We start from the raw sequence: 57,671 nt of genomic DNA, 5'->3' as shown, positions 1-57,671 counted from the left end.
GGTGGATGTATCCAATTTTTCACAATTATCTCAATTTCTTCAAACTGTTAAAAAGCGGTTTGGAAGAGTGGGTTATTTAATCAACAATGCAGGTGTGGCATCGGAAGGTTTATTGACGATGATGAAAAAAAGTAATGTTACAAAGGTAATGCAAGTAAATCTTGAAGGAACTATCCTTTTAACTCAAATGTGTGCAAAGCAAATGATGGTTGCTGGTTTTGGAGTCATCATTAATATATCTTCAGTGGTGGGAATTCGTGGCTATAAAGGTGTTACTGTGTATGGTGCAACAAAGGCTGCGTTAGACGGGCTTACAAGAGGTTTATCCAAAGAATTAGGATCTATGGGTATTCGAGTAAATTCTTTAGCACCCGGCTTTATGGAAACTGATATGACCACAGTCTTAACGGACAAACAAAAATCGCGAATTAAAAAAAATACACCATTAGGAAGAATGGGTACAGTTGAAGATGTATCTTCTGCGGTGAAGTTTTTATTTTCTGATGAAGCAAGTTTTATTACAGGCCATACACTTGTTGTGGATGGAGGAATAACAGTTTAACAATATAATACGAAAACAAAAATGACTAATAGTAATGTAAAAAATAGCATTGAGCAGGTAATAAAAGAAATAGCTATGCAAAATAACGTTAACCTACCTGTTTTAGAAGACCACTTGGCAATAGTTGATGATTTAGGATTTACTTCCTTAAGAGTAGCTGAATTAATAGCCAATTTGGAAGATGTATTTGGTATCGATCCTTTCCAAGATGAAAATGTTTCGATTACTAATATTAGAACTCTAAAAGATCTTTGTGAGATTTATACAACCTATCTGGAGAAAACAACTGCTAAATAACTCAAAGAAACTTTTAGCAGTATAATGATCTAGCATGCTTTCCGCTTTATACGAAACTTCAGTTTTTGAATAGAATTAAGATATATTATTTTAAAGAAATTCATAGGAAACGGTTGTTTATTGAGGGTTTTCAATTGTGTAATGACAAGCAATTTGATATTAAATAATGTGAATTCGATATAGGTATCGTATATTGATTTTAGTGTAATTTAAATTATTGTTTTGTCATGCTAACGAAAGGAAGTGTTTGCTTTTTAGATAATTAACTTTGGTTCGATTTAGCAAACAATGTATTAACATATGTGTCATATTTTATTTGAAACAATAGAAAACTTGAATAATGGAAAACTGGAAAGTATAAATCTAACCTCTTGTTGTCCAATATTCCATTTTCCACCATTCCACCCATAAATATTGTATTTGTAAACAATTGTTTATTATATTGTTAATGTGACTTCTTATATAGAACTCACGTTGGTCAAATTTTTTGTTTTGCTCAAGATAATACCTTACATCAAATTCACTTTAGATAGGAGTGATTAGGGATTGTCATATGAGATAATCTAAGTTTTAGGTGTAACCTTATGATGAATGATCTTTTGATCCAGGGCTGAAGTCATATCTTATTCTTGTTTAAAAGAGGATATTTTAATAATTAATGCTTTCGCTCTCAACCTTAATAAATTTCCTTTGTGTTTTGTAGATGCCTTTTCATGTGCATATTTCAAATCTTCACCGTGTAGTTAGAAAAAATATATGAATACAAAATATAGTGATATCGCCGTTATTGGGATGTCGGGTAAATTTCCGGGTGCTAATAATATTCTTAAGTTTTGGGATAATATTTGTCAGGGGAAGGAAAGTATCTGTCAACTTTCAGATGACGAATTAAGAAGTGTTGGAGTTCCTGAATCAGATATAAATAACAGCACATATGTGAAATCCGCTGCGATATTAGAAGATATTGATAAGTTTGATCCAGCGTTTTTTAAAATAGCACCGGTGGAAGCTGAGTTGATGGATCCTCAGATGAGGTTATTGCTTCAATGTGCTTGGGATACATTAGAAGATTCTGGTTATGCAACTAAAGATCCCCAAAATATCGGAGTTTTTGCTGGTTCAGGAGGAATTGTAAATAGTTATTACTCAAATTTCGTCAATAAAAATAATCAATTTGAAAAACTTGCTGCCAGCCCAACACATTTGGGAAACGACAAGGATTATTTATCTACCTATATATCTTATAAATTGAATCTCACTGGACCAAGCATGACAATTCAAACTGCTTGTTCTACTTCATTGGTAGCAGTTCACCAAGCTTGTTTAAGTCTGTTTAATGATGAATGTGATATGGCATTAGCAGGCGGGGTTACTGTTCGTATTCCACATGTGCAAGGATACGAATATAAAATAGGTCACATATTTTCTAAGTCAGGACATGTGAGACCTTTTGATGAAAATGCTGATGGAGTCGTTTTTGGAAGTGGTTTAGGTCTTATTTTAATTAAGAAGTTGGAGAATGCGATTAAAGATAGAGATCATATCTATGCTATTATCAAAGGTTCTGCAGTTACAAATGATGGAAAGGAAAAACTAAGTTATGCAGCCAGTAGCGCAAAAGGGCAAATTAGATGTGTTCATAATGCATTAAAAAAGGCTCAAGTTGATGCAAGTACGATTGGATTTATAGAATCTCATGGAACAGGTACTTTCGTTGGAGATCCGGAAGAAGTAAAGGCTTTATCTGCAGTTTTTAAAAATCAAACTGATAAGAAAAACTATTGTGCTTTGGGTTCAGTTAAATCTAACGTTGGACATTTAGAAGCGGCATCAGGGATTACAAGTTTGATTAAGGCGATACTTGCACTTCACTATGGATTAATCCCTCCAACATTGCATTATAATAAGCCAAACCCTAGAATTAAATTCGAAAAGACACCATTTTTTGTTAATAACGCATTAATAAAGTGGGATGATAATGAAAAGCCACGAAGAGCAGGTGTTAACAGTTTGGGAGTAGGTGGTACTAATGCATTTGTTGTTTTAGAGGAATACGTTACTGAAAAAAAATCATTGACAAAACTCGCTGCTCATCCTGTTATTGCTATCTTTTCTGCTAAAACCCAATCAGGTTTACGGCGGCTTATCGAAAAATTTTCGGATTTTATTGCGACATCTATAACGCTTAGAGAAGATATAAACATTTCAGATTTATCTTATACCTTACAAGTGGGTCGTGAAGCCATGAAATATCGAGTGGCTTTCATTGTCTCATCGGTTGCAGAATTAAAAAATAGTTTAATCTTATTTCTAGAAAATAAAGTAGATGTATCTTACAATATAATACAACCGCATAAACAGAATAAGAACGAAAGCATAGACCTAATTAATACCAATGAACATCCAGATGAAGTAATCCAAAATTTGATTGACTCACAAAAATGGGAAAAATTAGCTGAATTATGGATCAATGGACTAGATGTGGATTGGAGCAGACTTTACAATGAAGTTAAACCCCAACGCATTAGTTTACCCACTTATTCTTTTGAAAAAGGGCGTTATTGGCCTGAAATAGGGCAATTAGAAACGGCAAATTTTACAACGCCAGTACTTCATCCTTTACTACATAACAATACTTCAGATTTAAACCAACAGAGTTATACCACTACTTTTAGTGGTAAGGAATTTTTCTTAAGTGATCATCAAATACAAGGGAAAAAAGTTCTACCAGAAGTTGCTTATTTAGAAATGGTAAGGGTTGCGATAGAGAAAGCGATACCTCTTCAACAAGAATCGACTAGTTTAGAGTTACGTAATATAGTATGGGGGCAACCCATAGTTGTGACAGAAAGTAAACAAGTCACTATAGCTTTATTTACAAATTATTCTGAAGGTTATAGTGATCAAATAGGCTATGAAGTTTATAGTAAAGAGAATGGACAGGAAGAAGTTCATTGTCAAGGTCAAGCCGTTTTTACTCGTAAGACAGTATTCAATAAACTTAATATAGATCAACTTAAAGGAAAAATGCAACGGGGTAAACTAGACCCAAGCATTGCATATGCAACCTTTACCAAGATGGGATTTAATTATGGTTTAGCTCATCAAGGAATAACAGCGATTTATCAAGGAGAAGAACAATTACTTGTACAACTATGTTTACCAACGGTTGTTGAGGCGAGCCTTAATGATTATCTGTTGCATCCCAGTTTGATGGACAGTGCTTTGCAAGCCTCTTTTTGTTTAATTGGAGATTTGACCGAAATTTTCAATCCGTTGTTCTTGCCTTGTGCCTTAGAATCTATATGTATATTATCGAGATGCACGAAAAACATGTTTGCCTTGGTGTGTTACTCACAAGGGAGTAAGCCAGAAAATAACCTCATTAAGTTAGATATTGTTTTCTGTGATCAGGACGGGAATGTTTGTGTTCAAATGCAGGGATTTTCTTTTAGGGAATTCAGGATGAATCAAGGCAAGAAAATTGATACGCTACTTTCTGCTCCAGTTTGGGAATCCAGTGCAATAAAAGCATCAACTAAAGATGAACATTTAGAATATGTGCAATATCACATTATTCTATGTGATCTACCAAATGTTAATGCAAAGCAGATTGAGAAAAAGGTTGCTCATAGCCGTTGCTTATCTTTGCAAGTAGCACGTCAGAAAAGCATTGCAGAACGCTATAGCGAAGTTGCTCTGTCTTGCTTTGAGCAAATACAAATAATACTTAGAGACAAGCATCAGGGTAAAAAATTTGTTCAAATAGTCATTGCCAACAAACAAGAAGAAAAACTTTTTGCCGGGTTGTCGGGATTACTAAAAACGGCTACTTTAGAAAATCCTCAATTGACAGGTCAAATTATTCTCATAGATACATGTGTAACCATTGATGAATTGGTGAAGCAATTGTGCGATAACCAAAACAAACCGAAGGATACGGTAATAAAATATGAACAAGGCATACGAAGTGTTTTACGTTGGAGAGAGGTTGAAGCAAGCCAAGATAAACATGGGATTATTTTTAAGGATCAAGGTATCTACCTGATTACAGGTGGACTTGGTGGGTTAGGCATTTTATTTTGTAAAGAAATTATTCAGCAAACCAGTAAGGCAAAAATTATCTTAACCGGACGATCAAAATTAACAGATGGTAAGAAAGCGATTTTAAAGGGATTATCTGCTCATAGAGACTCTGTTGAGTATCGACAACTGAATATAGAAGATCTAGATCAAGTCAAAAAATTTGTTGCTGCGATAATCTCTGAACATAAACATCTGGATGGCATTATCCATTGTGCTGGTATGATTTCAGATAGTTTTATTCTGAAAAAAACGGCTGAGGAGTTTAATCAGGTACTTACACCCAAAGTTGTTGGTACCTTCAATTTGGATCAGGCTACCAAAAATGTTGAACTTGACTTTTTAGTCCTATTTTCTTCTATAGTCAGTGCGATGGGTAATCTTGGGCAATCTGACTATGCAACTGCAAATGGCTTTATGGATCAGTTTGCTCACTACCGCAATCAATTGGTAGTTGCTGGAGAGCGACAAGGTCAAACCCTTTCGATAAACTGGCCTTTATGGAAAGAGGGAGGAATGAGCGTAGATAAAGCAACTCAAGAGATGTTACAACAAACTATAGGTATACATAGTTTGGATACTGCAACGGGTATACGGGCATTTTATCGTAGTTTAGAGTTGCGATGTAGCCAAAGTTTAATTATTGAAGGTATACCTCAAAAAATTATGGCTCATCTAGACGGTGGATGGTTAACAGACTCTTCAACTAATACAGATGTAAAAGAAACCTATAAATATATTAATAAAGCAGAGGATCTTTCTCAAGAGAAATTACAGCAACATCTAAAAATGATGCTATCCGAAGTGTTACATATAAAAACTTCTGATTTTGCAATAGATCAGGCATATGTCGATTTGGGTTTGAATTCAATTCTCGGCGTTGAGTTGGTCGTTGCAATTAATAAAAAATATGGCACATCAATATCTAATGTGATAGTTTATGATTATCCGAATGTTAAAGAATTGGCTTTATTTTTAGAAACAGAAATTAAAAAATTACATACTTCTTCTGAAAAAATTAAATACTCTGAATCAATACCTTTTGCTTCATCTAATGAGTCTTTCTTGTCGGGGTATTCTTGCCCAAAACTTCCAAGAATGAATGGTGGTGGTCGTTCGATACAGCATGGGTATTCGCCTTTAAACGGTAAACAGATAAACGATAATGAAAAAATCGCCATTATCGGGATGTCTGGGAAATATGCAGGTGCTGATAATTTACAGCAGTATTGGGACAACTTGGTTCAAGGTAAAAATTCAATTGTTGAATTCCCGCCATCCCGTTGGGATATTAACCAATATTATGATCCAGACCCTAACAAAGAAGGTAAAACTTATTGTAAATGGTTTGGAATGTTGAACGATGTTGAGCATTTTGATCCGTTATTTTTTAGAATTTCTCCTCAAGAAGCCATATATATGGAGCCAGAGCAACGATTGTTTTTACAAGAAAGTTATAAGGCATTTGAAGATGCGGGTTATTCCAATAAAGCTTTAAATAATATTAAGTGTGGTGTTTATCTTGGAATGGAAAGCAGTGAATATTCTTGGCATTTCTTCCAAAATAACGCTGTATCTACAAACATTACTGGTAATCATTCAGCTATAGCAGCAGCTAGGATATCTTATTTCCTAAATTTGAAAGGTCCAGCACTTTCCATCAATACGGCATGTTCTTCTTCGTTAGTAGCTATTCATTTGGCATGTAGGGCTTTAGTAAATAATGAAGTTAATATGGCGCTAGCAGGTGGAGTTCGTTTATGGCTAAGTCCTGAAACTCATATTGGAATGTGTCAAGCAAGAATGCTTTCTCAAAAAGGGCAGTGTAAAACATTTGATGATTCTGCTGATGGTATTGTTATGGGAGAAGGAGTAGGGGCAATAGTTTTAAAGCGTTTATGCGATGCACAAGCAGATAACGATAAAATTTATGGGGTTATTTTAGGATCAGGCATAAACCAAGATGGTAAAACGAATGGTATCACCGCACCAAGTGTTAAAAGCCAAATCGAATTAGAACGAGAAATTTATTCAAAATATGATATTCACCCGGAGACCATTAGTTATATAGAAACTCATGGTACTGGAACGAAATTAGGTGATCCCATTGAACTAGAGGCACTTTCCACTGTATTTGCAGAAAAAACAGATAAAAAAAATTATTGTGCCATTGCATCTGTTAAAACTAACATTGGGCACACTGCCGCAGCATCAGGCATTGCTAGTGTACAAAAAGTTTTATTATCTATTCAACATCGTACTTTGGTGCCTTCTCTAAATGTGACAAAAGAGAACTCAAATTTTAATTTTAAGAATTCTCCTTTCTATATTAATAAAGAAAAGAAAGCATGGGACGCTAGCCCAAACTCATTGCGGCGCGCAAGTGTTAGTTCTTTTGGTTTTAGCGGCACGAATGCTCATTTAGTCATTGAAGAATATCAGCCAACTATAGAAACTAAAAAAAATACTGCTGTTATTGAGCAAAAGACAAATGTTATTATCCCGCTATCAGCAAGAACCCCAGAACAACTACGACAAATAGTTCGTGATTTACTGGATTTTATTCACACAGCAAGGCGAAATAATCAGTCAATAGGACAATCTCAGAAAGATATCGATATGATTGCTATGGCCTATACGCTACAAGTTGGTAGAGAAGCGATGGAAGAACGTTTAGGCTTTATTGTTAGTTCCATAGATCAATTGGTAGAAAAGTTACAGGCTTTTATTGATGGTAATTCTTATATTGAAAACACTTATCAGGGACACATAGATGTTAAAGATGATACCCTTTCACTATTTAGTGCAGATGCCGATTTGCAGGAAACGATTGATAAATGGATGGCTGGCAAAAAACTCCCCAACTTACTGAATTTTTGGGTTAAAGGTTTAGATTTGGATTGGAGCAAACTTTATGATGGTAGTAAATCCCAACGTATAAGTTTGCCAACATATCCTTTTGCTAAAGAAAGGTACTGGATTGATTCAACAAATACAGAGGGCGAGCATACCCCTGTAAATAAGAAAGCAACTACAACTTTTGCGATGCTTCATCCTTTATTACACAGTAACACTTCGGATCTAAGTAGGCAGAGTTATAGTTCCATTTTCAATGGTGATGAATTTTTCTTAAAAGATCACCAGGTACAGGGAAAGAAGGTTTTACCAGGTGTTGCTTATTTAGAGATGATTCGGGCTGCCGTAGAAAAAGCATCTCCTACCAAGCAGGAATCATCCATCCTTGAGTTACACAATGTAGTTTGGATGCAACCGATTGTGGTTGCAAAAGACAAAGAAGTCACTATTACTTTGTTTGCAACTGAAACAATAAATCATAATGAACAGATAGACTGTGAGATTTATAGTATAGAGACCGATTCTGAGGGTCATTTTCAAGAAAGAATTCATTGTCAAGGTCAGGCTGTATTTATTGGAACACCAGCACCTGCAAAACTTGATATAGAACAACTCAGAAAAAAAATGGGACAGAGTAGGTACGAATCATCGTATTTATATTCTTGTTTTGCCAAGATTGGTCTTCAGTATGGTTCAGCCCATCAGGGAATAAAATATGTTTACCAAGGAAAGAATGAGTTATTGGCCGAATTGGTTTTACCAAATTCAGTTGAAAGTACTCATCGTAATTTCGTTGTACATCCTAGCTTGATGGACAGTGCTTTACAATCTTCAATTTGTTTAATCGAAGATTTAAACAACCTTTCTAGTAAACCGTCAATGCCTTTTGCTTTAGATTCCATGCGGATCATATCAGCCTGTACAAAAGAGATGTTTGCCTGGGTACGTTACACATCAGGTAGTAAACCAGGTGATAATATTATTAAATTGGATATTGATCTCTCTGATAAAAATGGAGTTATATGTGTGCAGATTCGTGGATTTTCTTCAAGAATTTTGGATGGACAACTTGGAGCTTCTCACAGAAATATACCACTTCAGACTAATAACTTAGAACTTAAGGCCGGTTTTCAATCTCTTGTTCCTGTCTGGAATCCGCTGGAACTTGAAATGCATGAAAAGATAACTCTTTCTGGGTCTACCAAAATTTTATTGGTGGGTGGAAATCAAACTCAATTGAGTTGGGTTCAAAAATCGTATCCAAATACGGTACTTTTGCAACTACCTTCTAACCCAACTATCGAGGACATTCAATCTAAACTAAAAAACTTCTCTTTTGATCAATTGCTCTGGATGGCTCCCGATGTTACTAAGTCGGATGATGACAATGCGGATGATCTTGATCAGATTATTGAGAAACAAGAACAAGGTATACTGATTGTTTTTCGTCTTTTCAAGGCTTTATTGAATTTAGAATATGCAGATAAAGAATTACAATGGACATTCATTACCTGCAAAACACAAAAGGTGAAGAAGTTTGATCATATTAAATCTACACATGCCGGATTATTTGGATTATTTGGCAGTATGGCAAAAGAGTATCCTCAATGGAATTTACGATTACTGGATGTGGATTCATTGTCTTCAGTCGCAATTCATGAATGTTTATCTATGCCATGTGATAAAGATGGAAATGGCATTGCTTACCGTCAAGGAGAATGGTTCTGTCAGGAATTGGCTTGCATTACAACGTTACCTCAGACAAATACAGCTTACAAACAAAATGGCGTTTATGTAGTTATTGGCGGTGCTGGTGGTCTTGGTGAGGTCTGGAGTCGGTTTATGATTGAACAGTATCAGGCTAAAATTGTCTGGATTGACAAACGGGAATCTAATGCTACTATTGAAGATAAAATCAAAGCCCTTAGTCAACTTGGAGATCCTCCTTTATTTATTACTGCAGACGCAACAAAATGGGATTCGTTGGAGCAGGCATTAGGGAAAATTCTAAAAACTTATCCAACTATTAATGGTGTTTTGCATTCAGCAATAATACTTCAAGATCAAAGCCTTAGGAACATGGAAGAATCCAGATTCAGGGTTAGTTTATCTGCCAAAGTTGATATAAGTGTAAATATGAATAGGGTCTTTGGCAAACTAGGTTTGGATTTTATGCTCTTCTTCTCTTCATTATCGTCCTTTCACAAAGGAGCTGGTCAGGCTAATTATAATGCAGGTTGTACTTTCAAAGACAGCTTTGCATACAGTCTACAACAGAATCATTCTTATCCTATAAAAATTGTCAATTGGGGATATTGGGGTAGTGTAGGTGTTGTGGCCGACGACTTTTATATTAAGCGTATGGTACAAATGGGTTTTGGCTCAATTGAACCACAAGAAGGCTTGGCTGCTTTGCAATCATTTATAGGTACAGATATTAATCAAATGGTTATACTCAAGACCATTAATACTCAGGCCCTTGAAGATCTCAAGGTTACAGAAGCAATTACTTATTATCCTAATGTACAGAAGGCATCACGATGACTAATATTAAGGCAATAACTATGCTATCGAAAGTACAAAAGAAACTTAGCAACCAAAGTTCCGACAAACAAATCGCTATTCTGGAAACAGTTCAACCTCCTGCAGAAATGGATGCTTTAGCGGCGCAAATTCTTGCATCTACTTTAAGATCTTTAGGTCTTTTTAGTAATGGAGTTTCTAAATTCACCCAATTGTTATTGGACAAACAACCTGCGTCTTTTTTTGAACGATGGCTTAATAGCAGTATACAATATTTACAAGACCAAAAGTTGCTTAGTCATGAATTGACTTTAAAGCCCGATCTTCGCACACTTGATGATTTGTGGTCTGAGTGGAAAAATAAAAAATCAGAATGGGCAACAAACTCCAATTTAATTGCACAAATTAATTTATTGGATGTATGTTTAAAATCACTACCCACAATTTTAAGCGGTAAACAACCCGCAACTGATTTCATGTTCCCTAATTCTTCAATGGAATTGGTAGAAGGCATTTACAAAGGAAATGTACAAGCTGATTACCTCAATGGAGTACTGGGCGAAACATTAAAAGCTTGCATTGAAGAACGTTTGCAGGCAGATAACGGTTGCAAAATCCGTCTTTTAGAAATTGGTGCAGGAACAGGTGGTACTACTGCAAAAATATTACCAATGTTAAAAGGATTTGGCGATACCATTGCTGAATATTGCTACACTGATTTATCCAAAGCATTTTTAATGCACGCGGAAGAACATTATCAACCAGAATTCCCTGCCTTGACCACGGCAATTTTTGATGTATCAAAACCTTTAGTGTCACAATCGATAGTAGCTGATAAATACGACTTTATTATAGCTACCAATGTATTACATGCTACACCTAACATTAGAGAAACTTTACGCAATTCCAAAGCGGTGCTAAAAAACCAAGGTGTTTTATTGATAAATGAAATGAGCACTTGGACATTGTTTACCCATTTGACCTTTGGTTTACTGGAGGGATGGTGGTTGTATGAGGATACAGCATTGCGGTTGCCTGGAAGTCCTGGGTTGACTCCCCAGAAATGGAAAGAAGTCATGGAAGAAGTAGGATTTGAATCGGTCTTTTTTCCTGCAGAAAAAGTTCATCGACTTGGACATCAGGTTGTTGCTGCAAGTAGTGATGGATTAATTAGACAAAGATATTCTAAACAATCGAAAATAATTTCAGATAAAAAAGTTGCTATTCCTGAAGTGGTGAAACCAGTAAAGACCATAAAAAGTTCTGTCGATACGGGAGAATCACTGCGCGATAAGAGCATCTCCTTTTTTCAGGAATTAGTTGCGAAAACTCTAAAGATGAACCCTCAGCAGATTGAACCAAATCAACCATTTGAAAAATATGGTTTGGATTCCATCTTAGTTGTTCAACTCACTAATCAGTTTCGTAAGGTATTTCCTGATATTACAAGTACATTATTTTTTGAAGAGCGAACTATTGAAGGGCTAGTAAAGTATTTTATAGAAAACAAAAAAGAGGCTTTAATGGCTTTACTGTCAAGCACAACAACGACTGATGAGTCAAAACAAATATCGCCAGTTGTTAATAATAATATTGTTTTAAAAGAGCAAGAGGTTTCGCAAGATAAAAGATTTTCCCGAGTTTCAAGAAAAAGTAATCAGGCATCTTTCCAAGTGATGTCTGTTACCAATACTGTTGCCAATCCACATGTCATTGATGTTGCAATTATTGGTTTAAGCGGAAGATACCCACAATCAAATAACTTAAGCGAGTTTTGGATAAATTTATCGAAAGGGACTAATTGTATTACAGAAATTCCAAAAAATCGTTGGAATTGGGAAGAATATTTTGATGAGGAGAAGGGGAAGTTGGGGAAAATGTATACTAAGTGGGGAGGCTTTTTAAAAGATATTGATAAATTCGATCCATTGTTTTTTAAAATTGCTCCTAAAGAGGCTGAGCGTATGGATCCTCAAGAACGATTGTTTTTGGAGTCTTGTTACCATGCGATAGAGGATGCTGGATATACACCAGCGACGTTGGGCAGTATTGAAAAGATTGGTGTATTTGCTGGTGTGATGAATGCCAGATATACTTCACAACCACTTCATTATTCAGTTGCCAATAGAGTTTCATATCTTTTTAATTTTCAAGGTCCTTCAATGGCAGTAGACACTGCCTGTTCTTCATCATTAACGGCAATACACTTAGCATTAGATAGCATCTATAGCGGATTGAGTGAATGTGCTATTGCAGGTGGAGTCAATTTAATCATTGACCCAGTTCATTATTTAGAGTTGACAGCAATGACTATGCTGTCTCCAGGCAATCAGTGTAAAGCCTTTGGAAATGCGGCTGATGGTTTTATTGATGCAGAAGGTGTTGGTGCTGTTGTTTTGAAACCTTTGAAGCAAGCAGAACAAGACGGTGATCATATTTATGGCATCATTAAAGGGAGTGCTGTTAATGCAGGCGGGAAAACGAATGGCTATACTGTTCCTAATCCTAAAGCTCAATCTGCCGTAATTGCCAAAGCTTTAAAACGAGCTAATCTTGTGGCTGAACAAATAAGTTATGTTGAGGCTCACGGGACAGGCACTGCATTGGGAGATCCAATTGAAGTTGCTGCTTTAGCTCGTGCTTTTAAGGAGACAAGCGATAAAAAGCAATTTTGTTCTATAGGATCGTTAAAATCAAATATAGGGCATTGTGAATCGGCATCCGGTATTGCTGGATTAACTAAAGTATTGTTACAATTAAAACATGAACAACTCGTTCCTTCTATTCATGCTGATGTAGAGAATCCTGAAATCGATTTCAGTCAGACTCCATTTGTACATCAAAAAAGTTTAGCAAAGTGGCAGCGCCCGTCACAGAAAATAAATGGAATTATTCAAGAGATACCGCGTATAGCTGGAATATCCTCGTTTGGGGCAGGAGGGGCAAATGCTCACATTATAGTCCAAGAATATATACAGCCGGTAAGATATTTTACTGCGGTCAATACAACAAACGTAAAAGTAATGATTCCTTTGTCGGCGCGAACTGCTGAACAGTTGCAACAAAAGGTATGCGATCTTTTCAATTTTATTCGTGCAACCCAGACAGGAGAGCAAGTAGCATCACAAAAAACAATAGATGTATCTGCTTTGGCTTACACTCTGCAAGTGGGTAGGGATGCAATGGAGGAGAGGTTGGGATTCATAGTAAATTCAGTTGATCAGTTGGTTGAAAAACTTCAATTATATATCAATGGTGAACAAGATATAGAAAATGTTTATCGGGGACAAGTGAAACCTAATAAGGATACTGTGTCTCAGTTTAATGCGGATGCCGATTTACAAGAAACAGTTAATAAATGGATAGATCAAAAGAAGTTATCGAGGTTATTGGATTGGTGGGTCAAAGGTTTACAACTTGATTGGAATAAACTTTATGGAGAAGAGAAACCCGGACGTATAAGTCTGCCTCTATACCCCTTTGCTAAAGAGCGATATTGGGTCGATGCAACAATGAAGGATCAGTTTGTCGTAACAGGAAAAGCAACCACCGTACTCCACCCCTTGCTGCATACAAATACATCAGATCTCCTGCAGCAAAGTTACAACTCTACTTTTAGTGGTGAAGAATTTTTTATTAAAGATTACCATGTAAGAATAGGTGATGGCCTTAAACAAAAAATACTTCCTGTAGTAGCATATTTTGAAATGGCTCGAGTTGCAATGGAGAAAGCCATGCCTCTTACACAAGAAAGCATTTTGGAGTTACATAATATCGTATGGGGTAAGCCAATTTTTGTTACAGGAAATAAGCAAGTTACAATAGCCGTAATTGCAAAAGGTATTGATCAATTAGACTTTGAAATTTATAGCCAGGATAATGGAGAGGAGATCATTCATTGTCAGGGACAAGCTATTTTTAATCATCAACCAGTTTCTGTTAGACTTGAGATAGCACAACTCAAAACTCAAATGCAGAAAGACAAGTTGGATTCAAGCAGTCTATACAATGGTATTCTTACGGACTTGGGTATACAGTATGGACATACCTATCAAGGAATTACTGTCATATATAAAGGGGATGATCAATTATTAGCCGAGTTGCGTTTACCAAGTATTTCAGAAAGCAATATGGATGGTTATGTTCTCCATCCGAGCATAATGGAAAGTGCCTTTCAAGCTTCTATTAGTTTAATTGTCGATTTAACGAAATATTCCAATCAGACATCACGCCCCTTTGCTCTAGAATCGATCTGTATAATATCGGCCTGCCCCAAAGATATGTACGCATGGGCGCGTTACTCTAACGATCATCAGGCAGGAGATAAAATCACTAAACTTGATGTTGATTTGTGTGATCAACAAGGGAATGTCTGTGTCCAAATGAGAGGTATTAGCTATCAACATGAATCGATAAATGTAATTGAACAAGTATCTGATCATGAAACATCTGCAGTTACTACTTTTGCGCCTAGAAAAATCTCCCTTTCTACAATTACATCCGAAAAAATCTCATTTAGTACGCCTCAGGTACAAACGTTCAAGAAAGAAGAATTAAAAAAACCAACAGGTATTTCGTTAGTTGCGTCCAATGCATTCCAGTCAGAGAAGTTGGAAGAGCGTGTGTTAAGCAAATCTTTTGTTACGCTTTCAAATGTGCCAATTGAACCTTCTCACAGTAAGAGCACATTATCTACGCCCTCTTCGGTGAGCTTATATGATTATGGGGACGGAATATTTACGATTCAAATAGCCGCAACAGCAAGTAATAATGAGCTTTCAAAAGAGCTGATAGAGCAACTACTGCAAGCCCTAGAAACAGTTCGGCAAGAAAGCACCATCAAGGTATTGACGATTAGCGGGATGGAGGGTTGTTTTTTACGTGGAGGAAGGAAACAGTTTAATGAAGCGGTAGAGCAAAAGTTATTTAAGGCCATCGTGTCCTTTCCATACCCAGCGATTGCTGTCATGCAAGGAGATGCTATAGGAGCAGGGTTCTTGGTTGGCGCCCTGTGTGATTTTATGATTTGCAGCCAGGAAGGAAGATACTACTACACGAATATGCAGGAGGGGATCTACCCAACGGCGGGAGAAGACCTACTATTCAGGGAGCGATTCGGTGAATCTTGCACAACGGACTTCTTGTACCTATCAACGGATTCAACTGGAAAGCAGCTTCAAGCGAAAGGATGGACTTGCCCGATTCTGCCACAGGAACAGGTAGCGGCTCACGCACAAGCATTAGCCTCAAACCTCGCGAATAAATCTCAGGACTCCCTCCGCCTATTAAAACAGCATTTGACCCGTAAATTGGCTCCGCAGGTGGACGAACTGAGGGTTGCCGATCCTGTAACGAGCGATAGTACGTCTGGTAAAGCTAAAGCGGATGGGGTAATCGCATCGCCTTCTAAGCATATCCAGATGGAAACCCATGCCGGAAACGTTCTGCTAATCAGAATACTCGAAGCGAAGAAAGCGCATGGAACAAAAGCTTTAGCGGCAGATCTAAAGAATATCTTCACCCAGATCAATAACGCATCCCAATACAAATCCATTGTTCTAGCCAGTGATCATCCTGATTTTCTCTCAGAGTCAGCAACCGTTAATGAAGTATTGGAATTACAACGTCTTATCCTCGAATCTACGATTCCTATCATTGCTGTTTTGGATTCGAATGCGAATGGTATAGGTTGGTTTATTAGTCAATTTTGTGATGCTTCAATATACCATGATAAAGGGAATTATTGTGCTACAAGTATTTTGCAAAGTTCAGAATTAGCAAAACAAGCGGGCATGATCTTTTCGCACCGATTTGGTGACTATTTGGGTAAGGAAATTTTGCTAACAGGTAATAACTACTCTGGTATTGAATTGGGACAACGAATTGGAAGTTTGCAAGTTGTAGAAAAAAGTCAAGTTTTGACTAAAGCTTTAGAACTTGCGGATTACTGGGCAAAGTTGCCAATGGAAACGATAGTATTTTGGAAAAAGCGAATAGCATTAGGCATCCAACAGGAAATAGATCAGTTGCCTGTATGGGTTGAATCCGAGGAAAAAGAATATGAACCTTTACTTATAGCACCATCTCCTATAGAGTTAAAGAATAAAGTGGTTAGTGCGATTGCACACCCAGAAGGAATCCTTGTGGTTAAATTAGAAGATCGGGAAGTTAAAAATATGTTTTCCGATACGCTTGTCGAGGGTATAATTGAAGTTTTTGAACATATTAGCCAAGTGCCATATAAAGTAGTGATTCTAACTGGATATGATACTTATTTTGCATCAGGTGGCACCAAAGAGGGTTTATTGGCCATACAAGAGGGCAAGGCCAAATTTACAGATACTAAAATTTATCAACTGGCAATGGAGTGCAAGGTACCTGTAATTGCTGCTATGCAGGGACATGGTATTGGTGGTGGATGGTCTCTTGGGATGTTTGCAGACTTGATCCTGTTCAGTGAAGAAAGTCACTACTTGAGTCCGTATATGAATTTTGGTTTTACGCCTGGAGCAGGAGCCACGTTTATTTTTCCTTACGTAATGGGGTATGATTTGGCGAGAGAAACCTTATTGACAGCACGGGAATACACGGGTATAGACTTAAAAAACAGAGGACTTCGGATTTCCGTTTTACCTCGAGAGCAAGTTAATCCAGTTGCGTTTGACTTAGCAAAAAAAATAGCACAGAAAAAGAGAGGGGGTTTGATCGCTCTCAAGCACCAATTGACACAGCATGTCCATAGTCAAGTGGAAGAAACATATAAACTTGAACTATCCATGCATGAAAAAACATTTGTAGGTCAATCTGAAGCATTAAAACGGATAAATACCAGTTTTATTCAAGGACATACTGATTTACAGAGCACTACCTCACTCTCTGAAAAAACAATATCGAGTTCGAGCTTACTTGATACATCTTCTGTTTCTGCGATTTCAATACCAGATGTAGATGTGCTGCCTGCAGTCACAGCTAGCATTAAAAAGCTTTTAGCCCAGGAGTTGCATTTGCAGGAGCAGGATATTGATGAGAATACTCAATTTGTTGATCTTGGCTTGGACTCTATTACTGGCGTAACCTTGATACGACAGATAAATGAAAAGTATAAAACCTCGATTGAGGCGACTAAAGTCTATAGTTACCCAACTCTCACACAGCTCAGTCGTTATGTAAAAGAAGAGGCGGCAAAAAAGAGAGCACTGCTTAATAAATTGGTTATTCCTGCAGAACCACAGAATGAAATAACGATTAATGAGTCTTCTTCTTGGCGTAACAAAACGACATTGGGGATTAACCCTGATACATCTTTTGCCTCTGTGGTTTCAGTGCCAGATGTAGATGTGCTGCCTGCAGTCACAGCTAGCATTAAAAAGCTTTTAGCCCAGGAGTTGCATTTGCAGGAGCAGGATATTGATGAGAATACTCAATTTGTTGATCTTGGTTTGGACTCTATTACGGGTGTGACCTTGATACGACAGATAAATGAAAAGTATAAAACCTCGATTGAGGCGACTAAAGTCTATAGTTACCCAACCCTCACCCAACTCAGTCGTTATGTAAAAGAAGAGGCGGTAAAAAAGGGAACGCTGATTAATAAACAGGTTATTCCTGCAAAACCACAGAATAAGATTTCTAGTGAGTTTTTTATAAAAGAACTTTCTTCTTGGCGTAATAAAACTTCATTGAAAATTAACCCAAGTGCATATTCTGCTTATCAATCACAGTCGATTGCGGTGGTGGGCATGGCAGGAAAATTTCCTCAAGCTAGCAATCTTGAAGAATTTTGGCAAAATATTGCTCAGGGTAAAAATTGTATCAGTCAGATATCTCAAAATCGTTGGGATATTAACACTTATTATCATGAAGGGAAGCCAGTACCAGGAAAAACCAATTGTAAGTGGATGGGAGCTCTAGAAGAATATGATCTTTTTGATCCCCTATTTTTTAATATCTCGCCCACAGAAGCGGAAAATATGGATCCTCAACAACGGGTCTTTTTACAAGCATGTTGGCACAGCATAGAAAGTTCAGGATACAATCCTAAAAGCCTGTCTGGCACCAAATGTGGAGTTTTTGTTGGTTGTGGTGTTGGAGATTATCACAAATTATCACCAAAGCATCAATTGAGTGCCCAAGGTTTTACAGGGGCTGCTTCTTCGATATTAGCTGCACGTATTTCCTACTATTTAAATTTGCAAGGTCCTTGTTTATCTATTGATACTGCTTGTTCTTCATCTCTGATTGCTATTGCAAGTGCCTGTGATAGCTTGATTTTGGGCAATAGCGATATAGCATTGGCTGGAGGTGTTAATGTGTTGGCAGGTCCTTCAATTCATATTATGAGTTCACAAACAGGGATGCTCTCGACAGATGGCAGATGTTTTACCTTTGATAATAGAGCCAATGGCTTTGTTCCAGGTGAAGGCGTTGGTGTTGTGATGCTGAAAAGGTTGGCTGATGCAGAAAAAGATCATGATATAATTCTTGGTGTCATTGAAGGTTGGGGAGCCAATCAGGATGGCAAAACCAATGGGATTACCGCCCCTAATGCGGAATCACAAACACGGCTAGAACAAGAGGTTTACGATAAATATCATATCGATCCAGATAGTATTCAATTGATTGAAAACCATGGAACAGGAACAAAGTTAGGTGATCCTATTGAGGTTGAGGCACTCAAAGAAGCATTTAAAAAATATACCCAGAAAAAAAACTATTGCGCCTTAGGCTCAGTAAAAAGTAATGTTGGTCATTGTTTATCGGCAGCAGGGGTTGCAGGATTTATAAAACTTCTTTTGGCGTTGAAACACAAACAACTGCCTCCGACAATAAACTTTGATAAGCTGAATGAACATATTGATTTAAAAGAGAGTCCGTTTTATATTAATAGCCAGTTGCAAAAGTGGGAGTTAAAGGATGCACTGCGACGTCAAGCTGCAATTAGTTCTTTTGGCTTTAGCGGTACCAATGCTCATATAGTTTTAGCAGAGCATTTGCCTTCTAAAGTAGTTAAACCGATTGCACAGAATACAAAATTCATTATCCCTCTTTCTGCTAGAACGGCAAAGCAACTTAAACAAAAGGTACGTGATTTATTAGACTTCATTTGCAGAGAGGAAGAATCCATTGATTTGGCGGGGTTAGCCTATACTTTGCAGGTTGGTCGAGATGCTATGGAGGAACGCCTGAGTTTTATGGTGAGTTCGATCAATCAACTAACTGTAAAGCTTCAATCCTATCTTGATGGTGAGCAGGGGATTGAAGATTCGTATCAAGGACAAGTTAAGCGCAATAAGGAAGGTTTGAACATTATCAATCAGGATGAAGAAACGAAAGAAGTTATTATTAGTAAATGGATAAACCAAAGAAAACTGTCTAAACTGATGGAATTATGGGTTAAAGGCTTAGAGTTTGACTGGAATAGATTGTATGAAGAGGTCAAGCCCCAACGTATCTGCATACCCGTTTATCCTTTTGCCAAGGAACGATATTGGTTGGAATCTGTGGAGACAGAAATAACATCTAAAAAACTCATATCATCTTCGGTACTACATCCTTTATTGCACAACAACACATCAAACTTTAGCCAGCAGAGTTACAGTTCAACATTTAGTGGCGAAGAATTTTTTCTAAAAGACCATCAGGTAAATGGTCAAAAAATTCTACCTGGTGTAGCTTATTTAGAAATGGCTAGGAAAGCAATAACACATGCAATAGGAGAAGATGCAAATGGCAGCATACAATTGAGCAATATCGTTTGGTTAAAACCGATAGTAGTAAATGATGCACCAAAAAAGGTTGATATCAACCTTTACCCTGAAGATGATGGACAAATTGCTTATGAAATAACGAGCATTGAGCAACCTCACCAAGAACCTGTAATACACAGCCAGGGTCGGGCAATTTTCAATACCTCTGCACAGAATGGTTTAGTTGATTTTACTAAGTTAAAGTCCCGCATATGCAAAAGACAGATAAGCCAGAAAAATTGTTATGATATATTAAAAACAATGGGTATGGAATATGGTTCTGGACATCAAGGGCTTGTAGAGGTCAATATTGGCGAACATGAAGTTTTGGCAAAACTCAACTTACCGGCTTCAGTTTTAGAAACAAAAGATTTGTACTTTTTACACCCCAGTTTAATAGATTCAGCAATACAAGCAGCAATAGGTTTACAGGATGATTCCCCTTCAAAACTGGCATTGCCGTTTGCATTGAAACAATTGGAAATTTTTAGCCCTTGTACTCAATCTATGTGGTCATGGGTGCGTTATGCAGAGGGGGAGAAACCCTCAGATAAGGTACAGACGCTTGATATTGATGTATTTGATGATGCTGGCAACGTTTGTGTAAAAATGAGAGGATTTTCTTCTAGGGTTTTGGAAAATAATGTTTTAGAATCAACTACAAATCAGGTAGGAACATTATTGTTAAAACCAGTTTGGCAGAAAAGAGTTACGGAAAAACTAGTTGAGGTTATTAATTATGCGGAACGAAGAATTTTTGTATGTGGCTTAGCATCAGTTAAAAATGCTTTGCAAAAGATGATGCCAGAGGTGGTATTTACTGAGTTTAAGCCTACAGAAGGTTCTTTAACAAATCAATTTCAGGAAGATGCATTGCAATTGTTTGAAACATTACAAACATTTCAGAAGAAAAGAAATAATGACAAGATATTAATTCAAGTTCTGGTATCTGATCGTGATCAATGTGGAGTTTACTCAGCTTTATCGGGTATGCTTAAAACAGCCCATTTAGAAAATTCGAGGATTGTTGGTCAAGTAATTGTAGTTCAAGATTCGTTATCAGCAGAGAATCTATTTTCTATATTACAAGAAAATAGTCTATATGAGGAAGATAGTCTGATTCGTTATGAACATAATCAACGATATGTGAATAGCATGGTAGAAGTTATATCTTCTATTGAATATCAAAATCCATGGAGGAAAGATGGAGTATATTTAATTACGGGTGGTGCAGGAGCATTAGGGCAGATATTTGCCCAAACAATTGCTGAAAGTATTGGAAAGGTGACGTTGATATTAACAGATCGTTCTGTTTTAAGCAAAGAGAAACAACAGCAAATAGAAAAATTACAGGCTTTTGGCGCACGGGTTGATTATCATCAAGTAGATGTTGCAGATGGTCAGGCGGTTAAGTATTTGATGGAAGCCATAGAAAAGGAATTTGGCAAATTAACAGGCATCCTTCACTGTGCAGGAATTAACAATGACAATCTTATTGTGAAGAAGACCGTGGAGGAATTTAAAATAGTTTTAGCTCCTAAAGTAAATGGTACTTTTAATCTGGATGAGGCAAGTCAAACATTACCAATAGAATACTTCATTTTATTCTCCTCTATAGCAGGAAATCAAGGTAATGTTGGGCAAGTAGATTATGCTGTGGCAAACGCATTTATGGATGCATACGCATATTATCGAAATGGTTTAGTAGCGAAGCAACTTCGTCATGGTAAAACAATTTCAATTAATTGGCCTTTATGGCATGGTGGTGGAATGTTTTTAGATGCTGCTACTGAAAAGTTGATGCATGCCAAAACAGGTATGATAAAGATGCAAAAAGAAAGCGGTATCCATGCATTCAATCAATGTCTGTCAATAGAAGCATCGCAAATAATGGTTATGGAAGGTCAATTGTCTCGCATGAGACAATACTTGTTTGCTTATGAGAAAAAAGTTCAATCGCATAAATTGAGCCCTATTGTTGAACAACAACAAGGAAAAATAGATATTGATAACTTAATCAGCAAAATACAAAATGCCTTGCTGCAAAAGGTAGCCAAATTCTTAAAAATCAGGATAGATGACTTGGATGTAAATACGGAACTGCCAGAGTTTGGTTTTGATTCCATTAGTATGACCGAATTGATTAATCAGTTGAACCAGGACTACAAATTGGAATTGACACCCACAGTCTTTTTTGATTATCCTACCCTTTCTGCTTTTGCCAACTACTTAGCAAAAGCGCATAAGGAAATTTTTGTCAATTTGTTTAGTTTGCAGGTTCAAGTCAAAAAGCAGGAGCAACATCAAATAGAAATAGATATTGATTTCTTAACCAGCAAAATACAAAATGCCTTGCTGCAAAAGGTAGCCAAATTCTTAAAGATTAGGATAGATGACTTGGATGTAAATACGGAACTCCCAGAGTTTGGTTTTGATTCCATTAGTATGACCGAATTGATTAATCAGTTGAACCAGGACTACAAATTGGAGTTGACACCCACAGTCTTTTTTGATTATCCTACCCTTTCTGCTTTTGCCAATTACTTAGCAAAAGCGCATAAGGAAATTTTTGTCAATTTGTTTAGTTTGCAGGTTCAGGTTAAAAAGCAAGATGTAAGTTTTGTTGAAGTAGATAAAGCAGAGGAAAAAGATACAGACTTATTCTTAGCTATTAGCAATAAACCAAAACAAAGTCATCGTTTTATAAAGACCATAGCACCAGAAAGTCGATTAATTGATCCAATTGCCATTATCGGAGTTAGTGGAAAATTTCCACAAGCTGAAACGCTTGAAGATTTTTGGAAGAATCTTAAGGAGGGAAAAGATTGCATAAGCGAAATTCCGAAAATGCGTTGGGATTGGCAGGCGATATATGGTGATCCAAAAACAGAAGTGAATAAAACCAATATTAAATGGGGCGGTTTTATTGATGGGATTGATGAATTTGATCCGCTGTTTTTTGGCATTTCACCACGCGAAGCACAGCATATGGATCCACAGCAGCGATTAATAATGACATATATCTGGAAAGTAATTGAAGATGCTGGTTATTCATCAGAGAGTCTTTCCGACACACAAACCGGAATTTTTATCGGTACTTTCGAAGGCGGTTACAGTGAATTGCTTACTCGAGCAAAGGCGGCAATAAAAGGGTATAGCTCAACAGGGAAGGTGCCGTCAATGGGTCCGAACAGGATGAGTTATTTTTTGAACCTTCATGGCCCTAGTGAAGCGATTGAAACTGCATGCTCAAGTTCATTAGTTGCGATTCATCGTGCTATAGAAGCTATTGAAATGGGGGATTGCGAAATGGCTATTGTAGGGGGAGTTAATACCATTCTTAAACCGTTTGAACATATTTCATTTGGCAATGCAGGTATGCTAAGTGAAGATGGACGCTGTAAAACCTTTTCCGATAGAGCAAATGGATATGTCAGAGGCGAAGGAGTAGGTATGCTGTTTTTGAAAAAACTTAGTGCTGCGGAAAGAGATGGAGATTCTATCTATGCAATTATTCGTGGTAGTGCTGAGAACCATGGTGGTCGGGCTAATTCATTAACTGCACCAAATCCCATTGCTCAGGCAAGCTTATTAAAGGCAGCATATAAAAAAGCCGCAATAGATCCCCGCACTGTTGGATATATTGAGGCTCATGGTACGGGAACAGAATTGGGTGATCCAATAGAAGTAAATGCACTTAAAAACGCATTTAAGGATCTTTATAATGAGACAGGAGGAACACAAATGGCACAAGTTCATTGCGGACTTGGTTCCGTAAAAAGCAATATTGGACATTTAGAATTGGCGGCTGGTATTGCAGGTGTTATCAAAGTCCTGTTACAATTCAAACATAAAACACGCGTCAAAACCTTGCATTGTGATTTCATAAATCCGTATATCGATTTAAAAAACAGTCCATTCTATATTGTGCAGGAAAATGATCATTGGCATCGCATAAAAGATCAACAAGGGAGCGAGTTACCGCGAAGAGCTGGTGTTAGTTCTTTTGGTTTTGGAGGAGCAAATGCTCATGTGGTGCTTGAAGAATATATTGTCAAGGAATCAGAACACAAACTGCAAGCAAATGATAATTATTTGATAATCTTATCGGCAAAGACAGAAACGAGCCTTAAAGAAGCGGCACGTAATCTTAAAAAATATCTGGAAACCAATGAAGAAGCGAATTTAAGTAGTATTGCTTATACCTTGCAGGTAGGGAGAGATGTGATGGAAGAACGCATTGCCTTAATAATTCAATCCAGAGAAGAGCTTATAAATAAATTAAATGATTTTTTAGATGGGAAAGAAACGATAGATTTGTTTTATCGTGGTCAAATCAAGCGTAATAAAGGTGTATTAATTGAGTTTGCTATTGATGAAGAAATTGAAAAAGCGATAGAGACATGGATTGTTAAAGGCAAATATGAAAAATTGCTGAGTTTTTGGGTAAAAGGCTTAGTTATTGATTGGCGAAAATTGTATGGGGAGAATAAACCAAAACGTATCAACCTGCCAAGTTATACTTTTGAGAAGGAGCGATATTGGATTGATACTGAACAAATAGAAAATACAGACGTTAAACCAGCAATACTTCACTCTTTGCTACACTGTAACACTTCTGATTTTATACAGCAAAGTTATAAATCTACTTTTAGTAGCGAAGAATTTTTCTTAAAAGATCATCAAGTACAGGGACAAAGAATTTTACCAGGAGTTGCTTATCTGGAAATGGCTCGAGTTGCAATATCGCTTGCATCACAGATTCAATTAGAATCAACCACTTTGGAACTGCACAATATTGTTTGGCTAAAACCACTTGTTGTCGAAGAATACAAAGATGTTTCTATAGTTTTAGCTGAAAATTTTAAGGGTAATAGTTCTATAGATCAAATAGACTATGAGATTTATAGTCAGGACAATGAAGAAGAAATAATCCATTGTCAGGGTCAAGCGATTTTGAGTCAAAGGACGACAACTGATATGCTTGATCTGGAAAAGTTAAAAGGACAAATGGGATGTAAAACAATAAATGGCACTGACCTTTATGCGATATTTACTCAAATAGGGTTCAATTACGGACAAGCGTTTCAAGGTGTAAAAACTATCTTTATTGGAGAAGAGGAATTGCTTGCTCAATTGCAGTTACCTCCTATTATTGAGGGGAAGTCAGAATACAATGATTTTCTATTACACCCCAGTTTGATGGACAGTGCTTTGCAATCCTCATTTGGTTTAATTGCCGATTTGAACCATATTCCTAGCAAACCATTTGTGCCTTTTGCTTTGGAACATATACGTATTATTTCGGCATGTACCAGTGAGATGTTTTCATGGGTACGTTATTCTCCAGGCAGTAAGCCGAATGATAAGCTCATTAAGTTTGATATTGATTTATGCGATCAGCAAGGAAATATTTGTGTACAGATGCAAGGATTTTCATTTAGGATTTTGGAAGGTGAAGTAAAATCCTCTCATCAAAAAACAAATAGTGATTCTCTTTTTGATGATTCTTATTATCAAAAACTAATAGAAAAAGTTTTAAAAAATGAAATTTCTGTTGATGAAGCAGTAGAATTAGCCTAGAAATAAAGATGAAACAAAAGATTAAAGAAATATATCAAGACTTGTCTAGTGGCAAGCTTACGCAAAAGGAAGCTTTAGGGAAAATTAAGACTTTAAAGTTGCAGGAACAAGGGGAGAAAAATGATATTCTTTTTTCTATTCCTGTGTGGGAGCCAAGTATAGGTGAAGTGTCACCTGATTTGAATAACTCAAGATACATAGAACAGTACATTATTCTATGTGAATTGCCAAATATTAATATTAAACAAGTTGAGAATTTGGTTCCACGTAGTCATTGTATATTGTTACAAACAGATAAGCAGAAAAATATTGCTGAACGTTACAATGAATACGCCTTAACCAGTTTTGAACTTATTCAGAAAATACTTAAAGGCAAACCTCAAGGGAAAATATTTGTCCAGATTGTTATTGGAGACGAGCAGGAGGAAACTCTTCTTGTTGGTCTATCGGGCTTACTTAAAACTGCTGCGCTGGAGAATCCAATGTTAATAGGTCAAGTTATTCTCACAACACCACAAACTTCAGCGGAAATATTAGCAAAACAATTTCAAAGAGAACAAGTTGTAGGTCATAATGCAATTATTAAATATGAGCAAGAAACGCGATATGTTTTACGTTGGAAAGAAATAGAAACAAGTCAGGATGAACCTAAGATAGTTTTCAAAGATCAAGGTTCTTACCTTATTACAGGTGGACTTGGTAGTTTGGGCATACTCTTAGCGAAAGAAATTTTACAGCAAACTAAAAAGGCAAGAGTTATCTTAACTGACCGTTCAGAATTGACCTCAAAAAAACAATCTTTTTTAGGTCAGTTGTCTACTGAGACTGATAGGGTTGTTTATAAACAATTGGATATATGTGATTTAAATCAAGTACAACAACTCATTGCCTCTGTCAATAAAGAGCATAAATCCCTCAATGGCATTATTCATTGCGCAGGGATGGTTTCAGACAATTTTATTATTAAGAAAACATCCACAGAATTTAGACAAGTTCTTGAACCTAAAGTTTTAGGAACTTATAATCTTGATCAAGCCAGCCAGAACATTGATTTAGATTTTTTTGTATTATTTTCTTCAGTAGCATCTGTAGGCAATGTGGGTCAGGCAGATTATGCTACAGCGAATGCGTTTATGGATCAATTTGCTGCTTATAGGAATAAACTAAGAGGTAAAGAATTTAGAAAAGGGAATACTTTATCCATCAATTGGCCATTGTGGCAAGAAGGTGGAATGATTATAGATCAGGCAAAACAGGACATGATGCAGCAAACCATGGGGTTGCAATCAATCTCAAATATAACGGGGATGTTCGCATTTTATCGTAGCCTAGAATTACAACATGCTCAGATGATGGTATTGAAAGGTAATTTATCGCAAATACGCCGAACGATAATCGATAATCAGAATACTCATTCAGAGACTTCAAAAGCCATCACTAAAGAAGAACAATTTGTTGTGGCAGAGATTAATTCAGGTAGTTTATTAGAAAAAACCCAAAACTATTTGTGTAAAGAATTCTCTGGAATGTTAAGCCTGCCAGCTCATAAGATTGATCCACAAGCTAGCCTTGAGAAGTATGGGATTGATTCTATACTGGCGATGAATTTAACCAGTCAATTGGAAAAGACTTTTGGGACTTTGTCTAAAACACTATTCTTTGAATATCAGACTATTAGTGAACTTGCAGAATATTTTAGCAAAACCCATTTAGATAAATTGTCATCAATCTTTAATATTGCAGATAATTCTCAGAAAATATCAGTTAACAAGCTATCCGAACAAAAACCTTTGGCTCAAAACCGAACTATTTCAGGTCATCGTTTTAACCGTCAGAACCAAACTTCTGCTTTAGCAAATTCAACTAGATCAATAGTTACAGATCCAATTGCGATTATTGGATTAAGTGGTCGTTTTCCTGAAGCACATAATATTGAAGAATTTTGGCACAACTTGCGTGATGGGAAAGACTGTATCATTGAAGTCCCTAAAGAGCGTTGGGATTGGCGTGATTACTATAGCGAAGATCGCACGAAAAGCGGGCAGCATTTTAGTAAATGGGGTGGTTTTATTGCAGGAGTCGACGAATTTGACCCGAGATTTTTTAACATCTCGCCACGGGAAGCGGAGAATATAGATCCACAGGAACGTTTATTTTTACAACATGCCTGGATGGCTATAGAAGATGCGGGTTATACCCGTGCCGGCTTGCAAATAGCTCATGAACAAGACCTAGCGGGTCAGGTTGGGGTGTATGTTGGTGTGATGTGGGGAGAATATCAACTTTTTGGAGCGGAAGCTGGTACGCAGGGAAAGCGCATGGGAATTGGCAACAGTTATGCTAGTATTGCAAATAGAGTTTCATATGTCTTTAATTTGCATGGTCCTAGCATGACACTGGATACCATGTGCTCTTCTTCATTGACGGCTATTCATTTAGCTTGTCAGGATTTAAAACTAGGACGCACAAGTTTGGCGATTGCAGGAGGAGTAAATGTTAGTATTCACCCTAATAAGTATCTGATACTTAGCGCTGGGCAATTTATTTCTAGCGATGGTCATTGCCAAAGTTTTGGAGAGGGTGGTGATGGCTATATTCCAGGGGAAGGTGTAGGGGTTGTAATACTGAAAAGATTGTCCGAAGCCCAGAGGGATGGCGATCACATTTATGGTATCCTAAGAGGTAGTGCACTAAATCATGGTGGAAAAACCAATGGGTATTCTGTTCCTAATCCTAATGCTCAAGCTGCAGCTATTAGCAGAGCTCTTGCGGAATCAAACATTAATGCACGTCATATTAGCTATCTAGAGGCTCATGGTACAGGAACAAAGTTAGGTGACCCGATTGAAATTACCGCACTGAGTCAGGCTTTTAAAAAGCATACTCGGGATAGTGAATTTTGTTTAATAGGATCTGCCAAATCCAATATTGGTCATTGTGAATCTGCAGCGGGTATAGCTGGGCTTGCAAAAGTCCTATTGCAAATGCAATATAAGCAAATCGTACCTTCGTTGCATTCGGTGAAATTAAATCCGTATATTGATTTTCAAAAGACTCCATTTATTGTTAATCAGACTTTAAGAACATGGGAGCAACCAGTTATTGATGGTCAAGTAATACCTAGAATCGCAGGATTATCCTCCTTTGGTGCTGGAGGATCAAATGCACATATCATTATACAGGAGTATGTGTCCTCAGTGGAAGCAAGTCAGTCAATTACTGATGTTGAACAAAATGCAAAGGTTATCATCCTTTTATCAGCTAGGACTAAGGAACAACTAAAACAAAAAGTTAAAGATCTATTAGGGTTTATTCATAAACATCAACCTGATCTTGTTTCCTTAGCATATACCCTACAAGTGGGCAGGGAATCAATGGAGGAACGTCTGGGCTTTATGGTTGGTTCAATTGATCAACTGGCTAACAAACTTCAGGCCTATATCAGAGGGGAACAAGATATTGAAGATTCTTATATGGGGCAGGTTAAAAGAGAGAAGGATACGCTGCCCTTGGATACTTCGGATGATGATTTACAACAAACTGTTGAAAAATGGATAGACCAGAAAAAACTCTCAAAACTAAAATTGTGGGTTAAAGGTCTTGATATTGATTGGGGCAAACTTTATGGCGATAAAAAACCCCATCGCATCAGTTTGCCAACCTACCCGTTTGCTAAAGAACGTTACTGGGTTGATACGGTAGTGAGGGGACAACTTGGTGTTGCTGGAAAGACAACAGCAGTACTTCATCCTTTACTGCATACGAACACCTCAGATCTAAGCCAGCAGAGTTACAGTTCAACTTTTAGCGGTAATGAATTATTTATATCTGATTATCAGATTAATATTGATAATAGAGGTGAGCAAAAAACGCTACCAGTTGTAGTCTATATAGAAATGGCTAGGGCTGCAGTGAGTAAAGCCTTACCTGCCAAGCAAGAGTCAAGCATTTTAGAGTTACATAATATTGTTTGTGGACAACCTTTTGTTATTTCGGAAAATGGACAAATTGACATAGCCCTGTTTGCGAAAGGTGATGATCAGGTAGACTATGAAATATATAGCAAGAACAAAGAGGAAGAAGTTATTCATTGCCAAGGACAAGCTATATTTAATCATCAACCAACACCTGCAAAGTTAAACATTGAACAACTCAAAGGACAAATAAAGGGTAGACTAGAAGCAAGCGAACTATATTCAATTTTTACCAAGGCAGGTATTAACTATGGTTCTGCTTATAAGGCAATAACTTCTGCTTACCATGGAGAAGAACAACTGCTTGTGCAACTCATTTTACCAACAGTTGTTGATGCGGATCAAAATGATTATCTGTTACACCCAAGCATGATAGAGGGTGTCATGCAGGCCTCTGCTGGTTTAATCGGAGATTTATCGCAAAGTCAGTTCCAACCATCTCTTCCTTCTGCTTTTGAACTTGTAAGTATAATATCAGCTTGTACAAAGGAAATGTTTGCATGGGTTCGTTATTCACAGGCGAGTCAATCAGAAGCTGAAACTGCAAAAGTGGATATTGATTTGTGTGATCAAAAAGGGAATGTATGTGTGCAAATGCGTGGAGTTGTATGCCAGTATGGGACACAGAATTTAATAGATGAGGCTACCAGTCAGACAATTTCATCAGCAATACCACAGGTGTCAGAACAAATACCCATTTCTTCTGTTATAACCCCAAAAATTACATTTAATGAACCTCAAAACCAAACGTTTAAGCAAATCGGCTTACACAAGCCAACGGGAATATCGTTGACTTCTCCGGAAGTTCTTAGAACGGAAATGACTGAAAAGGCATCCTCAGGTAAAGGTTCGATTACACTGACAAATACATCATATACGACATCATCAGGAGAGCATCAGGTATTTGCATCCCCATCCGTCAACCTATACGATTGCGGGAACGGGATCTTTTCGATTCAAGTATCCGCAGAAGAGAACAATACGCTCGAAAGAGGATTGATAGGACTCTTACTGCGAGCACTTGAAATGGCAAGGCAGACCGAATCGATCAAGGTGTTAATGATTAAGGGAACCAATCGCTCATTTTTAAGCGGCGGCAGGGAGCACTACAACGAAGCCGTCGGGCAGAAGCTGCATCACGCCATCACTTCATTCCCATACCCCGTCATCGCCGCCATGCAGGGTGATGCCACAGGTGTCGGCTTCCTGATCGGTGCCCTGTGTGATTTTATGATTTGCAGCCGGACAGGGAGGTATTATTACACGAGCCCTCAGGAGGGCCTCTATCCCAGCGAGAGCGAATATCAACTTTTCGAAGAGCGGTTTGGCGGGGTTCGGGCAACGGACTTTCTGTATATTTCAGAAGGTTCCACTGGCAACCAGCTCAAGGACAAAGGGTGGACTTGCTCTATTTTGAATCAGGATCAGGTTGAAGCCCACGCGCTCGTGCTAGCATCGAAATTAGCGAAGAAATCTGGGGCATCGCTTCGCCTGTTGAAGCAGCATTTAGCCCGTCACATTAATGACCTTGTGGGCGCTTTGACCGTGGTCGATCCGTTAAATGCGAATAAACAAACGGATAAATCAAGGGCTGGCAGCAAAATAACATCAACATCGAAACAGATTCTGTTGGAAACCCATGCGAAAAGTGTACTTGTAATCAGGGTTTGTGATGCAAAGAAAGGATCAGGAATGAAAACGTTAGTTGCAGATTTAACCGATATATTTGCACAGCTTAACAATTCATCTAAATACAAATCCATTGTTCTTGTTAGTGATTATCTTGATTTTCTTTCGGAGAAAGTTTCTGTTAATGACGTTTTGGATTTTCAACGTCTTGTTCTTGAATCACCTCTTCCTGTCATAGCCGCTTTGGATTCGAATGCTAAGGGTTTAGCTTGGTTCATCAGCCAGTTTTGTGATGCTTGTATTTATAATGCAAAAGGTAGTTATTCATCTGCCAATATTGGACAAAGTTCAGAGTTGGCAAGGCAAGCTGCTATGATTTTTTCGTATCGGTTTGGCAACTACTTTGGTAAAGAAATATTACTGACAGGCAATGAGTATTCAGGAATTGAATTACAGCAAAAAGTTGGAACCATAAATAGTGTGGTGCAGGAACAAGTTCTGACCACAGCTTTAAAGTTAGCTGAAAATTGGTCTAAGTTGCCATTGGATACTATAGTATCGTGGAAAAAACAAATGATTTTCAGTATCCGGGAAAAAATTACAAATCAGCCGGCTTGGTCAGAGCCGAAAGAAGAGGCAATCGAGACACTATCCACTTTGCCGATCTTAATAACTCTTAAATCAAACGTTATAACCGCAACGGCATATCCTGAAGGGATTCTCGTGGTAAAAATGGAAGATCGGGAAGCGAAGAATATGTTTTCCGACGCAATAATACAGGGAATTAACGAAGTTTTTGATCATATTGAAAAATCGCCCTCTTATAAGGTTGTGATTCTGACTGGTTATGAACAATACTTTGCTTCAGGTGGTACCAAAGAGACTTTGTTATCCATACAGGAAGGAAAAACCAAATTTACCGATAATAAAATTTATCAAATCACGATGACGTGCAAGGTACCAGTAATTGCAGCCATGCAAGGTCACGGTATTGGAGCAGGATGGTCTTTGGGAATGTTTGCCGATTTCATCGTGTTTAGCGAAGAAAGTAAATATTTTAGCCCGTATATGAACTATGGATTTACACCTGGAGCGGGAGCCACTTTTATATTTCCTGAAAAAATCGGGTATGACCTGTCAAGAGAAACCTTGCTGACGGGGCAAGAATATAATGGCAGAGAGTTCAAAGAGAGAGGGCTTCTTATCCCAGTTATACAAAGAGAGCAAGTTAATATAGCAGCTCTTGATTTAGCCAAACAAATAGCGAATAGTTCGCGAAGTCAATTAATAGCCTTCAAACATCAAATGACTCACCATTTTCATAAACCACTAGAAGAGGCCTATGAACTTGAGTTGGGCATGCATGAAAAAACTTTTGTTGGTCAATCTGAAACTTTGGCTCAAATTGAAAATAATTTTATTCAGGCGAATAGTCATATTCCCATAAAAGCGAACCCTGATGAAATATTATTAAGTCCGGCAATTGTAGACCCAATGTCCAGTAATGAAAACATGGCTTCTGTTTCTGCCAACCTTCGTAAGCTCCTAGCCCAGGAGTTGCATCTGCATGAGCATGAAATTGAAGAGAATACTCAATTTGTCGATCTGGGTTTAGATTCTATTACTGGCGTGACTTGGATACGTAAGATTAATGAAAAATATAAAACCTCGATTGAAGCGACCAAAGTTTATAGCTACTCAACCCTTTCTCAACTCAGTCGTTATGTAAAAGAAGAAGTTGAAAAAGTAGATACTTTAACTAACAAATCAGAAGTTAGTATATCCGCTAATTCGGCTTCTTATGTTCAACAGATAGATATTTTGCCTACAGTTACAGCCAGCCTTAGACAGCTTTTAGCTCAGGAGTTGCATTTACAAGAGCATGAAATTGAAGAGAATACTCAATTTGTCGATCTGGGTTTAGATTCTATTACTGGTGTGACTTGGATACGTAAGATTAATGAAAAATATAAAACCTCGATTGAAGCGACCAAAGTTTATAGTTACTCAACCCTTTCTCAACTTAGTCGTTATGTAAAAGAAGAAGCCGAAAAACTGGTTACATTATCTAATAAGTCAGAATTAAGTATTCCTTTAAAATTACAGAATAAAATAGTTTCTCAACCAGCTGTTAAGAAACTTTCATCCTGGCGTAATAAAATCTCATCGAGAATTAACGCTGGTACATCTTCTGTCTATCAGCCAATTGCTGTGATTGGTATGGCCGGACAATTTCCCAAGGCAAAAAACCTTGAAGAGTTTTGGCAAAATATAGCTCAGGGCAAAAATTGCATCAGTGAAATATCGCAGAAGCGTTGGGATATTAATACCTATTATAAAGAAGGAGGCCCTGTACCAGGAAAAACCAATGGTAAATGGATGGGAGCCTTAGAAGAATATGACCTGTTTGACCCATTATTTTTTAATATCTCACCCACAGAAGCGGAGAACATGGATCCGCAACAACGAGTTTTTTTACAAACGTGTTGGCACAGCATAGAAAATTCAGGATACAACCCCAAAAGCCTGTCGGGTACCAAATGTGGGGTTTTCGTTGGTTGTGGTCCGGGAGACTATCATAAGTTATCACAAAAGCACCAATTGAGTGCTCAGGGCTTCACAGGGAGTGCTTCTTCTGTATTGGCAGCACGCATTTCCTACTTCTTAAATTTACAAGGTCCTTGTTTATCCATTGATACTGCTTGCTCTTCATCTTTGGTTGCTATTGCCAGTGCGTGCGATAGTTTGAATTCTGGAAGCAGTGACATAGCTTTAGCCGGAGGTGTCAATGTGCTGTCAGGCCCTTCTATGCATATTATGTGTTCACAAACCAGTATGCTCTCGCCAGATGGCAAGTGTTTTACTTTTGACCAGAAGGCCAATGGTTTTGTTCCAGGAGAAGGCGTTGGTGTTGTGATGTTAAAAAGGCTGGCGGATGCAGAAAAAGATCATGATGCGATTCTAGGAGTCATTCAAGGCTGGGGGGTCAATCAGGATGGCAAAACCAATGGCATTACCGCCCCAAATGAGGAATCACAAACGCGCCTGGAACAAGAGGTTTACGACAAATATCATATTGATCCGGAGCATATTCAATTGGTTGAAGCCCACGGTACTGGTACTAAATTAGGTGATCCTATTGAGGTTGGAGCCCTCAAAGCAACCTTTAAAAAGTATACCCAGAAAAAAGAGTATTGCGCCCTAGGTTCGGTGAAGAGCAACATTGGTCATTGTTTAACGGCTGCAGGGGTTGCAAGTTTTGTCAAAGTCCTTTTAGCGTTGAAACATAAACAACTGCCTCCAACTATAAACTTTGATCATCTTAATGAGCATATTGGTTTAAAAGAGAGCCCATTTTATGTCAATAACCAGTTACAGAAGTGGGAGTTAAAGGATTCTCAGCGACGTCAAGCTGCGGTAAGTGCTTTTGGTTTTGGTGGCACCAATGCTCATATAGTACTGGCAGAATATCTACCTCCAATAGAAGCTAAGTCGAATATTACATTCATTACCCAAAATAATAAAATTATAATTCCTCTGTCTGCCAGAACAGCAGAGCAACTACAACAGAAGGCTAGTGATCTACTTGATTATATTCGACAAGAGGGGCAAACAATAGAGTTTGTAGAGTTGGCTTATACTTTGCAAATGGGCAGAGAAGCAATGGGAGAACGTTTGGGTTTTATGGTTAGTTCTATAGGAGAATTGGCTGAAAAACTTAAGTCCTATACAGAAGGTAAAGAAAATATTGAAAACGTTTATCAAGGGCAGGTAAAACGTAATAAAGAAGGGATGAGCATCATTAGTGGAGATGATGACATGAAAGAGATGATTGTTGATCAGTGGATAGCCCAAAAGAAACTATCAAAACTGTTGGATTTATGGGTTAAAGGTCTGGAGCTGGATTGGCACAAGCTCTATGGCAATAATAAACCCAGACGTATTAACTTACCTGTTTATCCTTTTGCCAAGGAACGATACTGGTTTGAAGTAGAAGAAACATTGATGGCATCCAAAATACTGACTACCTTTTCAGTACTGCATCCATTGTTGCATAGCAACACATCAAACCTCCGTCAACAGAGTTACAGTTCCACTTTTAACGGTAAGGAATTTTTCCTTAACGACCATCAAATTAATGGATATAAAGTTCTGCCGGCTGCCGCCTATTTGGAAATGGTTCGTGCTGCAGTAGAACAGGCAACATCAATTCAGCAGGAATCAATTATACTTGAATTGTATAATATTATTTGGACACAACCTATTATAGTCACAAATGATAAAGATGTCTCTATCGCCCTGTTTGAGGACGATGATGAAACAATCGATTATGAAATTTATAGTATAGTGGCAGATGAGGAAATTATACATAACCGTGGAAAAGTCATTTTAAATAGTAAATCATCATTGTCTAATAAGCTTGATATAGAGAAACTCAAAGAGAAAATGGGGAAAGATAAACTAGAAGTTACTAACTTTTATAGTATATTGACTCAGATGGGTTTCAACTATGGTATAGCTATGCAGGCGTTAAGCGAAGTATATAAAGGGACAAATCAGTTATTAGCAAAGATCAATATTCCTGCTATTATAGAGAATAATCAATCTGATTATTATTTACATCCTAGTTTGTTAGAAAGCGCAATATACACCAGTATAGTTTTGATTACAGATTTTAATCAATTGCCTGTCTATCCTTTGCTTCCAGATACTCTGGAAACTATGACTATTATATCAGCCTGTACAAAAGAAATGTATGTATGGGTACACAATTCTCAAGGGATTAACTCAAATGCAGTAATTAATAAAATAGATATTGATTTGTGTGACGTGCAAGGGAACATTTGTGTGCAGATGAAGGGATTAACTTTTCAACCAATGGCTGTCAATGCCAACGATCTAGATGGTAGACAACAGTTGTTAGACACAAATGAGTTATCGAAACTAAAATCAGAGCAATCACGCGAAATATCAAAAATACTATATTATAAGGAAGACTGGCAAGAAGAACCACTAGATGGGATGCTATCGGAAGAGGCTAATATGCAATATGTTATTTTTGCAGACTCTGAATTTGAAAAGGAAATTGCAAATAGCAACGATTCTGATCTATTACGAAATGCTATTTTTGTATATCAAGCAGAAAGGTATAAAAAAATATCCGAGAGAATTTATAATTGCCGTCCTAATAGTATAAATGATGTTCAACAAATACTCAACGACGTAACTCTTGGGACACATGTACAAGGTGTAACCCCATCGATTGCTATTATTTATAGTTGGGCAAAGGATCAGAAGGCAGAGGGTATTCATGCATTATTTAATTTATTTAGAGCCATCAAAGGATCGGTTCATTATGTTTCCAACGTTATTCTAGTAGGTCGTTATGATTCTTTAACCTTAGATTCTTGTTGGGATTATTCCTGGATTGGTTTCGAACGATCTCTAAAACAAACGCTATCTAAAACGCAGATATCAATACTTTACACCGATTCAACTTCACCTTCTGTTCAACAAATGGTAGACGCATCAAAACATAGAGGTGTAATTAGGTATAAAAACAATCAAAGATTTATATTGTCCTATAAACCATCTGAACTAAACAAAACAACAAAACAATCAATAGTAAAACAAAATGGACATTATTTAATTACTGGTGGTTGTGGAGCATTGGGTTTCAAATTTGCACAATATCTGGCTAAAAACTATCAAGCAAAACTTTTACTATTAGGTAGACATCCATTAACAGAAAATATTCAAAAACAATTAGACGCATTAACTCAGGCAGGAGCCAAAGAAATTCACTACTATTCTATTGATATTAGTGATGAAAAATCATTAGTTTCTTTGGCTCGTAACCTCCCATTTGACATTTTTGGGATTATCCATGCAGCAGGTGTTGAAGCTTCAAAGCCTTATTTTGAAAGTACAAAAGATGATATCGATCAGGTAATACTTCCTAAGTCAATCGGTACCATTTTATTAGATAAGGTTTTTGGTGAGCAGCCACTTGATTTTGTTTGTTATTTTTCATCTACTGCTGCTTTGTTTGGTGATACTGGTTCATGTGATTATGCTATAGCCAATCGTTTCCAAATGGCATATGCTCTTTATCGCCAGCAAACAATGCCAGATAAAGGGAAAACAGCAGTTATTAATTGGCCTCTGTGGCAAGAGGGTGGCATGGGTTTTAAAGATAAAGTTCAATCGGAGCAATATATTAAAATGATTGCTCAGGATTTTGGACAGGAATTGCTTACTACTCAAATGGGTTTAGATATTTGGCAAGATATACTACAATCAGATCAACTTCAGACATTAGTCATGGTTGCTAAACCATCTCGTGTAGAAAAGTTTTTAACCAAAATTTATCATGATCGACAACCATCTCAGATGGTAACTTTTGGAAATACATCACAATATGACGGAAATGTTGGCGGATATAAGTATGCTAATAAAGTCGAGGAAGTCTATTCTTTAGTTTTACCATCTGTCGAATCTAAGATGGAATATTTAACATTTTGTCCTTTTGAATCCAAAAAACCGGGATTTTCTATGTCGAGAGCATATTTAAATCCGAAAAAATATCCAGAGGATAGACGATATATTCATGAAAAACAAACCGAAATGCGCCAAGTATTATTTTGCAAAGTGCATTTTGAAAAAATAAATTCTATTTTGGATTTTGGTTGTGGTCATGGTACAGATATCATTCAAATAGGCACGTTATTTCCTCATATGCAGGTTCATGGTTTTACTATCACCGGAAACCAAGCGAATTTAGGAAACCAGCGGATAGCATTAAAAAACCTTAGTTCCAAGGTAAAGATTTATCATAAAGACAGTACTAAAGATGCATTTCCTTCAAAGTACGATTTAGTTTTTGGCATTGAAGTATGTCCTCATATCGATGATAAAGCAGGATTATTTAAAAACATTTGTAACTCACTCAACGAAAATGGAACAATACTTCTAATGGATGTTATTTCCAATCAAAAAGATGCTTTTGTTGATCCAAATGTAGGGATGAATATACCAAGTCAAGAAGATTGGATTAAATTGATCTCTCAATTCAACCTCGAAATAGATGAATTTATTGATGTTTCTCCTCAAATATCTAACTTCTTATATGATCCCGACGTTTATAGTAATGTTAAACGTTTGCCAGAAGCTATTCAGAAGACCTATTTCGGTTATGCCGATTTTTCGCTCTCACTAGAAAAAGGTATTATGAGCTATGTATTGATCAAATTGAAAAGAAATAATCAATTAAGCGAGCAAGAATTAAAAGAATATAATTGGAAAAAAATAAAGAATCCGATACCATATCCTGATGCTTTAGAGGATATGTTTAAGCATCAGAGAGTTGTTTATCCTCCTGTCGATTCAATGGCTAATAAGCCACAATCTAATGAAATAGAAATTTCTTCATTTCTAGAAAGTAAAGAACAACAAATTGACTATCCCTCTACCGATAGATTAGATAGTAATATATATTGTACAAACAAAGTTTCTGTATCCTTGCAGCAATTACAGCAAGAATTAAAAACTAGTTTGGCTGAGATACTCCACTTGAAAATATCTGTTATTGATATAAATCAGTCTTTTGGAGATCTAGGTCTTGAATCATTTCTTGGATTAGAATGGGTAACTGCCATTAATACAAAATATGGTACACAGTTGCCTAATATTGTAGTTTATGATTATCCAACTGTAAAAGAATTGGCCATTTTCCTTGAAAAGGAAATTAAGAAATTACCTGCTACTTTTAAACAACAAATTTCTACAATCTCCTTTGATGAATCTTCTTTACAATTATCGAACAAAGCTTCTATTTCTTTGCAGCAATTACAGCAAGAATTAAAAACTAGTTTAGCTGAAATACTCCACTTGAAAACATCTGTTATTGATATAAATCAGTCTTTTGGAGATCTAGGTCTTGAATCATTTCTTGGATTAGAGTGGGTAACTGCCATTAATACAAAATATGGTACACAGTTACCTAATATTGTAGTTTATGATTATCCAACTGTAAAAGAATTGGCCATTTTCCTTGAAAAGGAAATTAGGAAATTACCTGCTACTTCTCAAAAACAAATTCAAACGTTTTCTTCTGAAAAATCTTCTGTACAATTATCGAACTATCAATCTGGTAGAAAAATAAATCGTATAAGTCGAACTATAAGACGTAAAGATAATCCTTCAAAGAGTTACAATAGTTTAGATAGTGACAAAATTGCTATTGTTGGAATGTCAGGAAGGTATCCTCAAGCAAACAATTTACAAAAGTATTGGGATAACTTGGTTCAGGGCAAGAATTCAATTGTTGAGATTCCTTCATCGCGTTGGGATGTAAACAAATATTATGATCCGGATCCTAATAAAACAGATAAAATATGTTCAAAATGGTTAGGAGTTATGGATGATATTGATTGTTTTGATCCCCTGTTTTTTAGAATATCTCCCCAGGAAGCTGAAAATATGGATCCTCAGCATCGGTTGTTTCTGCAAGAGAGTTATAAAGCATTTGAAGATGCAGGATACTCTAGTAGTAGCTTAAGTAATAAAAAGTGTGGTGTTTATCTTGGTATTGCACATAATGAATATTCTTTGCTGCGTTCTAAAAATAATGTTGCTTCGTCACAAATTACAAGTGATAGTAGTTCCATAGCAGCGGCAAGAATAGCTTACCATCTAAATTTAAAAGGTCCAGCTATAGCTATAGATACTGCATGCTCTTCATCGTTGGTGGCTATTCACCTTGCATGCCAAGGGTTATTAAATCATGAAACAAATATGGCTTTGGCAGGTGGAATTAGTTTATGGCTTACACCTGAATCTTACCAAGGAATGAGTCAAGCAGGAATGTTATCACCCGATGGGCAATGTAAAACATTTGATGATTCTGCTAATGGTATTGTCGTTGGCGAAGGAGTAGGGGCAATAGTACTGAAACGATTAGAAGATGCAAAAAGAGATAATGACACTATCTATGGAGTTATTTTAGGTTCTGGTATTAATCAGGATGGCAAATCAAATGGTATCACTGCACCAAGTGTCAATAGTCAAATTGAGTTAATTCGTGATATTTATTCTAAATACAAGATTGATCCGGAAATCATTAGCTATGTAGAAACTCATGGTACAGGTACCAAATTAGGCGATCCGATAGAATTAAAAGCACTTGATACTGTATTTAAAGAAAAAACTGAAAAGAAAAACTACTGTGCTATTGCCTCCGTAAAAACTAATATTGGACATACATCTGCAGCTGCAGGTATTGCAAGTTTACATAAAGTTTTATTATCCATGCAACACCAAACTTTAGTTTCTACCTTGAATGTAACAAAGGAGAATTCTCATTTTGATTTTAAAAATTCTCCCTTCTATATCAATAAAGAAAACCGGTTTTGGGAAGCGGGTTCAAATTCTTTACGTCGTGCAGGTGTCAGCGCTTTTGGTTTTAGTGGTACTAATGCCCATTTAGTTCTAGAAGAATATCAACAACAGTCAAATGGTAAACTATCTATTTCTACACGGGCTTTCTATCAGAATGAAGATGTTGTTATACCCTTATCTGCCAGAACTTCTGAACAATTAAAACAGAAAGTTCACGATTTGCTGGATTTTATTAGTTCTCCGGATACAGTTAAACATAGAGAAAACCAAAGAACACAATCAATAAAAACAATAGACTTGAATTCTATAGCTTACACCCTTCAGGTAGGACGAGAAGAGATGGAGGTACGACTAGGCTTTTTGGTTAATTCTGTTGATCAACTTATTGATAGGCTTAAAGCTTACATTGATGGACAACATGATGTTGAAGGTACATTTCAGGGAAAAGTTAAACCCAATGAGGACACTTTGCTGATGTTTAATTCAGATGAAGACATGCAGAAATTTGTTGATCAATGTATGGCTCATAAACAATTGTCAAAACTGGGTGATTTATGGGTTAAAGGTTTGGATATAGATTGGAACATGTTATACAGCGACAGGAAACCTCAACGAATTAGTTTGCCTACTTATCCCTTTGCCAAAGAACGATACTGGGTTGAAAATACACTTGTAAATCAAGGATTAGATGACAAAGTAAAAACAACGAAAAATTTAGAATCAATTGAAGATATTATCAATAAGATTGATAATGACTCAATAGATACATTGCATGCTGTGCAGTTGTTAAAAAATCTTTCCTGAATTATTTCAGAAAAACTACCCTTTTAACAAATTCTGTTCAATATCCCTTCCTAAGGGTTGAATACTCATATTAAAAATAAACTTTTTTAGTAAGCCAAATATTATCATGATTGATTTTATTGAATACGTGGTCTCCGAATTAAAGAGCAAGAGATTATCGAAACAAAATGCGATAAAACTCATTGAACAATACTCTCTTCATTCATCAATAACCACAAAAACATCCATTATTCATCCACTATTGCACTGCAATATTTCAGACCTAAACCAGCAAAGTTATCGTTCTGATTTTAGTGGAAAAGAATTCTTTTTAAGAGATCATCAGGTTAAGGGGCAGAAAGTTTTACCTGGAGTGGCTTATTTGGAAATGGCTCGGGCTGCCGTTGAGAAAGCCATGCCCTTTCAGCCAGAATCAACCATTATGGAGTTGCATAATGTAGTATGGGCTCAACCGATCATAGTAAAAGAAGTAAAAGAAGTTACCATTGCTTTGTTTGCAAATGATGATGAAATCAGCAATGGACAAATAGATTTTGAAATCTATAGCATAGGAGTTGATACTGAAGATAATCCCAAAGAAACAATTCATTGTCAGGGACAAGCTGTATTTGTTAATAAGCCGACGGCTGTAAAACTTGATATAGCCCAACTCAAAGAAAAAACACAACAAGGTCAGCTCGAGTCAAAAGACATCTATACAGCCTATGCCAAGCTAGGGCTAAATTATGGTCTAGGTCATCAAGGAATACAAACTATTTATCAGGGTGATAAACAATTGCTTGCGCAATTGAATCTGCCAGAAGTGGTTGAGTCTACCCAAAATGAGTATGTATTACATCCAAGTTTAATGGATAGTGCTTTGCAATCTGCTATCGGTTTCTTTGCGGATTTGAATCAGATACCAAATCGTCCATCACTTCCCTTTGCCTTAGAATCATTAAGCATCTTTTCGACCTGCACTAAAGAAATGTTTGCATGGGTAAGATACTCATCAGGTAGTCAATCCAATGCTAAAGTCACTAAATTAGATGTTGATTTGTGTGATCAAGAAGGGAACTTATGTGTACAAATGCAGGGATTTTCTTCTAGAGTGCTTAGTGCGGATATTAATGTTGTTGGTGAACAAGAGAAAAGAGTAGATGCCATACTAGCTACACCAGTGTGGCAAACATCAACAATAACGGCATCATCTAATGCAGTTAAATCAGAATACACACAGCAATACATTGTTCTGTGTGAAATGTCAAAAGTTAATTTTAAACAGTTTGAAACCATAGTTCCTCACAGCCATTGTTTATTGCTGAAAGCAACATCGAAAAAAAATATTGCTGAACGTTATAGTGAAGCCACCTTGGCTTGTTTTGAGTTGATCCAAAAAATACTCAAGAGTAAACCCAAAGATAAAGTTCTTGTTCAAATAGTTACAGCTTACAACCAGAAAGAATCATTTTTTGCAGGACTATCTGGATTAATTAAAACTGCCGCTCTGGAAAATCCCCAACTAATAGGGCAAATCATTCTCACAGAACCGCAAATACTGGCCGAGGATTTGGTAATGCAATTGAAACAGGATCAAACCAGACCTCATGATACGATTATAAAATATGAACAGGGTATCCGACAAGTTTTACGTTTGGAAGAAATATTGATAGGACAGGATAAGCCTGTAATTGCATTCAAAGATCAAGGTGTCTATCTGATTACAGGTGGGCTTGGTGGTCTGGGTCTTCTATTTGTTAAAGAAATTATTAAACAAACCAAAAATGCAAAGATTATTTTAACAGATCGGGTAGAGTTGACTGCGAAAAAACAGGCTATTTTAGATGAACTACGTGTCCATGCAAACCAACTTATCTATCAACAACTGGATATTACCAATCTAGAGCAGACCAAGCAATTCATTGAGGCAATTAATAAAGAGAATAAACAGATCAATGGTATTCTTCATTGTGCTGGAATGATTGCTGATAACTTTATACTGAAGAAAACACCTGAAGAAATAAGTCAGGTACTTGCGCCTAAAGTTACTGGCACTTTCAATCTAGATGAGGCCAGTAAAGACATTGATCTTGATTTTCTGGTTTTATTCTCATCAATCTCAGCTATGACCGGCAATAATGGTCAAGCGGATTATGCCACAGCTAATGGTTTTATGGATCAGTTTGTGTCTTATCGCAATCAATTGGTCGCAGCAAACCAACGGCAGGGAAAAACCGTGTCCATCAATTGGCCTTTATGGCTTGAGGGTGGAATGATGATTGACCCATCGAGTCTAGAAATGATACGGCAGAGTACGGGGATGCACCCCATGCGAACGGAAACAGGCATGCAGGCATTTTATCGTAGTTTAGAATTGCAACAAGGTCATACACTGGTGGTAGAAGGTGATTTATTGCAATTACGCCATACATTATTTGCCCTCCAAACAGTTCAATCTATTCCTTCTCCAATTCCAACTCCAGTTCAACCTCAAGTGGAAAGACCTAATGTTGTTGAAATAGATGCTGGCAATCTTGAAGAAAAGACTCAAGACTACATAAAAAAACAACTTTCGGAGTTACTTAAACTCCCATTCCATAAAATTGATTCACAGGCACCTCTGGAGAAATATGGTATAGATTCCATCTTGGCGATGAAACTAACCAATCAGTTGGAAAAAACATTCGGTTCTCTGCCGAAAACCCTATTTTTTGAATATCAGACCATCCGCGAGCTTACAGATTATTTTATCAAAGCACATTCAGCTACATTGGCTTCACTCTTTGCTATTGTAGATAATGACCAGACTCCAGTTCAACCTCAAGTGGAAAGACCTAATGTTGTTGAAATAGATGCTGGCAATCTTGAAGAAAAGACTCAAGACTACATAAAAAAACAACTTTCGGAGTTACTTAAACTCCCATTCCATAGAATTGATTCACAGGCACCTTTGGAGAAATATGGTATAGATTCCATCTTGGCGATGAAACTAACCAATCAGTTGGAAAAAACATTCGGTTCTCTGCCGAAAACCCTATTTTTTGAATATCAGACCATCCGCGAGCTTACAGATTATTTTATCAAAGCACATTCAGCTACATTGGCTTCACTCTTTGCTATTGTAGATAATGACCAGAAAGAATTAATAAATAAGTCACCTGAAATACTCCCTCTAACCCAAGTTAAGCAAATTCCAAGCAGACCCATTAGACGTCAACGTCATGTCTCTGTTTCAACAAATAAGGCAAATTCAATCAATGCAGATCCGATTGCAATTATCGGTTTAAGTGGTTGTTACCCAGAAGCATCCAATATTGAAGAATATTGGCGTAACCTGCGTGATGGGAAAGACTGTATCATTGAGGTTCCAAAGGATCGATGGGACTGGCGTGAATATTACAGTGAAGATCGCAGTAAGAGCGGATATCATTATAGTAAATGGGGCGGTTTTATCGCAGGCGTTGATGAGTTCGACCCCTTGTTTTTTAACATCTCGCCGATTGAAGCAGAAATGTTGGATCCTCAGGAGCGTTTATTCCTGCAACATGCATGGATGGCTATAGAGGATGCGGGTTATACCCGTGCCAGTTTACAGATACCCCATGAAAAGGATATGGCAGGTCAAGTTGGGGTATATGCAGGAGTTATGTACAGTGAATATCAGCTTTTGGGTGTTCAAGCCAGCATGAAAGGCAAACGCATTGGGGTTCCTGGCAGCTATGCCAGCATCGCAAATAGAGTTTCCTATGTGCTAAACCTTCATGGGCCTAGTATGACACTGGATTCTATGTGTTCTTCTTCATTAACCGCGATTCATTTAGCCTGTCAGGATTTAAAAGAGGGGAGAACTAGTTTGGGTATTGCAGGGGGAGTTAATGTTAGTATTCACCCCAATAAATACTTAGTAATCAGTGCTGGCCAATTTATTTCGAGTGATGGCCATTGTCAAAGTTTTGGTGAAGGTAGTGAGGGCTATATCCCGGGAGAAGGAGTGGGTGTAGTTATACTGAAAAGATTTTCTGAAGCCGTACGAGATGGCAATCATATTTACGGCATTATTAAAGGCAGTGCTCTCAATCATGGCGGTAAAACTAATGGTTATAGCGTTCCCAATCCTCAAGCTCAGGCGAGTGTTATCAGTCGAGTATTGGTCGAATCAAACACGGATCCTCGTCATATCAGTTATATTGAGGCTCATGGCACAGGTACTAAACTAGGAGATCCTATTGAAATCGCTGCGCTGAGTCAGGCATTTCAAAGGCATACCCAAGATGTCGGATTTTGCTTAATAGGCTCTGCCAAATCCAATATTGGTCATTGTGAATCAGCGGCGGGAATAGCTGGACTTACTAAGGTACTATTGCAATTGAAACATCAACAAATAGTCCCTTCTTTGCATTCGACGCGTTTAAATCCTCACATTGATTTTCAGAAAACTCCTTTTGTAGTCAATCAAACCTTGAGAACATGGGATCAGCCAGTGATTGATGGTTGCCCACAGCCCAGAATAGCAGGTATATCTTCTTTTGGTGCTGGAGGATCAAATACCCATATTATCATTCAGGAACATGTGACACCGACAGAAACGAACCCAATCGTTGAACCAAATACAAAGTTCATCATCCCTCTATCAGCCAGAACGATAGGACAACTTAAACAAAAAACATTTGATCTCCTAGATTTTATTCGTACTCCCAAGGCGGATGAAAATATACCACAATCAATTAAATCAATAGACTTGGCCGCAATGGCCTATACCCTTCAAGTAGGGAGGGAAGCGATGGATGAACGCCTAGGATTTATGGTCAGTTCAGTCGATCAGTTGGCTGAAAAACTTCAGGCATATATCAATGGCGAGCAAAATATTGAAGATGTTTATCAGGGAAGGGTTGAACAAGATAATGATACCTTGTCATTGTTTAATGTGGATACCGATTTCCAACAAACTATTGATAAATGGATTGCCAAAAGGAAATTATCAAAATTGCTGGATTTATGGGCTAAAGGTCTGAACCTAGATTGGAACAAACTCTATGGTGATGACAAGCCTAAATTTATTAGTCTACCTTTATATCCATTTGCTAAAGAGAGATTCTGGATTGACACAAAAATGGATGAACAAACTGAAGCAACAGGAAAGACAACAACTGTGCTTCATCCATTATTGCATAGCAATACATCAGATTTCAATCGGCAGAGTTACAGCTCTACATTTAATGGTTCAGAGTTTTTCTTAATGGATCATCAGGTGAAAATGGATGATGAATCCAGTCATAAAATATTACCGGCAGTGGCTTATTTGGAAATGACAAGAGTAGCATTAGAAAAAGCCACGCCTTCACAGCAAGAACTTGGTATACTGGAACTACGCAATACTATTTGGGCTCAACCACTCGTGGTCAAAGAAAACAAACAAGTAACTATAGCCTTGCTTATTAAAAATAGTGATCAGGTTGATTATGAGATTTGTAGTCAAAATAATGGACAGGAGATCATTCATTGTCAAGGGCAGGCAGGTTTTAGTCATCAACCGATTCCTAATAAACTTGATATAGAACAACTCAAAGGACAGATGGGGAAGGGTAGATTAGAGGGAACTAGCCTATATCCAGTCTTTTCCACAATGGGTCTTAACTATGGTCCAGCTTATCAAGGGGTTAAAGTGATCTATCAAGGAGAGAAACAAGTCCTTGCGCAATTGAGTTTGCCAACTATTGTTGAGGCAGGTCAAAGCGATTACTTGATGCATCCGAGTTTGATGGATAGTGCTTTGCAGGCTGCTATTGGTTTAATAAAAGATTTGACCCAACTTCCTGCTAAACCATCTATACCTTTTGCCTTAGAATCTATACGCATAATATCGGCTAGTACGCAGGAGATGTTTGCATGGGTTCGTTACTCTCAGGGGAGTAACTCGGAGGATTTAGTCACTAAATTGGATATTGATTTGTGCGATCAGGAAGGAAATGTTTGTGTGCAAATGCAGGGATTTTCTTCTAGGGTGATTACCACAGATGTTATTGAAGTTCAAAATAAGGGTGTTGGTACTTTGCTTGCTACCCCTCTGTGGGAATCAGGTACGTCAGTTGAAAACCCATTGGAATATGCTCAGCAGCATATTATTCTGTGTGGAATGCCGCAGGTAAAGGCGAACCAGCTTGAAGCAATAATTCCTAAAAGTCAAAGCATACAGCTGCAATCATCACAAAAAAATATTGCAGGACGTTATGGCGAAACTGCCTTAGCATGTTTTGAGTTAATCCAAACAGTGTTCAAGGATAAACCCCATGGTATGGTGCTTGCCCAAATCGTCATTGCCAACAACAATGAAGAGGCACTTTTTGCAGGGCTATCTGGATTGCTTAAAACTGCAACAATGGAGAATCCCCAGTTAATAGGTCAAATTATTCTTACAGAGCCCAATATAGGGACAGAAGTATTGGCAAGGCAACTGCGTGAGGTAAAGTCCAGACCACAGGATATGCTTACAAAATTTGAGCAAGGTACTCGGAGTGTTTTAAAATGGAAGGAAATAGAAGTTAAGCAAGAAAAATCTGAGTTTAAATTTAAAGATCAAGGTGTTTATCTGATCACTGGAGGATTAGGAGGACTAGGCGTTCTATTTACCAAAGAAATTTTTAAGCATACCTCAAACGCTACTGTTATTATAACCGGACGATCGGAATTGACCGTAGAAATACAGAATACTTTAAGCAAGTTCCCAGTTGGAATGGGTAGGCTTATTTATAAACAGGTGGATATTACTATTCTAGATCAGGTTAAGCAACTCTTTTCTACAATTATTGAAGAGAATAAGCATCTCAATGGTATTATTCACAGTGCAGGAATGATCTTAGATAGTTTTATCCTGAAAAAAACATCTTTAGAGTTCTGTAATGTACTTGCACCTAAAGTTACAGGTACTTTTAATCTGGATGAAGCCAGCAAGGATATTAACTTGGATTTCTTGGTTTTATTCTCTTCTGTAACTGGTGCTATGGGTAATTTAGGTCAAGCGGATTATGCAGCAGCCAATGGTTTCATGGATCAGTTCTCATTCTATCGCAATAGGTTAGTAGATAAAAAACTTAGGCATGGGCGTACGTTGTCCATCAACTGGCCTTTATGGCAAGAGGGAGGAATGCATATCGATACAACCAGTAAAGATATGTTGCATCAGGTGACAGGGATTCTACCCATGCAAACTTCAACGGGCATTCAGGCATTCTATCAAAGTTTATCATTGCAATATAGCCAAACCATGGTTATGGAAGGCTATGTAACGAAAATGCGTAGTATCCTACTGGAAGATCAGTCTAATAAAGCAGTGCTTGCACAAGTAGTTACAGGTACTATGAAAACTGCTTCGGTTTCAGTTCCTGAAACGGATTCAAATATCCTTGTGGAGAAAACTAAGGACTACCTGTGCAAACAATTTTCCACATTATTGAAACTCCCTGCTCATGAAATTGAGCCAAAGGCACCTTTGGAAAAATACGGTATTGATTCCATACTTGCGATGAAATTGACCAACAAGTTGGAAGAAACTTTTGGTTCGCTTTCTAAAACATTGTTTTTTGAATATCAAACTATAGCAAGTTTAGCTGGATTTTTTGTTAAAACGTATCCTCACATTGTTCAGGAGAAAATAGGAGTCAAACAAGTGGTGCTTAAAGCAAAAGAACCAGATCAAGTTACAATTGCGAAAGGGTCAATTGCTTCTACTGTCAGCACAAGAAATCGTTTCTTGACTAGTAAGCCTAATAACACTCAGGTAGAAATTGCTATTGTTGGTATTGGTGGAAAATATCCACAGGCGGAAAACTTGGAAGAGTTTTGGGAAAATCTCAAGAATGGCAGGGATTGCATCACAGAAATCCCAATAGAACGATGGGACAATAAATTGTATTTTAATCCTGAACGGAATCAGGCGGGGAAGAGTTATAGTAAATGGGGAGGATTTATTAGTGATGTTGATAAGTTTGATCCGTTATTTTTTAATATATCGCCTAAAGAAGCTGAATTAACAGATCCTCAGGAGCGCCTGTTTATTGAAACTGTATGGCAAACCATTGAGGATGCTGGGTATAGTAAAGAGGGCATCTCGGCCGTAGGCCGGGTTGGTGTTTATGTTGGTGTCATGTATGGCCAATATCAACTTTATGGAGCTGAAGCTATGTTAGCAGGAAATACAAATGTTCCTGGTTCGTCTTATGCTTCAATTGCCAATAGGGTTTCTTACTTTTTCAACTTTAATGGTCCCAGTATAGCATTGGATACCATGTGTTCTTCATCTCTTACGGCAATCCATCTGGCTTGTGAGGAAATCCGTAAAGGAGATATAGATGCTGCCATTGCCGGTGGGGTTAACGTTTCAATACATCCCCATAAATATCTCCTTTTAAGCCAAGGGAATTTTGCAGCCAGTGATGGTAAGTGCCGAAGTTTTGGGGAAGGGGGTGATGGTTATGTTGCAGGGGAAGGCGTGGGTGCTATTCTCCTTAAATCTCTTGAAAAAGCCATTCAGGATGGAGATCATATATATGGTGTAATCAAATCCAGCGTCATTAATCATGGCGGAAAGACCAATGGCTATAGTGTCCCTAATCCAAATGCACAGGGCGATTTAATTCTCGAAGCACTTAAAAAAGCTAAAATTGATCCTACAACATTAAGTTATATTGAGACACATGGAACTGGTACGTCTTTGGGAGACCCTATTGAAATTACCGGATTAAGAAAGGCGTTTGAGGGATTCACCCAAAAAAAACAATTTTGTTCAATCGGTTCTGTTAAATCAAATATTGGGCACCTAGAATCGGCCGCAGGAATTGCAGCGGTTACAAAGGCATTGCTGCAAATAAAACATGGGCAGTTAGTTCCTTCTTTGCATGCAGATCCTTTAAATCCAAATATCAATTTTAATGAATCGCCATTTTATGTTCAAAAAGAATTGGTAAAATGGGAACATCCTGCCGGATATCCAAGGCGGGTTGGCGTAAGTTCTTTTGGTGCGGGAGGATCTAATGCTCATCTTATAATAGAGGAATATACAGACATAAAAGAGGCGGAAGACAGATCGATTAATGTAATGCCCAGGGTCTTTGTCCTATCTGCTAAAAATCAAATAGGACTGTTGCGCTACGCTGAAAAAATTGTGGATTTTATAAGGAATAACTCGAATATTTCGCTAGCTGATATGGTGTACACCTCACAATTAGGACGAACACCAATGAATGAACGTCTGGTGATTGTAACTAGCAGTTTAGAAGAACTTGAGGATAAACTAAATAAATGGTTAGTTCTACGGAAGGGGAGTGATTCCAGACTAAAAGGAAGAAATAGTAGTGAATTGGAAGGTGTTTATGATGGAAACATCAAGGATGCTCAATCTAATACTGGAAATTTAATTGAAGGCGAAGCTGGTCGGGCTTTCTTAAAAGTTATTGTTGATAACGGAGATTTGGAGAAATTAGCTAAACTTTGGATTTCTGGGGTTGACATTGATTGGTCACTTCTCTATCAAAATGCTTATCCAAGAAGAGTATCACTCCCTACGTACCCCTTTGCCAAAGAAAGGTACTGGATTAATGCACCATCATTAAATAACCTTGCTAATCAAAAGAGTATTAATAAAATCAATATTGAGACGGCCAAAGAGGTTGTGGAACAAAGAAGTAAAATGAACTACTACCCTCAATGGTCAGTAACAACATTGACGAATTTGAAAGAAAAATCTTTAGCTAACGAACCAATTTTAATATTGGATACAGCAGAAGAATTATACTTGACACTGAAAAAGCAGCTGGGGGGAGGATTAGATGAAAAATCACTTATTTTGGTAAAACTGGAACATAATTATAAGAATATTGAGCAAAACATTTATTCTATTAACCCAGAGCAAGAAGAACATTTTTACCAATTAGTAGAAAATCTAAAAGGTAGAAATCAGTTACCTCTTAGAATTATTCATCATTGTTCAGAAACTGATAATTTGAAGTCGGAAGAGGAGATTGCTCGACAACTTAATTATGGACTTTATACCATTTTTTATTTATGCAAAGCATTGATGAGGCAGCAATATCAGACTCCCCTTCAGATTTTGTCTGTTTTTTCAAATGGTATAAATAGAACTGCACCACAAAATGCTGCTCTTGGAGGCTTTTATAAAACCCTTAGTTTAGAAAATCCGAAATTTCTCACAAAAGTTATTGAAATTCAAGATGATTTAAATGATTCAAAAAAATCTTTATCAGAAAAAGTTAACCTTATCATAGATGAATTTAGTGATAAAGACTGGACAAAAAATGAGATATGCTATAAATTTCAGAATGAGAAATATATTAGACATGTAAAAGAGTTGGCATTGTTTACTTCTAAGAAAGACAAAATTACAGAACTTCCATTGAAGCAAAATGGTGTCTATATTGTCTCGGGTGGTTTAGGCGGTTTGGGTTTCATTTTCAGTGAATATCTAGTAAAAAATCTTCATTGTAAATTGGTTCTTTTTGGACGATCGGCGCTGAAAGCAGACCAAGAAGCGAAACTTAATCAACTCAAAGCTTACAAGACAGAAATTATTTACGTTCAGGCAGATGCTTCGAAATTAGAAGATATTGAAGAAGTTGTTCGTACAGCAAAAACTCATTTCTCCCAAATAAATGGCGTGATTCATAGCGCAGGAATTAATAAAGATTCTTTTATTCTCAAGAAAACAAAAGAAGAAATGGAGAAAGTGCTTGAATCTAAAGTTTATGGTACTATTAATTTAGATAAAGCAACACAAGAGGAAAAATTGGATGTATTTATCCTGTTTTCTTCTATTGCTGGAGTAATAGGTAATTTAGGTCAATGTGATTATGCTTACGCGAATCATTTTATTGATTCTTTTGCAGAAAATAGAGAAAATCTAAGAAAAGAGCAAAAACGTTTCGGCAAAACGGTATCAATTAATTGGCCATATTGGGAAGAGGGAGGAATGACTCTTTCTCAAAATGAAATAGAACTTATTGCTAAACAAACTGGAATTTGCCCATTACCAACGAAAATTGGTATTCAATGTTGGGAAGAAATTTTACGATCCGACTTATCACAAGGTATTGTTCTTTATGGGGTGTCTTCAAAAGTTGATGCTTATATAACACAAAAGCCTATTAAATCTGTTAAAAGCCAGCACGTTCAAGTAGAAGCAGTAAATGCTGATACGTTATTGGAACAAACTATAGCATATTTAAAAGATGTAGTCAGTAACGAAATTAAACTTCCTATTGATCGGATTGATTCTCAGGAACGATTTGAATTCTACGGTATTGATTCAATGATGATTAATCGAATGAATGCTAAAATAGAGAAAGATTTAGGTGCTTTACCAAAAACTTTGTTCTATGAATATGAGACAATAGCTGAACTTGCAAAGTATTTGGCTCAAGAATCTCGACAAGCGTTATATATCTATTTTAATTTGGAAATTTCAACAATTGAATCAGAAATTCATACTGTAATAGAGGACGATACAGAAAAAAATCAAAAAATAGCCCAGATACAGAAGAAATATGAAGATTCTGAACCAATTGCAGTTATTGGAGTTCATGGACACTACCCTCATTCAGAGGATTTAAATGAATTTTGGGAAAATCTTAAGCGAGGAAAGGATTTAATAGACCTAGTTCCTGCAAGTCGATGGAATTATGAGGAATTTTATCATCAGGATCCGGAGAAGGCTGCTGAAGGGAAAATTTATTGTAAATGGGGCGGCTTCATAAATGACGTTGATAAGTTTGATACTCTTTTTTTCAATATTCCTGCAGAGGAGGCGAAGATTATGGATCCTCAGGAGCGGCTTTTCCTCGAATCGGTTTGGGCTTCAATTGAAGATGCTGGATACACAAAGGATAGTTTGAAAGAACGTCACCCCAAAGCCAAAAGTGCAGATGTAGGTGTTTTTGTAGGTGTTACTACAAATTCTTATAATTTGTTGGCGGCAGAAGAATGGAGTCGGGGGAATATGGTTTCTCCTAGTGCACTGCCCTGGTCAATTGCAAATCGTGTCTCTTATTTCTTTGATTTCCAAGGGCCAAGCATGCCCGTTGATACGGCTTGCTCTTCTTCTTTAGTTGCTATACATCTTGCCTGCGAAAGTTTGAAAAGACAAGAATGTCAGGTTGCTATTGCTGGGGGGGTAAATTTATATTTACACCCCTCAAAATATCACTCCTTGTGTAAAAGGCGAATGGTTTCTGTAGGTGGGAAATGCCGCAGTTATGGTGTCGGTGATGATGGTTTTGTTCCTGGCGAAGGGGTGGGATCGATATTTCTTAAACCTCTCAGCAAAGCTATTGCGGATCAGGATCATATATATGCAGTTATAGCAGGAAGTGCGTTTGACCATAGTGGCAGGTCGAATGGATATTCAGCACCTAACCCAAATTCTCAGGCAAACTTAATTGAGTATACTCTGAGTAAAGCTCACATCAACCCTGAGTCTATTAGTTATATTGAAGGGCATGGAACAGGAACACAGCTGGGCGATAGCCTCGAAATTTCTGCTTTGACCAATGCATTTCAAAAACAAACAAAGAAAAAACAATTCTGCCCTGTCGGTTCTGTTAAAGCCAATATTGGGCATTCAGAATCAGCAGCAGGAATTGCTGGAGTGACTAAAATACTTTTACAAATGAAGCATCAGCAATTAGTTCCCAGCATTTACTCGGAAGTAGCAAATCCGAATATTGATTTTAATAATTCTCCATTCTATCTTCAGCATAAATTAACTCCATGGCAATCGTCTAGTAATCACCCCCGACGAGCACTCATCAACTCTTTTGGAGCTGGAGGGGTGAATGCATGTGTTATTTTAGAGGAATACAAAAAAGAAAACGTATCAGAAAAGTTTCAAGAAGCAGGCCTATTTCTGGTCATTCTTTCTGCTAAAAATGAAGAACGCCTTCGAGAGTATGCTAACCGATTACTCTCTTATTTAGGAAATGAAAAGAATGTAAATCTTGCAAATCTTTCTTATACCTTACAAGTTGGACGGGAGTCGATGCCGGAAAGATTAGCAATTATTACTTCGAACAGATCAGAACTCATTGACCAGTTAAAAGATTGGCGACAACAGAAACTATCTGCCAATATTTATCAGGGTAAACTTGATCCACGCAAGGGAGGAAAGAAATCTATAAAGAAAGATGAAGAAGACCTTTTCAGAACCATTGTTGAAACAAATGACTTGACTAGGCTTGCTGAAATGTGGATTACAGGGACTGAAATCGATTGGGAAAAATTATATCCTCAAACTAAACCAATTCGGATTACTATCCCTACATATCCCTTTGCTAAAGAACGGTATTGGGTTTCTAATGCTCTGGTTTCTGAAACAACAACAACCACTAATCAAAAAAATGCTCAGTTACATCCTTTGGTTTCATATAATTCTTCCACTATGAAAGAAGTAAGTTTTAGTTCATTATTATCAGATAATGAATTTTATGCTCTTGATCATAAGGTGAATGAGGAAAAAATATTCCCTGGTTCAGGATTTTTGGAAATTGCTTGTATTTCGGGAAATATGGCTGGAGAGCAAAAGGTTAATAAGATTAGAGATATTGTCTGGATTCAACCTTTAAGTTTCAGAATTGGTTCAAGAGTACTTCAAACCTCTTTAAAACAGATAGGAAGTAATATTGAGTATCAAATTACCTCTCTTGATGATGATAACGAAAAGATAGTTCATTCGGAAGGAAAGTTGTATTTCCAAAATAACGGAAAACATTCTCCTGATATTGAAAAAAGCATTTCAATACAAAAATTGAAAGAACAGTGTCCAAAACCGCAGGTCGGTAATCACTATTACGATTTATTCAAAAAAGTCGGTTTTAATTATGGTCCAACCTTCCAAACGATACAGGAGTTATACATTAATAATTCTTTTGCTTTATCTAAATTGAAAATATCAGATCATTCTAAGGTTGATTTTGATCAGTTCATTCTTCACCCTAGTATAATTGATGGTGCTCTGCAAACAGTTGCTAGTTTAGTTAGCGGATTAGAACTGACAACGCCGTACCTGCCTTTTGCAATTGATGAAGTGGAAATCATTCGCCCTATGCCTCAAACCTGTTATGCTTATGTTGAATTTGCTGATTCTGAAAAACAGGTACATGCAGATATTATGAAGTTTAATATTCAACTTCTTAATGAAGGAGGAGATACTTTGGTCAGGTTAAAGAATTTTTATGTAAGGGCACTTAATAAAAGTTAATACAAATAAGTATGCCAAAATATACCAAAACCAATAAGATATTAGTTCATCGGATTATGAATAACATGGTATTTGCACTGGCAACTAAAATGAAATAATATATTATGAATATCCTCTATTATACCTAAAACATAAAATGAACCCTAATGTCATTCCGGGCGAAGTCCCAGAATCCTTTAAAAGAGATAGATTCCTGCATTCGCAGGAATGACAATTTGGATTATTTATTCTTCATTTAGGTATTATTGCGGACAATCATAATATATTTAAACAAATGAAAAACAACAGAAAAAATTATCAGAAACAGCCGTGAGTAAAATAACTATTAATCCGCAACAACTGGGAGCAAATAATTTCCGCCAGCGATATGGCATTAAATATGCTTATCTCACTGGCTCAATGTATAGAGGCATTTCGTCAAAAGAAATAGTAGTTGCCATGGGTAAGGCAAACCTCCTAGGGTTTTTAGGTACAGGTGGAATGAACTCAAAAAAAATTGAGAGTGATATACTATTTATTCAGCAACAACTTCACCCAGAGCAAATTTATGGGGCGAACTTACTCTGTGATATTAATTATCCAGATAGAGAAATGGAGACAGTAGAACTCTATCTTAAACTAGGTGTTACCTGTGTTGAGGCGTCGGCATTTATGCAGATGACACCTGCCCTTGTATATTATCGTATCATGGGTTTATATAAAAGCCCTGATGGGAGTATTGAATGTAAGCATAAAATTATTGCCAAAATATCTCGTCCAGAAGTTGCGTTGACTTTTATGAGCCCTCCAAGAGAGGATATTGTAAAAAAACTTTTGGATAAGGGGCAAATTAGTCAGGAGCAAGCAGAGATGGCGACTCATGTAGCAATGAGTTATGATTTATGTGTAGAGGCAGATTCTGGTGGGCATACGGATCAGGGTGTTGCATTTGCCCTACTTCCTGCCATCCAAAGTTTAAGACAACAAGTAGAGAAGGATTTCGAGTATAACCAGAAGATACATATTGGTTTGGCTGGTGGTATAGGTACACCTCAGGCTGCTGTTGCAGCATTTATGATGGGTGCTGATTTTATCCTTACGGGTTCTATTAATCAATGTACGGTTGAATCAGGTACCAGTGATTGTGTAAAAAACTTGTTGCAAGGGATTAATGTGCAGGATACCGATTATGCACCAGCTGGAGATATGTTCGAATTGGGTGCAAAAGTACAGGTGTTAAAAAAGGGAGTGTTTTTCCCTGCAAGAGCTAGAAAATTATTTACGCTTTACGAACACTATAATTGTTTGGAAGACATACCTGAAAACATTAAAAAACAGATAGAGTCAAAATATTTTCAGAAAACTTTCACGCAAGTATGGCAAGAGGTTGAAAAATATTATCGAGAAGAAGGGCAATTATCTACATTGGAGAAAGCCGCAGTAAACCCTAAGCATAAAATGGCTTTGCTGTTTAAATGGTACTTTGCTTATAGTACAAATTTAGCTTTGAATGGGGATGAAAAAAATATTGTAGATTTTCAAGTACATACTGGACCTGCTCTTGGAGCTTTTAACCAATGGGTAAAGGGTTCTGAAATTGAATCATGGAATAAGAGGCATGTTGATCAAATTGCTGAGAAAATAATGCAGGAGGCGACTTTTTTATTGGATAGTCAAATAAATCACCTGTTTTTACAGCTCTTTTAAAGCAAAGATTGATGCTGAAAATAAGTTGATTTACCAAATATTAAGATAGATTTTATTCAGTATTTGAATGAGAGTTATTTAATAATGCGAATTAAGGGTTGAAAAAAAGGTACATAAATGCAACGGCTAGTCTACCAAACACATGAACAAGCAATCCGTTTGTCGATCGAACTTTAGACGCCCTTTGAATGCCAGTCTTCTCCTCTAGCCAGTTGAAGAAAGACTCAATGGGTTGACGTACCCTAGACACAGCGGTGGAGAATAGATCCGCAGCAGCCTTGTCGAAGTAT

At 37.2% G+C, this 57,671-nt stretch carries 8 protein-coding genes (1 of these 8 running past the window's edge); 7 read left to right on the top strand and 1 reads right to left on the bottom strand.

Translation table 11 applies throughout. The features are described from left to right. From HOO91_06475 to HOO91_06445, 7 genes are all read left to right on the top strand, one after another. Positions 1-562, top strand: partial view of an SDR family oxidoreductase gene (locus tag HOO91_06475; GenBank protein NOU17188.1) — the 3' portion only. It extends 176 nt beyond the left edge of the window; the window shows 562 of its 738 coding nt (coding positions 177-738); the start codon falls outside the window, past its left edge; the stop codon is at positions 560-562. Positions 563-637: 75 nt separating this feature from the next. Further along, positions 638-859, top strand: coding sequence for an acyl carrier protein (locus tag HOO91_06470; GenBank protein ID NOU17187.1), 222 nt, complete (start codon positions 638-640; stop codon positions 857-859). 756 nt (positions 860-1,615) lie between these two features. Next, a complete protein-coding gene (locus HOO91_06465) occupies positions 1,616-10,342 on the top strand; it encodes an SDR family NAD(P)-dependent oxidoreductase (GenBank protein ID NOU17186.1) in 8,727 nt (2,908 codons plus the stop codon). After that, positions 10,339-25,650, top strand: coding sequence for an SDR family NAD(P)-dependent oxidoreductase (locus HOO91_06460; protein NOU17185.1), 15,312 nt, complete (start codon positions 10,339-10,341; stop codon positions 25,648-25,650). The genes HOO91_06465 and HOO91_06460 overlap by 4 nt, the downstream gene beginning before the upstream one ends. Positions 25,651-25,658: 8 nt before the next feature. Beyond that, positions 25,659-41,456, top strand: a complete 15,798-nt coding sequence (locus tag HOO91_06455; protein NOU17184.1) for an SDR family NAD(P)-dependent oxidoreductase — start codon at positions 25,659-25,661, stop codon at positions 41,454-41,456. Positions 41,457-41,562: 106 nt separating this feature from the next. Beyond that, positions 41,563-55,695: an SDR family NAD(P)-dependent oxidoreductase gene (locus HOO91_06450; protein ID NOU17183.1), complete on the top strand. Its 14,133-nt coding sequence runs from the start codon at positions 41,563-41,565 to the stop codon at positions 55,693-55,695. 309 nt (positions 55,696-56,004) lie between these two features. Further along, complete coding sequence (locus tag HOO91_06445) at positions 56,005-57,381, top strand: PfaD family polyunsaturated fatty acid/polyketide biosynthesis protein (GenBank protein NOU17182.1); 1,377 nt, start codon at positions 56,005-56,007, stop codon at positions 57,379-57,381. A gap of 91 nt (positions 57,382-57,472) precedes the next feature. On the opposite strand, the gene HOO91_06440 is transcribed toward HOO91_06445, so the two are convergent. Continuing rightward, a partial coding sequence (locus tag HOO91_06440; protein ID NOU17181.1) for a transposase occupies positions 57,473-57,671 on the bottom strand: 199 nt, incomplete at its 5' end.

Source organism: Bacteroidales bacterium (genome assembly GCA_013141385.1).
In the GTDB taxonomy this organism is placed as follows: Bacteria; Bacteroidota; Bacteroidia; order Bacteroidales; family Tenuifilaceae; genus UBA8529.
Note: the sequence above shows the minus strand (reverse complement) of the source record. Positions and strands in the feature narration are given on the sequence as shown.

Coding starts and splice junctions, on each gene's coding strand:
- HOO91_06470 (NOU17187.1), top strand. CDS start 638: ATGCAAAATAACGTTAACCTACCTGTTTTAGAAGACCACTTGGCAATA.
- HOO91_06465 (NOU17186.1), top strand. CDS start 1,616: ATGAATACAAAATATAGTGATATCGCCGTTATTGGGATGTCGGGTAAA.
- HOO91_06460 (NOU17185.1), top strand. CDS start 10,339: ATGACTAATATTAAGGCAATAACTATGCTATCGAAAGTACAAAAGAAA.
- HOO91_06455 (NOU17184.1), top strand. CDS start 25,659: ATGAAACAAAAGATTAAAGAAATATATCAAGACTTGTCTAGTGGCAAG.
- HOO91_06450 (NOU17183.1), top strand. CDS start 41,563: ATGATTGATTTTATTGAATACGTGGTCTCCGAATTAAAGAGCAAGAGA.